Source organism: Polaromonas jejuensis NBRC 106434 (assembly GCF_001598235.1).
GTDB classification, from domain to species: domain Bacteria; phylum Pseudomonadota; class Gammaproteobacteria; order Burkholderiales; family Burkholderiaceae_C; genus Polaromonas; species Polaromonas jejuensis.
In genome coordinates this window covers 1-43510 of the sequence record NZ_BCYO01000030.1, presented here as the reverse complement: position 1 = coordinate 43510, position 43510 = coordinate 1, and the positions used below count along the sequence as shown (strand labels likewise).

The following is a 43510-nucleotide window of genomic DNA, read 5'->3' as shown; positions in this document are numbered from 1 at the left end:
CGTTCTGAATCCACCAACAGCCGCTATGCAGCGAGACTGTGTAATAACTCCACGAACATCGGGTTTTCAACGTGCCGGTCCCGCCAGCATTTTTTTGGCGCGGGATGTGCGCGACATCGTCGCATCGGACCTGGTTATTGGTCTGGCTGCCTTTTGAGATTGCAGGAGCGTATGTTTTTTGGCGTAAAAGGCGCCTATGCCCCCACCATCTTCATCGCTCGTATCGTCTCAGCGATGCCAAGGATGCTGATCACCCGCTTCAGGTTGTAAGCCAGTACGTGCAGGCTCATCTCGGTTGCCACGTTGACTTTGCGGCGCATGAGAAAGTGCGTCCAGCCCATCCAGTGTTTGAGCGTTCCAAAGACATGCTCGACGGTGCTCTTTCGCACCCTCATCGCCTCGGGCTGACGCTCCAGGCGCCCTTGCACAGCCTCCATCACCGATTCATGTTCCCAGCGCCTGATGCGTCGGTAGTCGCTGATTGTGCATTTATCTCTCATTGAACATGAGGTGCAGGCGCTACTCCAATAGATGCGAACCTGCAGGCCGTCTTCGTCCGTCGTGAATCTGTGTATGGCTCGCTGCCCTGCGGGGCATTGGTACTCGTCCGCACTGGCGATGTAGATAAAGTCTTCCTTGCCAAAGCGCCCCTGTGCACGGGCATTGGAGGTCATGGGCTTTGGCACGTATGCCGCAATGCCTGCGTCTTCACAAGTCTTGAGTTCGGGGCCGCTGTAATAGCCGCGATCTGCGAGGACTTGCAACTGTTTCACTCCCATGGCCTCACGGGCCGCTAGTGCCATTTTCCCTAGCTGCGCACGGTCACTGCCAGTGTTGGTGACCTCGTGGGCCACGATCAGGTGGTGCTCGGTATCGACAACCGTCTGCACGTTGTAGCCCACCATCGCTGTGCCTTTCATGCTGTGGGTGGTCATTGCCCGTGCATCCGGGTCGGTCAGCGATACCTGTTTATCAGGTTGCGTTTCCAACTGCGCCTTGATCTCCTTGAGCTCTTGCAGTCTTTGACGCATTTTCTGGATCTTGCTTTGCAAACGCTCCGTTTTGGCCGGCAACTCCACGCTTTGCGTGCGGTCGGCCGTCTCCAGCGCATCCAGATAGCGCTGGATGCTTTCCTCAATCTCGCGTTCACGTCGCGCTATCTTGCCGGGTGTGTAGTTGCGCTCGCGGTTGTTGACAGCCTTGAACTTGCTGCCGTCAATAGCCACCGTCCCCTGTGTGAATAACTTCAGCTCCCGGCACAGCATCACAAAGCGCCGGCATACGTTGCGAATGCCTTTGCCATTGTCTTTTCGGAAATCAGCGATGGTTTTAAAGTCAGGTGCCAAGCGTCCGGTGAGCCACATCACCTCGACGTTGCGTTGGCATTCTCGTTCCAGGCGACGGCTGGACTGAACGCGATTGAGATAGCCGTACAGGTAAATCTTTAGCAGGACCGATGGGTGATACGAAGGACGCCCGGTGAGCGCTGGTGAGGTCCCTTCAAATCCCAATGTTGCCATGTCCAACTCGCTGATGAACGCATCAATCACCCGTACGGTATTGTCTTCTGCAATGAAGTCGTCCAGGCATTCCGGCAGCAGGGTGACCTGGCTACGGTCACTGCCTTGGATGTATCGCGTCATCTGCAGGCCTCCATCAATGCGTTGATTTAGGCATCAACGCAGGAGGGCTCAACGTCGTGGACAAAATTACGAGGTTTTCACACAGTCTCCAGCGTAAACAGCCATTCGCCCCGACCCCAGCCAACGGAGGCTGTCGGCTATCAACTGACCTTCCATCGGGGCTTTTCGTCAGTGGTCATTGACCGAAAGTCTACCCATCTCTAAGGCTAGGTTTGCCTAGGCTGGGAAGTGACCTTAGAGCCTGTGGCGTACCCAGCCAGCCGAGAGTTGGAGCCTATAGTCGAGCAGATGCAAGACGTACTGGGATGTCTTGCCGTTATTCGATCCGCAAGAAATTCCTATAGCTCGAATGCACTGTCCACATGATCTTGTTTTGGTGATTTTCCTCGGTAGAGAACAAATCTGGATCGCTGTTGTAGGTCACGAAATCGGGTTTTCCAGGGCGATGGGCTACCAAGAAGTCGATCTCAAATAGAAATTCGACGAGCTGTTCGACGTCCTTGTACGGGAATCCATTTACTGGAGGCACCTCAACGACCTTATCCTCGAACTTCTCTTTAATGAGCTTCTGTACCTGATATTTGTTGTACTCACGTTTTCCGCCGCGGAAAGATTGGATCAACTTATCCAACGCCATGAATTGGTGCGAATGTTCCTTCTGAATATCTGAAATCTTCTCTTGGCCAAACTCCTGCATAGCAGCGTAAATATTTGCTTCGCTGATTCTTTGCGTGCCTGCTTTTACGCCAGCCATCTTTGCAAGCTGTCCCATCCAACGAGGTCGGCCGCCAGCGAGAAACTTCAACGGAATGAACGGCTCTACAACCTGTTTCGACCAGTTGAATTTTCCGTAAAAAATCTGGTCAAATATGTCGTAATAGTTACTTGCCTCATCCCACTTCAAGGCTAGCGGAAATTGCTCCCTTTTTAAGTAGGATAGGATTTTCTTTGTAAAGATCGACCGCAGCGCATCATCCCGCCAAGAAATGTCAATCAAATACTGGCGAATCTTGTCCTGATCCTCCATTTTCCTCAGGTTGCGCCAGACATCGGTTCTAACACTCGCCCGTAGCCTCAAGCCGGACACGTTAAACGCAAGCGACCTTAGTGCACTGAAGAACGCTCCGACCCTCTGCTGGTTGTCATCGTCGTCAACATACTTTGCGTCAATATCGTCAATGAGAATCCAGACGGTTCGCTCACCCTTGTCCTGAAAGTTCTTGAGGGCTTGCTCTGGATTGACGACGCCTCGCTTCTTTGTGGCCTCAAGTACGTTTGCCCCACCTGCGGCGGCCAGCGCTTTTTGAAGCATTCCGCCCGCACGTTCTGTTAGCGCCGAAAGCAGGTTCAGGTTCTTGAAGCCTTCAAGTTCTGCGGCCTCGACCATCGACATCTCGAGATCAGTGAATGCCACATTGATGCGTCGGCCAATCTCTATGCAAATTCGCTTACAGATTACCTGTTTCCAATGATTCTCTAAATAGGCCTGACTCTTGCCGGTGAAATCGCCCATCCCCATGAGTTCATTCCCCGTGGTGAGTATCACCAAGTCGTCAGGCGCCTGCTCCTTGCGCCGCAGTGATAAGACCTTAAGCATTGCAGACTTGCCCATGCCTTTTCTGGCGCGAACAATCCCTAGCTCATTCTTATCACTGAAAAACTTTCTAAATTCAGGGAGGTCGACGAAATATTCTCTCAAGGCTTGGTCGCGCTCGTTTTCCCCAGAGTCATTTCCAAACACTTCGTCGTAATCGACATTGTAAAAGTAAGTCATTCGAGTAGCGCTAGTTATGTTTCATTCTTAAACCAAGGGCATCATGGTGCCTCACCGTTACTTCTGATCGCGCCAGTCCTTGGTGTAGAGAAGATCGCCATGTCCCAACTTCAGTACGGTGAATTGCTTGAGCAGCAGTTCGGCTTCTGGCCCGAACTTCTTTGCCTCGTCGAAAGACAGGAAAATCTGCTTCGAATCGACGGCTGCCAGGATGCGGAGGATCCGGCGGATCGCTGGCACTTCAATGTTCTTGTAAATTATCGAATCGTGGAGGAACAACGGGAGCCTGGTCAGTGACAACATCGCTAGGTCGAAGCCGATCAATCCGGCGTATGACTTACCTGTTCCCGTGTCTGCAGGCGACGTAAATTGATATGAGCTGGCGCTCTTAATGCGCAACTCCGAACTGGCCCGGGAAGGGCCATAGATGACACTGTTGAACGCCCTCAGCTTCAGGTTAATCTGTCGCTCAATGTCGAAGAAGATCCTTGTGTAGATCAAGTCCAAGCGCTCATTGGAAAGCTTGATCGTTTCGTCCAACTCGATTTTTCGCTCGAAGTGCTGGTTCTCGTTGATGGCTTTGTCCGTCGCTTCCTTCAAATCGAAGACGCGCTTAAACACGTCGTCAGGCATGCCCTTGGCTTGTAGAGCCGCTTGAATCTCAAGATCGATTGCAGCGATCTCGTGTGCCGTTGCGACCTCCTCGGCATGAGCGACCGCCAACTCATCCTTGAGCTCCTTCTTGACGATACTTCCGATCTTTTGATGGAACGCTTCGACCTGTTCCAGACGTTGTATATCCACTGTGGGAAAGTAATCGGCGACAAGGGCAATGTTGGCGGTAAGTCGCGGCGTGATGCCTGAAATCTCCCGCTCTAGGCGTTTGACCTTGTTCTGGAGCTCCGCCCGTAGGCCTCCCAGCTCGTTTTTGCGCTGCTGTTTCTGTTGCAGACTTTCCTCGAACAGCGACTCATAGACGCTGAGTGCACCACCAAAGCCTTGCTTGAGTTGGTCGATCTGCACGCGATTCTCGGCGATCGTCCTAGTGTTCTCATCGTGTCTGGTTTTGGTGATCTTTGGGATGATGCTGGCGTTCATGGAGTTGTTGATTAGCGTCCTACGCTCCTTCTGCTCCTCCAGTGTCTTCCTTTCGGCGGCAATATCCGGACTGCGACCGAAGAGATCAATCAAGCGACCAATGGCGACAGACGACGACTCCTTTGGCACGGAGACAAAGGGCTGATCCGGTTCCAAGCCGCCTTTGCGCCAGATGCGGGCAAACGGATTCACGATCGATCGGAACGAATTCTCGAGGCCGTCCAATTTATACAGACGTTTCAGCAGCCTTTTGTAGTCCTCGAGTGGTAGCTCGCGGAGCCTTGCATAAGTGTCGTCACAAACAAACACCGTATCAGGCGTATCGGTCGCGCGCGAGAAGAACGACCGATCCTGCCCAAACTGGAAAGAGAAATCGTAGTGGTGGTGACCGAGTTCCCGGATCGCACCCGCATCGTCCTTCAGAAAGGTTGTGCCGCCGAGCACGAAGTCGATAACCATCAGCACCGTGGACTTGCCGATGGAGTTCCTAGCATCGTCATCGCCCAGGATGACATTGAGCCCGGAATGGAAGGAAATCTCCGAATGGCTGAAATGAACGCACCGAATTTCTTTAAGCATATCGAATCGATCCTGAGTCAACGTCGATGTCCAGTAGTCCAAGGACGAACAGTGCATCCAGCGCATGAAGAAACTCGCTGGCGTCCCGAAACACATCACGTGTCCGGTGATAGATGTCTTGCACGCTTTCCGCCTCCGTCGCCCCACTCAGAATGTTTTTCATCCTGAAAAGAGTGGACTCCTCGAGCCGCGTGAACTTACTCGGCACCAGCATCAAACACCTCGCAGTTCTGAACAAAGAAAGAAGTCAACACCTTCGCGGCTAACATCGATCTCCCCGTTCGAGCGCTAATCCACTGCGCTACAAAGTTGAAAACGGCATCCTTGTTGTCTGGATGCTGCTTTTGCATTTCCAGGTAATAGGTGTTGATCTGGTTCTGCAGGATACGAATCGCCAGCTGATCGTTCTGCTCCAGCACACGGATATGGTCCCGAATGCGCACGTAGAAGCTAACGGCATTGACCTTGATCTCGTGCTTTTGCAACGGACTCATGCCGGTCCGAAGCTTCTTCTCCACTGTGGAAATATCAAATCGGGCGGGAGGGATTTCAGGTAAGTCATCGTCCAGGGCGACGATGCTGTCGAGGATCGTGTAGACCTCCTCCTGAATCGTGTACTGAGCAGCCGTCACCCTGGCTCTTGCATCGGCCAAAAAAACGTCTTTGATTCGTCTGAGCCGATCCATCTCCTCCACCTTGAAGTCCTTGTCGAACTTGGTGTGGCATGTGGGACACAAGGCAATGACGTTTTCGAGGGCGTTGATCTCGGGTGGCGGCGTGCGCCCGACGAGGGCTTCGACTTGGGCCGGTGTGGGACTAAGCGGGTAGATGTGCGCAACTTCATAGCCCTTAGTCAGGCTTCTTGACCCCTTCTTTCGAAAGAGAACAGGCTGCGTACACAGTGGGCAACATCCGCTTGTTTCGCCGTACAAGATGCTGTGTTGGTTGTCACTGTAGTCCGTTCTTTTCTTCACTATCTAATGATCCTATTTCACCGGGCCGGGAACTGCGCACGCAGATAGATATGTGCAGATGTAACTGTTTAGTTTAAGCGCAATGACGCTTCACTTCGGTCCGCGTGCCGGACGCACTCTAGCTATGACGCATTAATACGACGAGTCGCATCCATAATTTCGAAAATCATCAACCTAGAGAAGTCCCTGCTAGGGGCGACTGCACCTTTAGCGGCTGAGCGGCCAATGGATGGCAATTTCTTCTGTGACTGGGAATGATTGCGTCGCCGATGGGGCTGCAGTACACACAAACGGCGGCACGCTGGATGTCTGCTTCCAGTCTGAAACTGACTTCCGTTATGCAGCGGTGGACTAAACCGCTTACATGGTCGTCCCAGGGAAAGCAAGTTTTTAACGGCATGAAGTTTCAAGGGGGTTGCAGTCTTACAGCCGGCCTGTTTGTGCAGGCTTGTTCACCTGCTGGCCCTGATGGCAATCGCGAGTCAGGTTCCCATCTCGCGCACGTACTCAAGGTACTAGCGGTTTATCGGAGTATCCCGGCCCTGGTTTGACCTTTGACCCATCACAACGCTTCTTGCAAGCTCTCCCTCAAAAAAAGTTACCTTTCTGGCTCAGGTCTTGGTTGTCGCTTTCATGATCTCAGGCCGCAGCCGTCTCGGTTGGATTCCATTTAACCTGGTCAAATGCGTGTCCTTTGGCCAGGACGGCCCAGACGGTGCGCGCCATTTTGTTGGCCAGCGCGGCAACCACCACATTGAGATGCCGACGCTGCAGCAAGCGCTCAATCCAGCTACTGTGAGCGCTACGGCAGACGACGGCTCTGGCCCCGCTAATCAGCAGTGTTCGCAAGTAGGTGTCTCCCCGCTTGGAAATTCCCAGTTGTTGTGTTCTGCCGCCCGTGCCAACCTGTCTTGGCGTCAGACCCAGCCAGGCCGCAAACTGCCGTCCGGACTTGAATGTCGACAGGTCTGTGGCAGTAGCGACCAAGGCCGTCGCCGTTAACGGGCCAACTCCGGGAATCGCCTGCACGGCCAGCATCTGCTGGTTTTGTTTGACCATGGCGGCCAACCGCTTGTCGAGCTGGTTGAGGTCATCTTGCAAGGCCTCGACTCGTTTGAGCTGCTCCTGCACGCTCAGCACCACCACCTCTGGCAAGCGATTGTCCTGCTGGGCCTTGGCCAGTTCAGCCTGTACAGATAGCAGCAACTTCTTGTGCCCCTCTGGCAGCACGATGCCGAACTCGTAGAGCAAACCGCGCAGGGCGTTGGTCTGCATGATGCGGATCTTCATCAACTGTGCGCGTATGCGGTGCAGGCTCAGACAGGATTGCTGCTGCTCGCTCTTGACAGGCACCTCCCGGATGTGAGGTTGCTGGGCAGCCACCCAGATGGCTTGAGCATCGAGTGCATCGGTTTTGTCGCGCAGCACGAAGGCCCGAACATGCTTGGCCGGCAGCAACTTGACCTGGTGGCCCATGGCCTGCAGGGTGCGTGCCCAGTGGTGGGCCCCGCCGCAAGCTTCGATCGCCACCAGGGATGCTTGGCGGTTAGTGAAGAACTCGGCTACCTTAGCGCGTTTGAGTTGGCGCCGCTGTATCTCCCCCGTCTCGGCATCAACAATGTGGAGTTGAAAGACGTTTTTGGCGATGTCCATTCCAATGATGGGCAGTTGTGAAGCCGATTTCATGATGGTTCCTCCAGGGTTGAAGTGGTTGCGAACAATTTTTACTTTGGCATATCTCTGGCGTTACTGCGAGGCCCGACCTCTGGATCTGTTACTCCCTCATGTCAACAGCAGCGGTGTAGGTGGGACGACCATGCCATCTCTCGCGGTAATCGCTTCGGCGACATCGTGGTTATTCGTTCCGCCGCTGGTTCTGCCAAGTTGACGGGTGAGGCAATCCGCCTCGCTCTTCGACTGGAGTGAACCATGAGCTCATTGACGCCCTCCGTCTCCCCGTTGCGGCAACGCATGATCGACGACATGCGCATGCGCAAGTTCAACGGCAAGACCCAAATCCATTACATCCGCGCCGTGCGCAGGCTCGCCGCCTTTCTCAAGCGATCGCCGGACACCGCCACCGCCGAGGACCTTCGGGCCTTCCAACTGCACATGGTCGACACTGGCACGTCCCCGCCGACCATCAACTCCACGCTCAGCGGCCTGAAGTTCTTCTTCGATGTGACGCTGGGCCACGCCGAGCTGATGGTCACCCGCTACAAGGCCATGACGCTCGACGCGGGCGAGTTCATGCGCCGCTTTCTGTTGCACGTGCTGCCCGGCGGCTTCCACCGCATCCGCCACTACGGGCTGCTGGCCAACTGCAACCGAACCGCCAGCCTAGCTCTCGCACGCCAGTTGCTGCAAGTGCCGCCGCAGGATCCGCAGCCCTGCGACGATTCTCTGGACACGGCGCGACCGACCTTCATCTGCCCGCACTGCGGCCACGCGATGACCATCGTGCAGACCTTCACGCGCGGCGAGACGATCCGCGCGCCACCTCATCGGCCCACGCCATGAGCACTCCTGGCTGCCAGCGCAACTCAAGTTCGTCGACGCTTCACGCGTCGGCACGGTCACCTCGTGTCTGGCGCGTTGTACCCTTACGTCCATGCCTGCGCACCATCTTGTCTGACGCGACCTTGCGCACCATTGCCTGCATTCGCCTCGTCGCCGAGAGTCTGCACGCCAATCGAGCGCACCATCACCGCGCCACCGCACGCCTGCAATCGCCATAGCGTCAACCGACACCGCCACGTGCGCCGCGGTTTCCTCCCTCGAGGTTTGTTCGACACCTGCCCTCCATTCAGGGGCATCACGTCATTGGTGTGTCGCGCGGGCAGGTGTCGAACAAACCTAAACGAAAGCAGATGGTGGAGGTTAAATTGACGTTAGTCCGCACTCGGCAGAAGCGATCCTTACATCCGACCGCCAGAAGCGGCCAGGCGGCACAGGTGCGCGCGACAGATCAAATACCTGAGCAGTCCTTAGTGATCAGCATCGCCGGGGTCTTGTAAGAGGGGGGAACACCCGGACCTGTTACCGCGTTGCCTGCTGCGAGGTCTGCTTCGACAGCCGTGTTCAGATCCAGTAGTTGCTGAAGAATGTCTTTTCGGGCAGAAATGCCGTAGGCAGCCAACACGGCAGCGTCGAGCGCTTCATGGGCATCCCTTAGCGGGTTCTTACCGGGTAGCTCGATTGACCGGTAGAGCGCCCTTAGCCCGCCGTCTATGTTCTTAATCGCCTGTGCTCGGAGCTGCCTGAGCGCAACACCTGCGGCAGCAACGGCTTCAATTTGTGTCTTGGTCGGCGTCTGCGGCCACGGGAACGTTTGAAACACCGACTCTGAGGTGTAGCGGGGGTCCGATTTCATGTTCGAGCACTTCGCGTGGAACCACAGATAGTGCGGCTGCGATTGCAGAATGCCGAAGCTGTAGTCGTCATCCATGACAAAGCACGTCAGCGCGTCGCTCGGTCGAACCTTGGAAGACACGAACATGAATAGCGGGCGCTTGGTCACCCGGGAACATGCAAGAAAGCGTTCTGACTTCTCAATCTTCGCAATAAGTTCTGCACGCGAGCGGAAGTGCTGCCACCAAGTGTTCAGCCACCCTTGATCCTGTCCAACGTCCCTACCACTAGCCTCCCGCTCCTTCCGAGCTAGCTCCTGAATGTAGGGAAGCACCAAGGTTCGAACTCGCTCGAAGGGCTTCTTGTAGGCTTGGGCTTCGACCACAGATCGAATCTGGAAATCGATGACGTATCGTGCGGCCTTGCCACTAACAAGCAACTCGTCCCCTCCCGCGAACAGGCGCACCACCTGACTGTTCTTTGGATCAGCAGCGATCATGGCTTTTCCATCAGCAATGTTCAGAACGAAGCCATCGTTGTAGCGCGGATATTGACCTGTGTAGCAATGATTCGAGTTGACGGACAGCGGAACGGCACCGGTCACATCCGTTTGGTCAGATAGCCCTGAGTTGATGTAGCCGACCTCACGCATGTCCAGCTCGTACTGCTTCGATGCCGGGCCTACACCACGACGCTGCTTTCGCGTTCCGGCTACCGGGGGAATCTTGAACCAGAGTCGCCGCATCTTGGGCAGCAGCTTGTCATCTTGCGTTTTGACCCAATTGGCGATCGACACATGCACGTTCGCCTCGCCAGACCATGGCTGGTTGTCCACCGCATCGACGATTGTGCCCGTGGCTGCGATGTGGTCTAACCCGCCAACCCGCGACGCGTTGTTACGCACGTTCTGCGTACCGACCAAGCCAGCACGGCCCGCCACAGGGTCAGCCGCTGTGCACGGCTTCAGTTCGTCATGCGCACGGCGGAACCAGTACACGCAAAAGTCGGCCATACCCGGCACTTCGGGGTAGGCGGCGCGAACCTTGTTCACGTAGTCGGCACCGAATTCAGGCTTGAGCAGCTTGGCGCCAAGGAACGGAGGATTGCCCACTATCACGTCGGCCTTGAGCCATGGCGCCCGCGTGCCGTCCTCCTTGACGAGCGAGTCGCCGGCGCGGAAGTTGGCATCTAGGTTGTCCAGCGGCAGCGCATTCTCGTTAATGTGCAGTTCATCGATACTGAGCTTGTGGGCCAACATCATCGTCACCTTGGCAATGTCCACGGCAAACGGATTAATGTCCATGCCGTAGAAGTTGCGCGTACTGACGAAGCCAAACGGGCGCTGCTGGGGGTCAACGCTCTTGTACTCGGCGGCCATGCGCTCGTAGATGCGAGCCTCAAGGCGCTTCAGCTCCCGGTAGGCAACATACAGGAAGTTACCGCTGCCGCACGCGGGATCAAGCACGGTGAAGTTCTCGATCCGTGCGAGCAGTTCATTTAAGCGACCAAGCGTGTCGGCACGTTCAATCAGTTCGGTCCACGGTGTCACGATGGTCGGCCCCACAACCTTCATGATGTCCACTGGGCTGGTGAAGTGCGCGCCTGTTGCGTGCCGCGCTTCCTTTCCGAGCGAGTGCTCGAAGATGGTGCCGAATATCTCCGGGCGCACCTTGGACCAGTTGAACTGCGAGGCTTCCTTCAGTAGCGTCCGCTGGTCGGCATCCAGTTCAACGCGTGCAGGTTCTGCAAACAGACCGCCGTTGAAATAGGCCACCCCCTTGAAGCGTCCGCCCTTTGCTCCGCCCTTGGTGTTCATCGCCTCGAACAACCCGCCGAGCAAGTCGTAGGTATCTTGCTTGCTCTTACACTCGTCGAGCACTTCGGTTACGAAGTACTTTTCTAGCAGACCAATGTCCTCAGCGAACAGCGCCATCAGCATCTGCAGAATGAAGCGCTGAGCCAACGGCTGCTCTACGCCGCGCTTGATCATCAGGTTGAAGCACTCCGCCAGCTTGTCGGCAGCCTGACGCGTAACTGTTTCCTGGTGGTTGCCGAACACCGGGGCCACGTCGCCTGGAAATAGAAAGTTCAGCGGCCCATACTTGCTCGGGAGTTCAGAAAGGCTGAGCTTGTCAACGGGGGTGTCTAACTGTGTCTCAAAATCGTAGACCCAGAACTCGTCGAAATTGCACAAAACCGCATATCGCGGGCGGTTCGGCACGAGACGGGTCCAGTATGTGAAGGCTTGGCTGTAATGCTTCGTTAGGTCAGTTCCACGCTTCTTCATCTCAATGACAACGACTGGTTTCCAAACGAGGTCTGCAAATGACGTGCCACCGTTGTCGTTCTTGATGCGCTTTTCACAGGTTGCGCCGGCCTCTTTCCAACCCGCGTGCCCAAATCCCTTGAAAAGTCTGTCGAGGAAGATTTGTGCCTCACCCTTCTCATCGCCGGTAATGTGCGTGTCGACCCAAGTCACGAACTCGGCCAGCCTCAAAGTCTTCTCATTAGTAGTCGCCATGCAGCCTCATTTGTTGAGCTTCTTGATATCAGAGGCACGCAGGATGTGCCCGCCCATATGGTACTTGGTGCATAGACGATGGATCAGAGAGGTCGTTGCTTGCATCGATTTTGAAGCATGTGCATGGCGTAAACGTTATAGGGGCGGTACTGGCAAACGAAAGTCCACTTTCGTCATTGCGAACTTCTGATCCAGGTCGAGGCCGGCTGGATTCCCGAGATCTCCTGAATGACCGCTCCCAGTGGCTTGACCTGCCCCTTGATGCACACGCTCGGATGACCGGAGTTGGCCGATAGTACCAATTCGGCTCAGGCTCGCAATTGACGTCATCCTGCAGGGTCGGTTCGATGTTTCAGTGGTCAGCACCAGAATCTTGCATATTGCTGGTCACCAATTCCCGGCACAGATGGTCAAGTAGACCGGAATACGCACTGAACAATGCGTCCTCGTTCAGCGTTTGGCAGAGTTGTTAGCGGCTGTGAAAAACCGCGTAAATATGGCTGTCAGACCGCGTTTTTGGCGAACCAGGGTTTTGTTTTCTAGGAATACTGTGTTGGCCGCGTGACCTGCAGCAAAGCCGGTCAGCCATCGGCATTCAGAACGGCACGTCGTTCTCGTCAATGTCAGTGTCTGTAAAGGGCGGCGACCAACTTAGCCGCCACGTCTCTGCCATCCGCATGCGCCACCCTGGCGGCTTTTTTCATGATTTTTCAGTTTTCGTGTTGCACCGCTAATAGTTGCTATTGACACAGGATTTTGACTATCTATTCTGGGAGCCTGTGGTCTTTGTGTTCAACAGCAATCGCAAGGCGGTGCGTATGAAATCCTCCGATATGACCGGGGAAGATGCTCCTGACGGCGAACAAGAAGTCTTGGTGCCGGAAGACTTCCCTCATGATCCGTTTCCCGCTACGTTGGCCGGCGCGCAGCCGAAAGTTGCTGCGTGTGAGGTCGATGGCCGCTATGTCGTTGGCCTTGCTGAAGACGAACGCCGCGGACGTTACCTCATGTGCGCAGATCTTGTAGAGCAACTGACCGGCTACACCGAGAGAAAGCGCATTGAACGTCACGATCTGACTTTGACCACGCTATTGGATGAAATCGATGCCGGCATCAGGCGTAAGGGATGGGAGCTTGGCCAAGTCGAGTTCGACTGGATCATGGCTAGATTGCGATCGCAGTTCCTGTGAAGCCTCAAGGAGGTTGAACGTGACACGCATGCATAACCCACCTCATCCTGGCGAGGTGCTCAAGGAATATCTGGGCGACAGGACTGTCACCGAAACGGCTGTGAGGCTTGGTGTGACCCGAGTAACACTGTCGAGAATTGTGTCCAGTACTTCTGGCGTTTCAGTCGACATGGCTTATCGACTGGGTGATGTCTTTGGAACAAGTCCTGAACTATGGGCGGGCATGCAATTGCAGTACGATTTGCACCAGGCAGGCACACGCAGAAGACGATGACCCGGAGAAAATCATCGAAGGAGTCTGGAAGTGAACAGCAGGAAACGAAAACACAGCGTAAACCAGCTTTTCCATGCAAGGTTTCATAGCTCCAGATTTTCCTGGCAATGGGCTGAGGACAGAGATTGGGCGAACATGACTCCAGTTGGTCGGAAATTTGGAAGCCCAGACTACGACCAATTGATGCAGCAGGACCTCAGTGATTTGAGGTCGAATTTATCTAGCCTCGTCAATAAATGCAGCGATTCAAGCCTGGGCAGTAACGCCCCCTCTGATCCCACTGAACGCAAGCACGCGGTCAACGTGCAAATCGCGCTCCATGAGCTTGGACATGATGTGAACGTTGCTGTGGCTGCGGCCGTATGGAGGCACCATTCCAACTCTTTGATGGCGAGTTGGATGTCTGGGGCAGAAACTGTTGCTTCGGCTAAAAGAACCTTATTTGCCTACTGCACACGGAAGCCAACAGATTTGAGATCATTTCTTGAGTCTACATTGAGGGCGAGTGGCGACGGAAGGTATCGAGGACTTACCGCTCACGAAGGCGGATGAACGCATCCAGAAGGTGGCTGGCGTGTGCTTCTAGTTTTTCGATCTGCGACGGCATATCTGGGGCAACCTCACGTAGATGTCTAGGTCATGTCGGAATCGTCTAGCCGCAAACTAGCCTCCAGCAGGGATTGCTTGGTCACCTTCGCCTTGGCCAATCTAACGACGTTCCCTGTGCTTTTGAATGACTTCGGCCTCACCTCTAGCGCTTCAGCAGCCGAGCGCTCTGCGGGTGTCAACGAATCGTCCAGATAGAGCGGTGCAGCCACGGTCGACCGTCGGGCGACCAAGTGCATCCCTTTGGCCTCTCTAACTTTGGAGCCAGGTGATCGGCGAAAAGTTGACCGTTACCTCGACGTCACCAAATCGGCTTTGCTATTTGGGGGGCGGGCCCTGCTCGTCGAGGGAATTGGGTTCGGGAACCAGTTGGGTTCGGGGGGCAATGTGCTCTAACGCCGCTAGCGGGCGACTCCCCGCTCGTCCGAGACTCTGGGCAGGGACTCATAAGGAAGCTCCTGAACCGGGCAGCCACGACATGGTTCGCCACGTTTACCTGCCGCCACTCCGGGATGCCAGGAGGGCATTGGCCTCAGGGAATCCAACAAGAATCCATGCGCTCCTCAAGCATTTCCTCGGCGCATTGGCGCCGGAGGAAGTTGCAAAGGAACTGAGCCGGACTTCGTCATCTGAGGTCTTGCCCAAGGTGAGTGAAGCCGTCGAAGGAATGGTTGCAATGCAGCGAGACTGTGTGAAAACCTCGTAATTTTGTCCACGACGTTGAGCCCTCCTGCGTTGATGCCTAAATCAACGCATTGATGGAGGCCAGCAGATGACGCGATACATCCAAGGCAGTGACCGTAGCCAGGTCACCCTGCTGCCGGAATGCCTGGACGACTTCATTGCAGAAGACAACACCGTACGGGTGATTGATGCGTTCATCAGCGAGTTGGACATGGCAACATTGGGATTTGAAGGGACCTCACCAGCGCTCACCGGGCGTCCTTCGTATCACCCATCGGTCCTGTTAAAGATTTACCTGTACGGCTATCTCAATCGCGTTCAGTCCAGCCGTCGCCTGGAACGAGAATGCCAATGCAACGTCGAGGTGATGTGGCTCACCGGACGCTTGGCACCTGACTTTAAAACCATCGCTGATTTCCGAAAAGACAATGGCAAAGGCATTCGCAACGTATGCCGGCGCTTTGTGATGCTGTGCCGGGAGCTGAAGTTATTCACACAGGGGACGGTGGCTATTGACGGCAGCAAGTTCAAGGCCGTCAACAACCGCGAGCGCAACTACACACCCGGCAAGATAGCGCGACGTGAACGCGAGATTGAGGAAAGCATCCAGCGCTATCTGGATGCGCTGGAGACGGCCGACCGCACGCAAAGCGTGGAGTTGCCGGCCAAAACGGAGCGTTTGCAAAGCAAGATCCAGAAAATGCGTCAAAGACTGCAAGAGCTCAAGGAGATCAAGGCGCAGTTGGAAACGCAACCTGATAAACAGGTATCGCTGACCGACCCGGATGCACGGGCAATGACCACCCACAGCATGAAAGGCACAGCGATGGTGGGCTACAACGTGCAGACGGTTGTCGATACCGAGCACCACCTGATCGTGGCCCACGAGGTCACCAACACTGGCAGTGACCGTGCGCAGCTAGGGAAAATGGCACTAGCGGCCCGTGAGGCCATGGGAGTGAAACAGTTGCAAGTCCTCGCAGATCGCGGCTATTACAGCGGCCCCGAACTCAAGACTTGTGAAGACGCAGGCATTGCGGCATACGTGCCAAAGCCCATGACCTCCAATGCCCGTGCACAGGGGCGCTTTGGCAAGGAAGACTTTATCTACATCGCCAGGGAGGACGAGTACCAATGCCCCGCAGGGCAGCGAGCCATACACAGATTCACGACGGACGAAGACGGCCTGCAGGTTCGCATCTATTGGAGTAGCGCCTGCACCTCATGTTCAATGAGAGATAAATGCACAATCAGCGACTACCGACGCATCAGGCGCTGGGAACATGAATCGGTGATGGAGGCTGTGCAAGGCCGCCTGGAGCGTCAGCCCGAGGCGATGAGGGTGCGAAAGAGCACCGTCGAGCATGTCTTTGGAACGCTCAAACACTGGATGGGCTGGACGCACTTTCTCATGCGCCGCAAAGTCAACGTGGCAACCGAGATGAGCCTGCACGTACTGGCTTACAACCTGAAGCGGGTGATCAGCATCCTTGGCATCGCTGAGACGATACGAGCGATGAAGATGGTGGGGGCATAGGCGCCTTTTACGCCAAAAAACATACGCTCCTGCAATCTCAAAAGGCAGCCAGACCAATAACCAGGTCCGATGCGACGATGTCGCGCACATCCCGCGCCAAAAAAATGCTGGCGGGACCGGCACGTTGAAAACCCGATGTTCGTGGAGTTATTACACAGTCTCGCTGCAGTCCCGTCGTTCGAATCCCAATCATCAGTGACCGCAAAGGGCCGGTAACGCCAGTTCGTGGCCCCAAAACAGAAGCCTCACAGGCTCATGTCGTACTCGATGGTCAAGATATGAGCCAATTCCTGAACCCATTCCCAACGCAGAATTGTCATGAGGTGCTTTGGTCGAAATAGAAGCGTGGGCATGCGACAAAAAAATTTGGCTTATTTCATTACTCCAGAAAAGCCTCCAGCAAATGGTTTTTTTTGTCGGCTCTGAAAACTTGCAGCTCTTTGACTTCATTGATGATTGCGGGAAGTCCCTGTTACCGGATTGGCAGGGTGATGTAACCTCCGCCCCTACCGCGACCCTTTATTCCACAGCGATGCCCAGCTCCTTGGTTAGTGAGCGGTAGGTCGGCCAGGTGCGGGCAATGAACTGCTTTAAGGCGTCGCCAGTCAGTGGGCGGTCTTCTGCGTAAAGCGTGTCGCGCACGGCCTTGACGCGGGGCGACTCCTGGACGGAGCTTTGCACGAGTTCCGCCAGTCGCTTCACCAGCGCCGGCGGGGTGCCTGCGGGGGCAAACAGCATGTTGCATTCCGCCAGGTCCTCGTACGCCGGGCCTTTGAAGCCGGCGTCCACCCAGGTCGGAATGCCGGGAAGCTTGCGGGAGCGTTCGCCGATCACCACGGCCACAGGCTTGACCACGCCCTTATCAATGGCACCGCCCAGCCCGGCCAATGATCCGGCGCCCATGTCGATGGTGCCCGCGTACAGATCGATCAGCATGGCGCCGGTGCCCTTGTAGTTCACAACGTTGAACTGCCCGCCCGTGTCCTTGGCCAGGCGCGCGAGCATCAGCTGCCAGCCCGATCCGATGGAGTAGTTGCCCACATTGACAGGTTTTTTCTTGGAATAGGCGATTACGTCGGCCATCGTCTGGGCCGGAAAATCCTTGTGCACGACGGCGGTGACGGGGCCGACACCCATGGCTGCGATTGGCAGCAAGTCCTTGTCCGGGTCCAGCGGCATTTTCTTGAGCAGCGCGGGCATCTGTGCGAGCTGGCTGTGCAGCGACATCAGCAGCGTATAGCCGTCTGGCGCGGCGCGGGCCACGGTTTCTGCCGCGATCATGCCGATGGCGCCGGGCTTGTTTTCCACCACTACGGCCACGCCGAGTTTTTGCGAGAAGTAGTCAGCCAGCGCGCGCGCCGTGGCGTCGTTGGAAGAGCCGGGGGCTTGCCCCGCAATGATGCGGATCGGCTTGGTGGGCCACGCGCCGGTGTTGTTGGCCCATGCGGGAACTGCTGTCGATAGCGCACTTCCGACGCCCATCAGGATGGCCTGTCGGCGGTTGGGGGTGTACGAGATGGGCATATTTGTCTCCTTGCTGTCAGTGATCGGGTGCGGCCAATGATCGGTGGCAGATCTTCACAGAGCCTGATTCCACCTCGTCGCGCATGGCTCCTTGGTTGGAAGTATGGGGACGCGACACATGCTGCTGCCGGTGGATTACCCTGACTTGTCTGGAATTGTTCGGACAAGTAGGGGTAATCCATGGCGGGCCAGGACTACTGATCGCGCAAACTTGTTCGTACAAGTTGAGCCCTGAATCCATGTCTGATCACTCCCTTTTGCCGTCCCGCCCATCCACCAAGCGCAGCCAAGTCGCCGCGCAGCTGATGCGTGAAATCGAGGCAGGGCGCTGGGCCGTCCATGAATCGCTGCCGCCCGAGATGGCGTTGATGGACCTGTATGGCGTGAGTCGGCACACGGTGCGCGCTGCGCTGGCAGACCTGCAGGCGGTCGGCATGGTCGTGAGCACGCAGGGCGTGGGCAGTCGGGTAGTGTGCGCCAAGGCAACGCCGGGCTATTCGCAGTCGCTGGAGAGCATCTCTGAGTTGGCCTATTACGCCCGCAATACCTCGGTGCAGCTCGTGAGCGTGGAAGACGTTTTGCTGGACGAAGCGCAGGCGCAAGTCGTGGGAGCGGAGGTGGGGGCTGCGTGGTGCCATGCCGTCACGCTCAGAGCCGCCGCGGGGCAGCAGGCGCCGATGGGACTGTCATCGGTATGGGTGCCGGCGGCGAGCAAGAAAGCCATTCAGGCCTCGCGTCGCAGTGGCCTGCCCGTGTTTCTAGAAGTTCAGAAGACCAACAAGCAGATGGTAGGCGAAGTACGCCAGGTGATTGGCGTCGGCGTGGCGGATGCGGCGCAGGCCAAACTGCTGCAATGCGATGTGCGCGAACCGCTGCTGCGCATCCAGCGCTGGTACTTCGCAACCAACAAAGCACTGCTCGAAATGTCGGACTCCCTGCACCCGCAAGGGCGATTCCAATACGCAATGACCCTGCGCCACGTCAAGGGTTCGGCGGGCGCTACGCACACTTATTAACAAGTCACAAGGACGCACATGAAACCTCTGTTGGGGCAGCGGGTGATCGACCTCACCCAAAACGTGGCCGGACCGTACTGCACGCAGGTGCTGGCAGACCTGGGGGCAGAGGTCATCAAGATCGAACGTCCGGGCAGCGGCGACGACACGCGCCACTGGACTCCTGCCATCGGCGACGCCATGTCGCCCACCTACGCTACGCTCAACCGGGGCAAGAAAAGCCTGGCGATCGACCTCGACAGTGCCGATGGCCAGGACGTGCTGCGTTCGCTGGTGCGCGATGGCGACATCGTGATCCACTCGCTCAAGCCCGGCAGCGCCGAGCAGCGCCGTCTGGGCTATGACGACCTGCGCCCCGGCCGTCCTGGACTGATTTACTGCGCCATCAGCGCCTATGGCAATACTGGCCCTTTGGCTTCGCTGCCGGGCTATGACCCGCTGATCCAGGCCTATGTGGGCATCATGTCCGTTAACGGCCACGACGGCCTTCCACCTGCGCGCGTGGGGGTTTCCATGGTGGACATGGGCACCGGACTATGGTCTGCGCTGGGCATCGTGGCTGCCGTGGCGCAGCGCCAGACGACGGGCGACGGTTGCCGCATCGACACCTCGCTGCTGGAAACCGGCGTGGGCTGGATGACCAACCCCATCGCCAACTACAGCGCCTCGGGCAAGCTGCCCCGCCGAATGGGCTCGGCCACGGCCATGCTGGCGCCGTATGAAGTGTTTGAGAGTGCGGACTCGCATGTCTTCATCGGTTGCGGCAATGACCGGCTGTTCCTCAAACTGCTCAAGGCGCTCGAACTGACCGCACTGGCGGAGGACGAACGCTTTTCCAAGAACTCGCAGCGCGTCCAGCACCGGGATCTGGTCCACAACACGCTCGAAGCCACGACGCGGACCCTTGCATCCGTTGAGATGGTGCGCCGCCTGCGCGCGGCCGGTGTGCCGGTCAGTGCCGTGCATGACCTGGCGCAGGTAGTGAACGACGAGCAGGTGCAGGTCGCGGGGCTATGCAACACGTTGTCGATCCAGAGCTCCGCGCCGCAGGACGTGTGTGCGGTCGGGCTGCCCATCCGTTTCAACGGCGTGCGTGAGTTCGCACCGGGGCTGAGCGCGGGTGTGGGACAGGACAGCCGGCAAATCCTGCAGTCCATGGGGCTGAGCGATACGCGGATCGATCAGTTGGTTGTCAGCGGTGTGATTCAGGCGCAGGTATAAATTTTTTTGAGACAGAGGGTTTTATGCTTTTTTCTTATTCAGACACACAGCAAGAAATCCGCACTGCGGTTAGTGAGCTTGCCAGCCGCTTTGGCGATGCCTACTGGCGCGAGTGCGATGCGCACAAGGTCTACCCCGACGCCTTTGTGAAGGCGATGACGGAGGCCGGCTGGTTGGCCGCCCTGATCCCTGAGCAGTACGGCGGCTCAGGCCTGGGCTTGCTCGACGCCTGCGTGATCCTGGAGGAAATGAATCGCCAGGGGGGCAATGGCGCTGCCTGCCACGCGCAGATGTACACCATGGCCAGCGTGCTGCAGCATGGCAGCGATTTCCAGAAGCAGGCGGTGCTGCCCCGCATTGCCAACGGTGATCTGCGCCTGCAGGCTTTTGGCGTGACCGAGCCGGATGCCGGCTCCAACACCTTGCGGATCAAGACCTTCGCCAAGAAGGTCAACGGCGGCTATGTGATCAACGGCCAAAAGATCTGGACCTCGCGCTTCCGCCAGTCGGACATGTACCTGCTGCTGGCACGCACCACGCCGTATGAAGAGGTCAAGCGCAAGACAGAAGGGCTGAGTCTGTTCCTGGTGGACATCGCCAAGGCCGGCAAGGCGCTGCAGCCGCGCACCATAGACACCATGCTCAACCATCACACCAACGAGGTGTTCATCGACAACCTCGAGGTGGCGGACGAATGGCGCGTCGGTGAGGAGGGAGAGGGCTTCAAGTACCTGCTGTCCTCGCTCAATGCCGAGCGCCTGCTGGTGTCCAGCGAATGCGTGGGCGACGGCAAGTGGTTTGTGGAGCGCGCGCGCAACTACGCTACAAGCCGCGTGGTGTTTGACAAGCCCATTGGCGCCAACCAGGGCGTGGCCTTTCCCATCGCCAAGGCACACATGAACCTGTGTGCCGCAGAGCTCATGCGCAACCAGGCCGCCACGCTGTTCGATCAGGGCCTGCCGTGTGGCGGTGAGGCCAACATGGCCAAGTATCTGTGCTCGGAAGCGTCCTGGGAGGCCGCTGAAGCTGCCATGACAACCTATGGTGGCTACGGCGTGGCCACCGAATATGACATCGAGCGCAAGTGGAAAGAGACGCGCCTGTTCCGTACCGCGCCGATCTCCAATAACCTCGTTCTGGCCTATGTGGCGCAGCACCTGCTGCAAATGCCGCGCTCTTATTGAGCCATCCAAAGGAGTCTGTAAATGAGCACATTGATCGTTGATAGAAACCGGGATCTGGGCGTGACGGTGATCACACTGAACCGACCCGAAGTCCTCAATGCCTTCAACACCGCCATGTGGCGTGAGCTGTGGGAACTCCTGCGTGAGCTGGCTTTCGACAATGAACTGCGTTGCCTCGTATTCACCGGCGCAGGTCCACGCGCTTTCTCCGCTGGCGGGGATCTCAAGGAACGCAACGGCATGAGCGATCAGGATTGGGCGGCCCAGCACCAGCTAATCGAGGATGTGCTGCTCGCCATCCGCGACTTTCCGCGCCCGGTGATTGCGGCCGTGCATGGCATCGCCCACGGTGGTGGCCTGGAGATGTCGCTGATGTGTGACTTCATCATCGGCGACAGCACTTGCGACTTTTCCTTGCCCGAGGTCAAGCGCGGATTCCTGCCCGGCGGCGGTGGCCTGCAGAACCTGACGCGCGCCATTGGCGTGCGCAAGGCCAAGCAGATGCTGTATTCCGGCATGCGGGTCAACGCCGCAACGGCCATGGATTGGGGCATTCTCAATGAGATGGTGCCGCAGGGTGAGCATCTAGGCCGGGCGCTTGCCATTGCCACGGACATCGTCATTGCCGCGCCGCTGGCTGTGCGCAGCGCCAAGGTCGCCCTGCAGCAGGGGGCCGATACCGACTTCCGCGCGGGCTATGCGCTCGATCTTGCCTTCCACAACCTTCTGGTGCGCACGGAAGACCGTCTTGAAGGTATCCGCGCATTCAACGAAAAAAGGACCCCACGATGGACGCTTCGGTAAAAGCCGTCAGCGCGGTGCGAGACGACTTTCTCGGCGTTTGGGCCAGCGCCTATCAAAACGATGCCCGCACCATTCCCGCAGTTGTGCTCGAAAATGCGCACCGGGTCTGGTTCGACACGCTGGCCTGCATTGCTGGCGGGGCCGGGGAGCGATGCACTGCCGCAGCGCTGAAGACATGTGCGGGCGCTAGCATGGGGCCGGTGGATGAGGCCCTGGTGTGGGGCACGGCATCGCACGCGCTGGATTACGACGACGTGTGCATGCTGGCCACTTGCCATCCCAGCGCACCGGTTGTTTCTGCCTTGCTTGCCATCCTGCCGACGCCGGAGAACACGCAATGCGCTCCTTTGCTGCAGGACCTGCTGGCGGCGCATGTCGTTGGTACCGAGACCGCGCTTCGCCTTGGCCAGTGGATGGGATTCGGGCACTACGAGCTTGGCTTTCATGCTACCAGCACGCTTGGCGTGATAGGCGCGGCCGCCGCCTGCGCGCACCTGCTGCAATTGCCCGAGAAGCAGGCGCGCACCGCACTGTCCATCGCGGCCAGCGCAGCCGCAGGCCTTCGGGCGAACTTCGGCACCGATACCAAGCCGTTGCATGTTGGTTTCGCCGCTTCATCGGCAGTGCGCGCGGTGCTTCTCGCCCAGGCAGGTGCAACGGCCAGTGAAGACAGCTTGAAGCCAGCAGGATTCGTGCGCTCGTTCTCAGGTGCTGCCGCATTGCCGCCGCTGCCCTGGAAGGCTGGCAACACATGGGCCCTGCTGTCACCCGGATTTGAGATCAAGCGTTTCCCCAGTTGCTACCTGACGCACCGCATGATCGCAGGCCTCAAAAAGATCCGGGCTAAGCATGTCCCCACTTTGGACGACTCGCCGGTGAACATCCATATCGAATTTCCCAAGGGTGGCACAGCTCCGCTGAAGCACCCCTGGCCGCACACCGGTCTGGAAGGAAAGTTCAGCGCGCCTTATTGCGCTGCGTCAGCGTGGGTGGACGGCGGTATCAACCTAGCCTCCTTTTCGGACGAAGCGGTGCAGCGCCCCCGCATCCATGCACAGATGAACAAAGTCTCGGTCGAAGAACGTGCAGAATCTCACGATGGCCTGGAAACAGCGCCTGTGTACGTCCGTGTTTCAGGCGCGGGCTGGGAAGAGATGGTGTGCGTGGATTGGGCCCCCGGATCATCCCAAGACCCATTGACCGATGCTGACCTTCTTCGTAAATGGACAGACTGCATGGCGCACGGTGCGGTATCTTTGGCAAGGTCCAGCGGCGAGGCCTTGCTGCATGCAGAAGGCTCTCAGCCGGCGGCAGCACTGCTGGCGTCTTTCAGAGAGGCCGTCATGGAACGGATTGCCGCTGCCGCCTGAGGGTCAGCCTGTGGGCAACTGCCGGTTCTGCGAAAACCAGCCTAAATCTCGTATTCGATGGTCAGCGGCGCGTGGTCCGAGAACCGCTGCTCCTTGTACACGCTGGCGGCCTTGGCACGTTCGGCCGCGAGGGAGAGGTCAATTGGATGCGTATTCCGGACAAACTGACCACCCGTGCCGGAATCAACTTGCCATTTTGAGTAGTGCGCTGACAGGCGTTGACCACAACTGTGAAAGTCGCTTTTAGACTGACTGCCGACATAGGGCTATCCGAAATGCTCGCTCCATACCGACATTGACATCAGCAGCTTGATTCCATGATGCAACCGCCCGGGAATCCCTGCCAGTCGCTGAACTCCGTGATTGTCAGTTGCTTGCGAGGTAGTTGCGGACCTGCTTGAGTTCGGGGCGGGAATTGGAGCTGCCGCTGAGCAGCACGACGCGGGCGTAGAAATACCTGGCCTTCTCGCGGTTGCCGGTCTGCGCGGCAGCGAGCCCCGCGCCGTACAGGCTACGTAGCCGGTTGGGGTCGCGCACCTGCGAACGTTCGTATTCCGCCAGCGCCTCGGCCGGCTGACCGCTTTGCACCAGCATGTCTCCGAGCAGTTCACGTGCGGGAATAAGGCGCCCGGGCGATACCGTGCTTTTTTCGCTCGAGTCCTCCATGTCGGCGGCGGCACGCATCTGCGCCAGCGCGGCGTCGCGATTACCCCGGGCATAGGCAATCCAGGCCAGCGCCGCCTGATGCTGCACGGTTACCTCGGTCGCCCAGTACGCGTTCCCGGCGCCCTTGAGCGCTTCGGCGATGTCACCCAGCTCCTTGGCGCCTTGTTCCGCCAGGGCCAGGTCACCGCTGCGCGCCGCACCCAGCGACTTTGCAAACCAGGTGATGGCCTCGGTGAACGCGAAACGGCTCTTGCGCGGCTCCAGCAGCGCGGCGTCCTTCCACATGCCGCGCTCGACGGCGTAGCGTGCCGGCATTGCCGCCAAGGCGTAGCTGGTGGCCGTCAGTGCGGGATTGAGGTCAGTCACGCTTCGGGCTTCATCGATGGCGAGGGCCGCGTCCCGGTCACGCGCCAGCTGCAGGTAGGCGTAGGTCATGTAATCCAGCGCATGCAACCAATCGTTGGATGACTTGTCGGCCTTGGCAGTGTCGGCGGAGCGGCGGTTGGAAGCGATCGAATCCTGCCAAGCCCCGACACGGGTGAAAATGTGCGAGGGCATGTGCAGCGCATGCGGCGCGGAGGGCGCGATTTCGGCATAGCGGCGCGCCGCGGTCAGCCCCTTTGCCGCGATTGGCGGAAAGTCGTAGCTGTGGATGAGATAGTGCGCCACGCCCGGATGGTTGGGGTGTTTGGCGAACTGCGGCTCCAGAATGGCAGCGGCCTTCAGCGTCCCCGAAAAAGTTTTGTCGGTTGGCGCCTGCGTCGCAGCGAGGTAGATGGCGGAGAAAATCTGCGCTTCGTCGTCCTGCGGGTAGCGCTTCGCCAGGTCCTCAAATGCGTTGGAGAGGGACTTCAAGCGGGCTCCAGGCGGCCGGTCGCCGAAGTTTTGCCAGTATTGCGCCACCGCCTCGATGTACATGCGTTCGCGCTCGGTCTTGGCTCCGGTGGCGCGGCCGCGATCAATCGCCTCCTGCGCCCTTCTCGCCTCTTCGGGCGTGGCGTTGCCACCGAAGGTGTTGCCTATCAAGATGGCGGCGATGCCCCAATTTGCAATCGCGCATTCGGGATCCTGCGCCAGCACATCGCGAAATGCCTTTTCGCCTTCGGAGAACCAGAACGAATGCAACAGCGCGACCGCGCGCGCGAATTTCGGCTGCACGGCAGGCTGGCACGATGTCGGGAACGACACCTCGCCCAGTTGCTCTGGCGGCTTGCCATGCGCATGCGATTCGCCCCAGGCAGTGGTTGCCGTTGCGAGGGAAAGCGAGAGAATTGTGGTGCTGCAGATGGATGGATGCCTCATGATTTTCTCCTCCGATAGGGCAGCAAAGAATCCATGCGCGTGCATCGGGCTGGGCCGCCGGGGATTGCGTCGTCGAGGCACGTGGCATTCCTTGGCGGAGCATGTGCCGCGAACGCCGGCGGGGCAAACATGCTTGACTCAAATCCAGAACTGCTGATGTCAAATGGTTTTGCTTGCGAATTCATTTGAACGACTGGTTCGATGGCCATGAAATTCGACCGTCAGTGTGCAAGTCTGATGAGCTTAGGCCCATGAGTCAACTACCACCGCCATCTTCAGGACTCGCACCGACCTCCCCCCTGGCTGGAAGCCCTTCTCCAGGACTATGCAGTACCCGTCGGCCAAGGTGCCGGCCGTGCTGGCGTTGGAGCCGCAGGTCATCAGCTGGGCCGAAGACTTTGCGAAGATGGAGAACGCGCTCTTCCTGGGCCGCGGCCTGCACTACCCGATGGCGCTCGAAGGCGCGCTCAAGCTGAAAGAGATCAACTACATCCACGCCGAGGCTTACCCGCTGTACGCGATACTCTCGCGCATGTCACGATTCCTTCCCCTTACCTTGTCTCTCGCGGCCTGCCTTGCGGTGCCGGCCTGGGCTGCAACGCAATGCCGAGAGCAATTCGCTGCGGGCGTTGCCCCCACTGTCACAAACCTCAAGCTGCAGCCGCGCACGCAGGAGATTTGCTTCGAATCCTATGCCGTACTGCACTCTGGCGTCAGCCGCACCCCCCTCTATTCGGCCGAGCACCTGACGCGGGCCAATGTGGAGGCGGCCAAGACACTCTCGCGCCGTGACTCATTCCACGCTGAAACCTCGCTGCCGGCACGGGACCGGGCTGAACTCAGCGACTATGCGCGCTCGGGCTACGACCGCGGCCACATGTCGCCGAACGGTGATATGCCCAACCGCTCGGCGCAGGCCGAAAGTTTCAGCCTGGCCAACATGGTTCCCCAGGTGCATGCCAATAATGCCGGTATTTGGGCCGGTATCGAGGGGGCGACCCGGCAGATGGCCATCAACGAGGGCGAGGTCTATGTGGTGTCGGGTCCGGCCTTCATTGGGAGTGACATCCAGCGTATCGGCAATGTCCTGGTGCCAACCCACCTCTGGAAGGTGCTCTACAGCCCGAAGCAACAGCGCGCAGGCGCGTATGTGATCACCAACGATGACACCCGCGCCTATTCATCGGTCAGGGTCTCCGATCTGGAGAAAATGATCGGTATCAAGCTGTTGCCAGGGTTGCCCCAGAAGGTCCGTGACAGCGGCATGGAGCTGCCAAAGCCGGCCTCCCAGCGTGGCGGCAAGAAGCGCAAGGGCCAAACAGAAGACGAATTCATGCTGCGGGACTTCGGGCGTAGCATCATCGACGCCATCAATCGCGCCATTCAACATTGAGGAACTCAGCCATGACCGAGGAATTCAAGCCTTACGCCAACGAAGCCGATGTGCTGCGCATCGGTGACTTGGAGATTGAAAACCGGATTGACCGCGTGTCGCTCACGGGCGACCTGGTGCTCACCAAGGACAGGGCCGGCCTGACGGTGGCCAAAGAGCTGCAATCGCTCATCGGGGGCATCGTCAAGGCGCTTGAGGCGGAAAAGCAGCTGCCGGAAACGGTGGCACTGAAGGCGGCCAACACGGTCAAAAATCCGTTTGCATAAAGTGCCGGCGGCCTGACACCCTAATCGCCGAAGCGGTCATGTGGTTAAACGGCGAGGTTGGCTCTCCTGCTACCGGGTTGGCCGCGACCAAAACCTAGTAGTATTCGCCGATGCCAAATATTGCCAACGTCCTGAGAGAAGAGATCATTCGACTTGCCCGCAAGGAATTGCGCGGTGAAAGCGCCGCGCTGAAGAAGGCCTCCGCGCAATACCGCTCGGATATCGCCGGATTGAAGCGACAAGTTCGAGACCTGGAACGGCAGGTGGTTCGTCTGAGCAAGGGCGTGGCCACACAACGACCTTCGCCGCCTGAAGAGCAGATGCCTTTGAAGGCGAGGTTTGGCGCCAAGGGTTTTGCAGCACAGCGGCGTCGCCTGGGTCTATCCGCATCCGAGCTAGGTTTTTTGCTTAACTGCTCTGGCCAGTCGGTTTACAAATGGGAGCAAGGCAAGGCTCGCCCCCGTGCAAGCCAAATGCCTGCCATCGCAGCGCTTCGAAAGCTCAGCAAGTCGCAAGCGGCCAAGGTGCTTGAGGCTCGCTGAGCCCCCAATCATTTCAACGCTAGCTGAACTTAGCTTGGCGTGGCTGGCGCGTCGGCTTTTTGCGCCTGTTTCCCCGACGCGCTGTCTCGGTGGGCGCGTCTCGGCCAACTCCGGTCATCAGAGCGTGTGCATCAAGGGGCAGGTCAAGGCTGGCTGCTGCCGGTCGAATTTGGCTGCCGAATGACGGCGGTTGCTCAGAGCGGTCACTGAGAGTTTCTGGAAGCGGCGGACCGGTCTACCTTGAAACTTGACGTTCGCCATGCATCGAGCAGATAACAGCGACTTGCCCTCTGCGTTGGCCACCCAACGGCTGCATCCGAACGTATTGAACTGGTACTGTCGACCCAGCGCGGTCTTAGAGTCCGTCGAAATCGGCGCCTGGTAGCCGACATTCAAAACCCGGAGGGACCTCGCGCCCTGCGACCGCTTACAAGCTCGGCAATTCTCAGAGTGGTGACCGTGTCGGGATCACGACCGGCGGTTGAAACCAGTTTGTCCGCAAAGTGACGTACCTTTGACGATTGGCTTAGCAGATACCACGACTACACATTCCTGTTGGCTCAGTCTTTTAGGCCGATCTGGACCTTCGCCATGACACTGGCCTTAGCAAAAAGGTCTGCGTTGGCGGTCCCGGGGGTTAAGCCGATGGACAGGCGCTCTGAGAACGTAGAACCTTGGACATTTTTGACCTTCACATCCAGAATCGCGCACTGTTGGGCCATGAGTTGAATGGCATCGCGTTCTTTCTGCTCATCCATGCGATCACCGTGTTCGAACTCCACCAAGGCCAAGAACACGGACCACAGGCGTTGCGCCGAGTCCTTGCTCATTTGTGGATTGTGAGCTGCGGCGAGCTGAACGATCTTGGTCAAGATGTTCATTGGTGGATGAGGCGCGTCAGATCGAAGCTTGGCTTTCACATACCAAACACCCAAAAATGAGGCTATGGCTGTGGTGGGGAGGCAAGCGTCCTCGATCATGACTTTCAGAATGCTTCCGACATGCGAGACGTTCAAAATGAAATCTGATCGAAAGTCCCACATGGCCGTCGCCATCGACATGAAGGAGGGCGAGTTCTGCAAAAGGTCAACGCCTATTGCGACGGATCCGATGGTTCTAAGGGCATCCGGAACGATGGCCAACTGGTATTTGAAATCGATCATCAAGCCAACATGCCAAGCGCAGAGCGTGGCTAACTTCTCCGCCACCTCTGCCGTCGTCAAAGCTCCGATCTCTTCCAATCCACTCAATAAATCACCAGTGCAGATGCCCTGCGCGTTGGCATTATCTCCGCCGCAATAGAGCCGAAAAATCACATCGTCGGAGTAAAGCGTGAATTCATCGGTCGTGCAGAGACGTTTGATCTCTTCGCTGGATGGAGAAAACCGCTGGTCGTCGTCTTCGCCCGGCTCGGAGCCTGGCTGCAATATTTGGTCGTAATGCTCTTTGAGTCGGTCTTGCAGTGCCCTGCATTTTGAAAGCCATAGGCTTCCAGAAAAAGGTTGGGCAAGTTTTGAAAGTTGGAGCAGGGTGCCTTTCGAGATGGCGATCTTTTGAAAGTAGGAAAAGAGGTTGTCGAAAAGGCCAAGATCGGAGACCACGAGCAATGAGGTCAGATCAAGCAGAGGAATGAGGGCTCTGGTTGTTGCTGCGGGCCTTGGCATCCACTGCGCAGCCATCATTTGAAGATGATGCTTTCTATCGTCTGCCCCGGATCGTTTGGTGATCTCCCAGAGATGGACAACGTCGTGGACATTCCTGAGGATATATCTTGGCCGCCAAGCGTAAGGGAATGGAACCGTTCCGGCTTGAAGTTGATTTTCGAGCTTAGTATGAAATGCCATGCTCTCGTCGTCCAGGCCGACCATATCGCGAATGGATTTCAGCAATTGCTCAGGGGTCGCGTCCTTTGAGACTTCCGCCTTCATGAGCATTTTGGAATGCGGGAAATTCCGGAAGAACGCATCCGAGCGGGTGTGGAACGCTTGGATTTGCTCTGGGGTGGGAGCCGTGTTTCCCGACAATGTTCCTGTCAACATCATCATCAAATAAACGCCTTCTTGCTCCTCGATGGAAGGATCGGCAAGTTCGCCCATCCGCGTCGCGAGTTCAAGTAAACGCGTGCTCGATGGGTTGGCGGTCTGCTCCAAGTTGAATAGCAGTCGGACGCACTCCCTTTTCTGAGCGTCGTGAGATGCCAGTTCAAAAATCCGCTCTGCCGTTTTGATCGCCTCTTCAACGAAGCCACCGCGCGCCATGAGGTTGACGTAGGTGTTGAGCGCGACGCTGTCGGATTTTCCGTCATTGATCATTCGCTCCAACAGTCGGCGCGCGTCGTCAGCCCGACCAAGGCGGTCCAACGCCAAGCCTTCAAAGGCAGTGAGTCGGGTGGTTCCCTCGAATTGGTTGCCGGATTCCCGACAAAGATCGAGCAATTCACTCCATTTTTTGGTTGTGACGAGCGCCATGCCGAGGTGAACCGCCGCTCCGCCAGGCAAGGTGGTGGACGCGCGGACGTCGTTGGCCACTTCAATGCATGTCGCGGCCTGCTCGGCGTCGGCTGGATCGAGCTCCATGAACAATAGGAGGGCGATGGGCTTGGATTTTCCGAGCGCTCGGTATTGAGCTTCGAGTTCGCGGAGTGCCTCAGATTTTGCAAGTTTGCTCGCGTCGATCGCGGACAGATATTCCGATACAGCCTTGTAAGGGGCAAGCTTGGGATCGGAATCAAATATCGCGAACCAAAGCCTCGCCAAGTCGGTTTTAACAATTTTTTTCGCCGACAGGATCGCCATGGGCAGGACGGTGCCAAATAGCTGGTGCTGCTTGTCCAAATGGGCGACATGCTTTTCGAACAAGTCAACGCAATCCCGGTGGCGATTGAGCTCATGCAAATAGGCGGTTCGACGAAGCCATTTGGTATCGCTGTCGGGAGTGCGCGTGTTGATTTCAAGGGCGATTTCGAATTCACCGCATTGCGCAGCTACCGTTTCAGCCGGCGTTTGCAACCCTTCGAAATGGGGGCGGGCCCTTGCTGCGTCGACGATCAAGGGCAGGGCCTCGCCTTGCTTTCCAAGCATGGAGGCGGTGGCGGCCCAAATGTCGGCTATGAATTCGGCGTTGCTTGTCCACCCGCCGTCTTGAAGCAACTCCACCGCCTCTTGAATGTCCTGCCACGCTTGGCGAAGCAGATCGATGTCCATGCCAGGAAGGCCCGCTGGCGGCATGATTTCGTCAAGCATCGGAGCTCCGCTTTTTCCCATGGCCAAGGCAAAGCGAGCTCGTGCCTTCAACAGGGAGAAGAGCTGGCGAGACGAGTCGCTGACATCCTCAATGGCCAGCCCCTCAATGCATGCCTGGAGCGCCTCGGCCGACTTCGAATTCATGGTCTCGACGATGCCCCTGGCCGACAGGCTCTCAACACCGGAAAACGTGTTCAGGAGAGCGATGGCTTCGTCGTATCTGTTTCCGGCCGCGAGAAGCCTCGCCTTGATTCCAAGAATGCTGGGGTGGTCGCCTGGCAATTTATCGGCGACATCGGTGAAGTCGTTACTGCCGCCGAGTTGGTATCGAAGCCGCAGCTCGCTTTCGGCCCATGCACTCCAGTATTTGGGCTGATCGTCAATTGCCGCGGCTTCCCAATGGGCGTCGCGAGCGCCTTGATGATCGCCATCAAAGGATTTGACGCGTCCGTTGAGGTGGTGAAACTCCGCCTTCTCGACTGACGTGGCTCCATCGAGAAACTTCTCAGTCTGCGTCAGTTCGGTCTTGCACCTTTCGGCTTTGCCCGCCCGGAGATACCGGATGGCTTCACGCAAATGCCAAGCGAGCGTGCCACGTTTTGGCTCGATCCAGTGTTCGGTCGGGGGCTCCGCAAGCGCGTCTAGAAAATCAAAGCTTCGGGCAACGAGACCACTCTGAACGCCGCGCAACATATCTACGCGATCGCCCATGTTCATCCCTGGCCTGTCGTTCTCGACCTTGACGTCAAGAGCATGGCCTATGTTGGCCAAGGCATTGGCTTGCCTGATTTCATCAAGCAAGTCAGTTGTTTTGGTGAGGAGGTTTGCGACGGGGACGCGAAGGGTGACGCTTCCTTGATCCAATGGAACCTTCTCAATTTCGACTCGCCGCAACTCGGGGCGCACCCAAACGTAATACATGGGGCAATTGACGGGGTCGTCCAAGTCGATGCTAAGGTCGCAATAAACGAGCAGTATCGGCTCGACGATGTTGTCGTAATAGCGAAGGGTGCTAGTCGAGAGGGCAATCGAAAAATACGAGCCGTCGCTATTGAGGTTCGGAGACCTCGTGCCCTTCAATTGAACTCGAAATATGTTTTGGACACTTTGATGGATGCTGATCTGAACTTGAAAATCCAGGCCGTAATCATCAGTCCCGCCCAAATCATTGAGAAGCCAACTGCGAGGCCTATTCGCCCATAGACAGGTGGTGGCGTCTTGGCCAATTTCCTGAGCGTCCCCTGTTTGTGGTAAGCCGCATGAATGCACCATCTAGTGAGTCTTTTCTAATGGACGGTTTGGGCCAAGTATCGGTACATAAGTATCCCATTGATTCTGCTGATTGCAGTTGGATGGTGCTTCATTAGCCCCCTTCTTGCCGCGCGCCGCACCAAGAGAGGAAATAGAAACTTGCTTGAGCTCAAGTGCTATGGCTCGGTTTCCATATCCTGCGAATAAGTCGACTCCCCTTATGGGATGTCGGTGTGAACAGCAGTTGCAGGCCAGTGTTTGGGCTTTAGGTCTCCAATTATTCGATTTATTGAGAGATTGCCTTCTCGACACCGGACATTCACCAATGACAGCTTCTGGCCGAGTCCGGACCTACGACTATCCAAATTTCTCGCTCGAAAGCTGACATTGCGGGTCGGCGCTTCTGTGTCCGCAATGTGGTGACGATTTCATTGACCGCACCACCCGCACCCGGCCAGAAGCGGTCGTAGGTGCGACACCAAGCGAGTGTCTGCTACAGACTGACTGCCGTCATACAGCTTTTCGATCTGCTTGCTCCAGACCGGTCACTCAGGGCTGCTGGTTATTGGTCGGCAATGTGGCGACGATTTCAGTGCTTTAACCGGTGGAATGCTGCCACATGCGCATCGCGCCTGGCAAACTCGGCGCATTGACAGCGCGGCTTTCTCGAGCCATCAAATTCTGGAGCTTGGGATGAATCTGAGCGGCTGCTATCAGTCGATCAATCCCAGATGCTGACCGACAGATCAGGGTCGCGAACGTCATCGGCGTGACGATCACTTCACCACCGTGAGCAGACCGACGGCTTGCCCGGCCGACGGCTCACTGCAGCGCGCGAACTGTGCTTCCGCAACTACGGAGCGGGGGATGCCAGCGGCTTACCCTTTTCCACCACATAGACCCCAACCAACCGAACGGGGGTGTCGCCCGCGTTATGGGCGTCGTGCACGACACCCGCTGGGATCACGAACGACTCACCGGCCTTGACGATGCGAGGCGACTGGCCGTCGATCAGCAACTCAGCCTGCCCTTCGAGCACATAGCTGATCTCGTCACCTGGGTGCGTATGGCGCCCAGCGCGTGCGCCTGGCGCAACCTCGACGCGCGCGACCACTGCTTCGCGGCCAGGCACCGAGACATCGGCCTTCGTGAGTAGGGTGCGGGTCAGGCCGCTGCTTTGCGCGAACAGTAGTCCGGCGGCGATGGCCAAGCCGGCACCGACGACAACTAGCAGGACTCTGGACGAGGACTTCTTCATCGATGCTCCTTGAATGGTCGGAAAGGCCGGGTTCGTCGCGTTATTTGGCGACGTAAGCGCGATGGTATTGCATGTCGGGCCGGAATAGCAATATGTCGTGCCGGACTCTTCGCTGTGCGCCGTACCTGCCTGCATTGATCAATACCGCACAATGGGTAGCAGCGCACTCTTGCGCAAACGCAGCACAGCGCCCTGCGACGAGCGCATCTTTACCTACTACCGGCAGTTTCATCGAAGCGAAAACACTCGCCTTGGCCCAGTTCTCTGGGTGCCCTCCGCGGTTGTCGAATTTCCGCTATCAGGTCAAAGCACCAGATTCGCAAACCGGCCGGCATATACCGGCCAGTTCGCAGCAGTCGGCCAGAAGCGGACGTTGGGACTCAACGAAGCGAACGCGTTGATAGGCACGATGCCCAGCAGGCGAGAAGGAGAAGTCTGTGAGCCTCCAGCCGGGCACTTCAACGCCGTAATCCACTCAGCCGAGGGTCGCTACGCCACTCTCGGCCGTGGGCGGCTCTGGCAGGAAGCGCGCGGTGTTTTCGAGGGGCAGTGCGCGCCCGACCGCTACGCTGTAGGGGTATTCAAGGAGTTCGCGGGGGTGTGCGGCTGCGTCGGCGGGAGTTTGGAAGGTCGGAAGTTCTGCGGTGTTCATTCGATATTCTGCGTTCCAGTGTTTGGGGCTCGGGTCGGGTTTGCTGGTCAATCAGGGATCGCCCGCATTTCCACGCCAGATGATTCGAAGCTCACAGCGTCGGAATGGAGAGAGCTCCATCTACTTGGACGACGCTACCCGTTGAAAAACCGAGTTGACCGCTGGCCAGCGCGGCTACGGCGCGAGCCACGTCCTCCGGATAACCCCATCGCCCCATCGGGACCAAGCCGTTCGCGATGCGTTGATCGTAGGTCGTCGCCACGCCTTCAGTCATAGGCGTTCGGATCACTCCTGGACGCACCTCAAAGACTCCAATTCCCAAGGGCGCTAACCGCAGCGCGAATAATTTGGTCAACATCGCCAACCCAGATTTGGAAACGCAATATTCACCGCGTTCGATAGAGGCCATCTCGACGCTGACTGAGGACACGGTGACGATGGCGCGTGCCAAGTTGTACGAAGGTGTTGCAACCATGTGACGCGCAACTGCCTGTGTGAAGAAAAAGGTGCCGCGGAGGTTCACGGCGAGTACCCGGTCGAATGAAACCGGGCTCACGTCCAGCAGATCACCACGGCTCGGCGCCGGAATGCCAGCGTTGTTAACCAAACACGAGATTGGCCCGTGCCAATCGACGATACGACTTACGACATCGGCGTGTTCGTCCACGTGGCCAAGGTCGGATACGAAGAACCTTCCATCCGCGCCGTGCGCCTTGATGGCTTCCAGGGTGATCTCAGCGCCCGCGTTCTCGATGTCCGTCAATGCGATGTCGAAACCTTGCGACGCGAGTTCGATGGCGATCGCGGCACCTATGCCACGTCGGGCACCGGTAACTACTGCCAGCGGTCTTCCTGGGTTCTTGAGCGCGCTTTCATCTTGCAATTTGTGTCTCCTGGCAGCGCATGCTGCGAAATTAAGTGGCGGATAGAAGCGACTGACGGGAGTCAGGCCTGCGTGCGCTAAATCGATGCTCCCGCGCCTGGTGCCATGCGCTCGCAAGGCTGTTCAGATGGATGCCGGAGCGTTCGAATCAACGGCCAGCGTAGACGGGAGCCCGTCTTTCGCGAAAACTCTGGATTCCTTCGGTTGCGTCCTGAGTCGTCGCGGCCAACGCACCTGCCATTGCTTCCAGCGTAGCGGCGGCGTCCTCGCCCGATGCTGCGTTGATCAGCTGCTTGGTCAGTTGCAGTGACACTGGTGCCTTAGTCGCCATTTCTCGCGCCAGGGTCATCGCTCGGCTCTTCAGGTCGGTGGCGGGAACGACCTGGTGGACGAGGCCACTTGCCAAGGCCTCTTCGGCCGACAGACGCACTCCGCTCAAGGCCAGGTATTTCGTGCGGCTCGCGCCGATCAACTGCACCAAGCGCTGTGTTCCGGACCATCCAGGACAGGTCGCGATGGACGCTTCCGGGAGAGCGAACTGCGCTTGCTCGACCGCGATGCGGATGTCTCCTGTGATCGCAAGTTCGAGGCCTCCGCCGAACGCATGCCCATTGATCGCCGTGATGACCGGTTGGCGCAGGCGCGCCCATTGGTCGAACACCTGATGGCCCCGACGGACCCAACGGCGCCACATGTCCAGTGGCTGCAGCGCCGCCCATTCGTTGATGTCCGCACCGACGCAAAAGGCCTTTTCGCCACTGCCCTGAAGTATGACAACCCGCACATCGGTGTCGCCATCCAGCTCACGTGCAGCCACCTCCAATTGATCCAGCATGGCCGGCGTCAGTGAGTTCAACTTGGCTGGCCGGGTAAGCGTGACGGTCGCGATAGTGCCATCGCGCTCGGTTTGAATCAACGAATCAACCACGGGTCACCTCCACAAACTTTGCGGCATTTGAACTTGCATCAGTCACTGTGTCTCCAACCAAAGTGTCCTGTCCACCTTTCGTTGAAAGCGTGGAACCTCGACGCACTACCTCCGGCCGAAGGTGCAAACCAAACGGCGCGGCCATGAACAATGCCGGATCCATCACGCGCAGATCCTTTGCAACCCGCAGGGGCACTTCAGCTTGGTCGAGGACATCACGCTGCAAGTCGATGCCCGGCGCAATCTCACGTACTACCAGTGCGTCATCTTCAAGGTCGATTACGCAGCGCTCTGTGACATAGGTGACGCGCTGCCCGCGTTGGCGGCCGATCAGGCCGCTGAAGGTGATGTGCTCGGCGGATTTGACGAATTTACGAGTCTTGCCTTCCTTCAAGATCGTCAACTTGCCGTCGCCAACTTCGAGCTTGGCGCCGGCGGTAAAGAACCCGGAGAAGACGATGCGCTTGGCGTGTGCAGTGATGTCGACGAAGCCGCCACAGCCTGCCGTCAGGTAGGGCTTAGCTCCCAACTTCGAGACATTGACGCTGCCGTTGCCGTCGACCTGCAGGAACGACAGCAAAGTCACATCGAAGCCACCGCCCTGAAAGTAGGTGAATTGGTTCGGCGATGGCATGATCGCGTCAGCATTGGATGCGCATCCGAAGGCGAAACCAAGCAAGGGCATCCCGCCGACGGCCCCTTGCTCGATGGCCCAGGTAACTTCGCCGTGAAGACCTTCTTCCAACAGAATCCGTGGGACGTTGGCAGAAATGCCGAAGCCGAGGTTGACCGCTTGGCCGTGCGCGAGCTCCATTGCCGCGCGACGCGAAATGACTTTTTCCGGACCCCAAGCTTGCGGCTCGAAGGTCGACACCGGTTGAGCGACCTCGCCGCTGATTGCGGGGTCGTAGGGGGTCTGCGTGGTCTGCCATTGCTCAGCGTCGACTACGATGTAGTCCACCAAATTGCAAGGTACGTGCACGTCGTGGGGACGCAGGCTGCCCTGCTTGACGACGCGCTTCACTTGCGCAATCACGATGCCGCCGTTATTGCGGGCCGCCAGGGCCTGATCGAGGCCACCGAGCAGAGCGCCTTCGTGTTCGTAGGTGAGGTTGCCGTGTTCGTCGGCCGTCGTGGCGCGAATGATGGTCACCTGGGGGACGATGGCCGGGAAATAGAGCCATTCCTGCCCGTCGAAGATTTCCTTGCGAACAACAGGATGTGCCGCTGCAGCGTCGTTCATGGCGCAGCCCTGCAACTCCGGATCAACGAAAGTGCCCAGGCCCACCTTGGTCAACACACCCGGCCGCTTCGCCGCTGCGTCGCGATGCATGTCGTACAGGATGCCGCTGGGGATGTTGTAGGCCTCAATCTGGTTGTCTACCACCATGTGCCAGATGGCGGGCATTGGCAGTGACGAGGGCCCGCTTGGATACGAACCAGCCAGCACCCGGGCCAGCAGACCTGGCTTGGCAATGTGATCGATGCCTTTAATGCCATACATGTCGCCCGCAGCGATGGGGTTCAACGTGGTCAGGTTCCGCGGCTGGCCTTCTTTTTCGAATCGTGCCCCCAACGCCGCCAGAACCTTGTCAGGACATCCCAAGCCGCTGGAGGAGCTGATGCTGACGACGTCGTCGCTTCGAATCAATGCAGCCGCCTGTTCGGCGGTGATTACTTTCTTCATGAGGTTTCCTAAACGTGAAAGAAGGCCATGCTTACAGCGGTGCCGATGCGGCGCGCCCCGAAGATGGCAAGTGGTTGAGTTGTTTGAATGCGTGAACTTGAAGCGAGCTGCGACGAGAACGTGCAGTTGGTTCTGGCATGGCCGAACCATGGGCAGGCATGGACGAAGCGGCGGGGGCGAACCCCAACGCCTTCGATAAAAGCACGGCTGGATTGCAAGATTCTCTCCATTGGGTTTCTGTTTCGACTACATTTATTGGAACGGTTTAATGATTATTGGAACGTTCCAAGAAAAATGCAAGAAGTGGCAGGTTAAGCTAGGGGAAACTACCTAAGGAATATGTCTACCTCCAATTCGACGCGTGCCGTCACCATCCTGGATGTCGCAGCGGCCGCACAGGTCTCGAAATCGACCGTTTCGCTCGTGCTCAAGGGCAGCGCCCTGATCCCCGTAGAGACGGCGGATCGCGTGCGCGCGGCTGCCGTCAAGATTGGCTACGTCTACAACCGCCGTGCCGGCGAGTTACGGGGCCGCACCTCCAAGACCATTGGTGTCATCGTCAACGATCTGACGAATCCCTTCTTCGCCGAAATTCTTGTGGCCGTGGAGCGGACGTTGGTCGAGGCGGGGTACATCGTTTTGATGGCACACACCAACGAAGACCTTGATCGCCAGACGCAGGTGATCGGGGCCATGCGAGAGCAGGGGGCCGCAGGATTGGTACTTTGTCCGGCATACGGCACTCCGCGCACGTTGCCAAAGGATGTGCAAGCTTGGAACATACCCCTGGTGGTCATGGTTCGAACATTGGGGCCAGGTCGATACGACTTCGCAGGCGCGGACAACGAGCGTGGCATCTACCTCGCTACAAAGCACCTGCTCGACGCCGGCCACAGGTCCATCGGTTTCCTGGGCGGACGTGCTGGCGTCGTGTTGGAGCAGCGCCTGAAAGGCTTCAGAGCAGCACTCGCGGAACGAAAGATCGTCTTTGACGAGGATCTCCTCATCTTGACGAAGCCGACACGTCAGGGCGGCTACGAAACGATGTTGACCCTGCTCGACAAGAAGCCGCGTCCAACGGCCGCCATTTGCTACAACGACGTGGTTGCTTTCGGCGCATTGGCAGCCCTGGGCGAACGAGGCATGCGGGCGGGAAATGATTTCGGACTCATGGGATTCGACAACGTGCTTGATGCCGCGCATTCGAATCCGCCATTGAGTACGGTGGATGTTCGACCGGGTGAGCTGGGGCAGCACGCGGCTGAAATCCTGCTGGAACGAATCCGGGTGCCAGAGCGGGCGCGGCAGACCTTCCTCGTCGATCCACAGCTGGTACTGCGGCAGTCCGGTTAGCGGTCGAGCTTTCGCCGCTCAAACACGCCGCCGACGCTCGCGGCATTGTTTGAAAATTTGGGCGAACGCGTCACCTCGCCTGAATGTGCAGGCGTGAGGCGCTCAACCCTCGATGCCGCCTGCGACTTGCAGGTAGGACTGCATGCGTTTGCACGCCTGTTCGGGGTTGGTCAGCACGCCGCTTTGATCAGCGAGTTCAAACACCTTTGCGAAATGCGCCACGCCGCGTGCCGACTGCGCACCGCCCGCCATCGAGAAGTGTTGCTGATGGCCGTTGAGCCAAGCCAGAAACACCACGCCGGCCTTGTAGTGACGTGTGGGCGCGCGAAATATCTCGCGAGAAAGCGCGACCGTCGGGTCCAGCAGGGATCGGAAACGGTCGGTATTGCCTGCTGCGAGCTCACCCAGCGCGACCGCAGCCACGGGAGCGATCGGATCAAAGATGCCCAGCAATCCATGGGAATGGCCACTGGCATCGCCCGCCATCAGCTCGGCATAGTTGAAGTCGTCGCCCGTGTACATCTTGATGCCATCGGGCAGGCGTCGGCGCAGTTCAAGCTCCCATTTCGCATCGAGCAGCGAGACTTTGATGCCTTCGACGTGGTTTGCGTTCTCCGAGATGAGCGTCGCAACCGTGTCCAGCGCACTGGCCAAGTCTCCGCCGCCCCAATACCCACGCAGCGCCGGATCGAACATCTCGCCAAGCCAATGCAGGATGACCGGCTGCGATGTGTCGCGCAACAGCCGTCCGTAGAGGGTGTGGTAGTCGTCCGGACCTTTGGCACAGCGGGCCATGGCACGGCTCGCCATCAGGATGGCCCGGCCACCCTCGGCCTCTACCACTGCAAGTTGTTCCCGATAAGCTGCCTCAACTTCGGCAAGCGTCGTACTTTCACTTGCGACCAGCTGATCGGTACCAACGCCGCAGGCCAAGTCGGCTCCGGAGATCGTGCGCGCGTGACGCAAGCTTCGCTGAATCAGTTCGCGTGCGACCGGCCAGTCGACACCCATGCCACGCTGTGCGGTATCCATGGCTTCGGCGACCTTGAATCCCAGGCGGTACAGGTGCTCGCGAAATGCCAAGGTTGTCTCCCAGTCGACCTGCGGTGCCGCATCCCAGGGATCCTGCGTGGCCACAGGATCGACCACCACGTGCGCGGCGGCATAGACGGTGCGGTTGAACGCGGGCGTTGGTGATTGCGGCACGATGGGCTCGCCGATCACCGTATAGTTCATCAGAGTGCCGTCTGACTGCGGAAGGCGGATCTTCATAGTCTCTCCATGTTTGGAACGTCCGCCTCGCACTTGGCGTACGTCGGAAGGTTGCACTTGGCAACAGGATCAGCAAACGTGCGGCCGCGGTCGCGGCTGCGGGAACGTCAAGCGTGTTGCAAGGTGGGGTGGTGCTCGCCGGAATTCAGGATCTGGCCCAGGAAGGCTTTCAGCTTTGAATGCTGGGGACTGCCAAAGAAGGTCTTTGGCGGTGCCACCTCAAGCACGCGCCCATCGGCCATGAAAATGACGCGATCGGCGACTTGGCGGGCGAAACCCATTTCGTGCGTCACGCACAGCATGGTCATGCCGTCCTCGGCCAGACTGATCATCGTGTCGAGCACTTCCTTCACCATTTCGGGATCCAGCGCGGAGGTGGGCTCGTCGAACAGCATGATCTTGGGGTTCATGCACAGCGCTCGCGCAATCGCGACACGCTGCTGCTGACCGCCGGAGAGCTGGCTCGGATACTTTTGGGCCTGTTCGGGAATCCGCACTCGCTTGAGGAATTTCATGGCGGTCTCTTCTGCCTGCTCACGCGCAATTCCGAGTGAGTGCATCGGCGACAGGGTGCAGTTTTGCAGGACCGTGAGGTGAGGGAAGAGATTGAACTGCTGGAACACCATGCCCACTTCGCGACGCACGGCGTCGACGCTCTTGCGCTGGTGCCCACTGAGCTCGATGCCGTCCACCTCGATGCGGCCCTTCTCGATTTTTTCAAGATGGTTAATGCAACGGATGAGAGTGGACTTGCCTGAGCCGGAAGGTCCGCAAATCACGATACGCTCGCCCGGTCGAACTTCCAGATCGACATCCGTCAAGACCTGAAACTGTCCAAACCACTTGTTGGCTTTTTCAATGCGAATGATGGGTGTGGTGGTCATAACGCTGTCCTCAAAACGTAAGGAGCTGCTTCATTTCGCAGCGGGCAATGCTGCAGTGGGCAGCGTTGGCAGATCAGTCTGCAGCCACTTCTTGTAGAGCTTGTTCAACTCACCGTTGTCGACATATTTGCCCACGAAAGCATCCACGCCCTTGAGCAGGTCGGGCTGGCCCAGGCGCATTGTGGGAGCCATGTATTGCTGGCGCAGCACCAGCTTGTTTTCAAAAGCATCCCCACCGGGCCGCTTGGCGATCTGGGCAGCGACCGTCGTCGCGCAGCCCAAGGCGTCCACCTGCCCCGACAAAAGTGCTTGCATCGCCGATGCGTCGTCGTCGAAGCGACGAATTTCAGTTCCTTCCGGTGCGATAGCGGTCAACGCCGTGTCTTGCGTGCTTGCACGCGCGACAGCCACGCGCACGCGTTTTAGGTCGGCAGGTGTTTTGATGGAAAGCTTCTTCTCACCAAACAGCACGATGGTTGCCGCGCTGTGCGGACGAGAGAATTGGACCTGTTTGGCGCGGTCGGGCGTGGGAGAGAAGGAGGCAATGAGCAGATCGACCTTGTTGGTCAGCAAATACGGAATCCGGTTCGGGCCGGTCACCGGTACGAGATTCAGTTTGACGCCCCAGTCCTTCGCCAGAAGCTTGGCGACATCGGCGTCGTAACCGTCGGGCTGGTTGCTGCTGTCGACGGTTCCGTAAGGTGGGAAGTCGACCAGGATGCCAATCGTCACGGTGCCTTTCTTCTTTATTTCGTCGACGGTCTGCGCATTGGCTTTCAGGGCGACCGAGCCTAGGAGCCCGCCGCATACAGCGGCAGCGGCGAAATTCATGAGTTGGCGGCGTGCAAATCGTTGGAACATGTTGTCTCCTTAGGGTAAAAATGAATGACGAGAGGGCAAAACTATCGGACAGCGGAAAGCTTGAGTTGCCGCTCCATCCTTGCCGCAAGCAAAGACAGCGGCCAGCACAAGGTGAAGTACACGGCGCCAACCACGCTGAACACGATCAGGGGTTGAAACGTGGCGTTGTTGATGATCTGGCCGACCCGCGTGACCTCGGTGAAACCGATAATGGCGGCAAGCGATGTTCCCTTGAGCACCTGGACCAGGTACCCCACCGTCGGCGGCACCGCGATCTTCCAGGCTTGCGGCAGGATCACGAGCCGCATGCGACGCCCATAGCTCATGGCAAGCGCCTCGGCAGCCTCCCATTGACCTTTTGGAATCGCCTGGATGCAGCCACGCCAAATCTCCCCGAGGAACGCGCTGGTGTTCAGAATCAGTGTTACGCCGGCCGCAAACCAAGGGCTCACCTCAACGCCCAATATTGGCGCACCGAAGAACACGAGAAATAGCTGCATCAAGAGCGGTGTGCCCTGGAAGACCTGCGTGAAAGCCATCGAAATCTTTTCGAGTATGGGACGTCCCGAGGTTCTTGCCAGGGCGACCATCAAGCCACCAATGGCACCGCCTACAAAGGCGATCAACGAAAGTAACGCCGTCCACTGTGCAGCTTGCACGATGAACCAAAAATCGCCCATTCCAAACGTACGCATCGTGAGCTCCTTGATCAGCGTCGATCCGGATACGACAGCGAGCGCCGCTCAATCGTCCGGAAGAGAAATGAAAATGCCAGTGCCAGCGACAAGTAAATTGCGGTGACTACGATGTAAATCTCGAAGCTCCGGAACGTCTGCGACTGAAGGTTTGCGGCGACGGAGGTTAGGTCGTCCGCGGAAATCACCGAGACCACGCTGGAAGTCAGCATGAGGAGAATGAACTGACTGGACAGCGCAGGAAAAATTGCGCGCAACGCTGGCTTCAGGATGACAAGACGAAAGATCTGGTGCGCTTTCAGGTTCAACGCGAGCCCGGCTTCGATTTGCCCCTTGGGAATCGATTCGATGCCGGCGCGAATGATCTCTGTGGCGTAAGCACCGAGATTGACGACCATCGCCGTCAGGGCCGCGGTGTGAGGCGACCAGCGAAGACCGATCGACGGCAACGCGAAAAAGAAAAAGAAGAGCTGGACGAGAAAAGGCGTGTTGCGGATGATTTCGATGTACACATTCACCAGAAATCGAAGCCACCTGGGGCCAGCAGTCTTGGCCCACGCGCATGCAATGGCGACGATCAGGCCCAGCACCGTCGCGGCGATTGAGAGCTGAATCGTTATCCACGTGCCTTTTAGAAGCAGTGGCCACGCCGCAAATACGGCATCGAATTGAAACTTGTAATGCATATATTCCCAGCGTTGTCCAACCAGGGTTATTGACGTTTTCCAGTCCGGCGATCCTTGGGACAGACCGGATCATTGGAACGGTTGAATGGATTATTGGATCGTTCCAATAAATCGTCAACAGCACCTAGGGTAAATCCTGATCCCCGCTGGATGGGTTGGGCTCCAGCGCAGCGCGTTCCCGCCTTCCGGCGCGCAGGCCGAGGCTCAGCTGTTGGCGCCGACGCGCTTTGGACCCAGGTGCCGACTTTGCACTGACCCAGGACATCACTTCGCAATCCCAATGCAGGCAACGATTTGCCTAACCAATGCATGGGTCAACGAAAGTCCGGCACCTGGGGG

General features: G+C 58.0%; 32 protein-coding genes and 2 pseudogenes. 14 read left to right on the top strand and 20 right to left on the bottom strand.

All coding sequences use genetic code 11. The features are described 5' to 3' along the window. Positions 1 to 194 precede the first annotated feature (194 nt). The 6 genes from PJE01S_RS21200 to PJE01S_RS21175 all read right to left on the bottom strand — a co-directional run bounded on the left by PJE01S_RS21200 (position 195) and on the right by PJE01S_RS21175 (position 7754). Positions 195 to 1643 (bottom strand): IS1182 family transposase, encoded by a 1449-nt coding sequence (locus PJE01S_RS21200; protein WP_068835685.1) that lies wholly within the window; start codon positions 1641 to 1643, stop codon positions 195 to 197. Between the two features lie 316 nt (positions 1644 to 1959). Then, positions 1960 to 3417, bottom strand: coding sequence for a P-loop ATPase, Sll1717 family (locus PJE01S_RS21195; protein ID WP_068835683.1), 1458 nt, complete (start codon positions 3415 to 3417; stop codon positions 1960 to 1962). Positions 3418 to 3474: 57 nt separating this feature from the next. Next, positions 3475 to 5160 carry a DUF2326 domain-containing protein gene (locus PJE01S_RS21190; RefSeq protein ID WP_218017546.1) on the bottom strand — a complete coding sequence of 562 codons (1686 nt, stop codon included), beginning with the start codon at positions 5158 to 5160 and terminating at the stop codon, positions 3475 to 3477. After that, on the bottom strand, positions 5087 to 5257 hold the full coding sequence (locus tag PJE01S_RS26340) for an ABC-three component system middle component 7 (protein ID WP_369406100.1): 171 nt from the start codon (positions 5255 to 5257) through the stop codon (positions 5087 to 5089). The genes PJE01S_RS21190 and PJE01S_RS26340 overlap by 74 nt, the downstream gene beginning before the upstream one ends. A 34-nt stretch (positions 5258 to 5291) precedes the next feature. Next, the gene (locus PJE01S_RS21180) at positions 5292 to 6026 is read right to left on the bottom strand and encodes an ABC-three component system protein (RefSeq protein WP_218017545.1); all 735 of its coding nucleotides are present in this window, start codon (positions 6024 to 6026) and stop codon (positions 5292 to 5294) included. 681 nt (positions 6027 to 6707) lie between these two features. Next, positions 6708 to 7754: an IS110 family RNA-guided transposase gene (locus PJE01S_RS21175; RefSeq protein WP_068835676.1), complete on the bottom strand. Its 1047-nt coding sequence runs from the start codon at positions 7752 to 7754 to the stop codon at positions 6708 to 6710. 243 nt (positions 7755 to 7997) lie between these two features. On the opposite strand from PJE01S_RS21175, the pseudogene PJE01S_RS24790 reads away from it, so the two are divergent. Beyond that, positions 7998 to 8276, top strand: a pseudogene (locus PJE01S_RS24790) (site-specific integrase); the annotation flags it as partial. Between the two features lie 3 nt (positions 8277 to 8279). Continuing rightward, a pseudogene (locus PJE01S_RS24785) lies at positions 8280 to 8588 on the top strand (transposase); the annotation flags it as partial. A gap of 448 nt (positions 8589 to 9036) precedes the next feature. On the opposite strand, the gene PJE01S_RS21165 reads toward PJE01S_RS24785, so the two are convergent. Then, positions 9037 to 11940, bottom strand: a complete 2904-nt coding sequence (locus PJE01S_RS21165; protein ID WP_068835673.1) for a DNA methyltransferase — start codon at positions 11938 to 11940, stop codon at positions 9037 to 9039. Between the two features lie 743 nt (positions 11941 to 12683). Here PJE01S_RS21165 and PJE01S_RS21160 point away from each other — a divergent pair. The 3 genes from PJE01S_RS21160 (at position 12684) to PJE01S_RS21150 (ending at position 16231) form a co-directional block, all read left to right on the top strand. Continuing rightward, positions 12684 to 13130 carry a hypothetical protein gene (locus PJE01S_RS21160; RefSeq protein ID WP_157090428.1) on the top strand — a complete coding sequence of 149 codons (447 nt, stop codon included), beginning with the start codon at positions 12684 to 12686 and terminating at the stop codon, positions 13128 to 13130. 19 nt (positions 13131 to 13149) lie between these two features. After that, positions 13150 to 13404: a HigA family addiction module antitoxin gene (locus tag PJE01S_RS24780; protein WP_084389685.1), complete on the top strand. Its 255-nt coding sequence runs from the start codon at positions 13150 to 13152 to the stop codon at positions 13402 to 13404. Between the two features lie 1378 nt (positions 13405 to 14782). Next, positions 14783 to 16231, top strand: coding sequence for an IS1182 family transposase (locus tag PJE01S_RS21150; RefSeq protein ID WP_068835667.1), 1449 nt, complete (start codon positions 14783 to 14785; stop codon positions 16229 to 16231). Between the two features lie 519 nt (positions 16232 to 16750). Here PJE01S_RS21150 and PJE01S_RS21145 read toward each other — a convergent pair. Further along, complete coding sequence (locus PJE01S_RS21145) at positions 16751 to 17755, bottom strand: tripartite tricarboxylate transporter substrate-binding protein (RefSeq protein WP_068835665.1); 1005 nt, start codon at positions 17753 to 17755, stop codon at positions 16751 to 16753. 239 nt (positions 17756 to 17994) lie between these two features. Here PJE01S_RS21145 and PJE01S_RS21140 point away from each other — a divergent pair, with 239 nt between their 5' ends. The 5 genes from PJE01S_RS21140 to PJE01S_RS21120 are packed head-to-tail and all read left to right on the top strand — an operon-like array spanning position 17995 to position 23350. Then, positions 17995 to 18771 (top strand): GntR family transcriptional regulator, encoded by a 777-nt coding sequence (locus PJE01S_RS21140; RefSeq protein WP_068835664.1) that lies wholly within the window; start codon positions 17995 to 17997, stop codon positions 18769 to 18771. A gap of 18 nt (positions 18772 to 18789) precedes the next feature. Next, on the top strand, positions 18790 to 19992 hold the full coding sequence (locus tag PJE01S_RS21135) for a CaiB/BaiF CoA transferase family protein (RefSeq protein WP_068835662.1): 1203 nt from the start codon (positions 18790 to 18792) through the stop codon (positions 19990 to 19992). Between the two features lie 23 nt (positions 19993 to 20015). Beyond that, positions 20016 to 21176, top strand: coding sequence for an acyl-CoA dehydrogenase family protein (locus tag PJE01S_RS21130; protein ID WP_068835660.1), 1161 nt, complete (start codon positions 20016 to 20018; stop codon positions 21174 to 21176). A 21-nt stretch (positions 21177 to 21197) separates the two neighbouring features. Continuing rightward, positions 21198 to 21980 carry an enoyl-CoA hydratase/isomerase family protein gene (locus PJE01S_RS21125; RefSeq protein WP_068835659.1) on the top strand — a complete coding sequence of 261 codons (783 nt, stop codon included), beginning with the start codon at positions 21198 to 21200 and terminating at the stop codon, positions 21978 to 21980. Beyond that, on the top strand, positions 21965 to 23350 hold the full coding sequence (locus tag PJE01S_RS21120) for an MmgE/PrpD family protein (protein ID WP_068835658.1): 1386 nt from the start codon (positions 21965 to 21967) through the stop codon (positions 23348 to 23350). Before PJE01S_RS21125 ends, PJE01S_RS21120 begins: the two co-directional genes overlap by 16 nt. Before the next feature lie 366 nt (positions 23351 to 23716). On the opposite strand, the gene PJE01S_RS21115 is transcribed toward PJE01S_RS21120, so the two are convergent. Further along, positions 23717 to 25318: a tetratricopeptide repeat protein gene (locus tag PJE01S_RS21115; RefSeq protein WP_068835656.1), complete on the bottom strand. Its 1602-nt coding sequence runs from the start codon at positions 25316 to 25318 to the stop codon at positions 23717 to 23719. Between the two features lie 325 nt (positions 25319 to 25643). Here PJE01S_RS21115 and PJE01S_RS21110 point away from each other — a divergent pair, with 325 nt between their 5' ends. The 3 genes from PJE01S_RS21110 (at position 25644) to PJE01S_RS21100 (ending at position 27519) form a co-directional block, all read left to right on the top strand. Continuing rightward, complete coding sequence (locus tag PJE01S_RS21110; protein ID WP_068835654.1) at positions 25644 to 26711, top strand: DNA/RNA non-specific endonuclease; 1068 nt, start codon at positions 25644 to 25646, stop codon at positions 26709 to 26711. Between the two features lie 11 nt (positions 26712 to 26722). Next, positions 26723 to 26977: a hypothetical protein gene (locus PJE01S_RS21105; RefSeq protein WP_068835653.1), complete on the top strand. Its 255-nt coding sequence runs from the start codon at positions 26723 to 26725 to the stop codon at positions 26975 to 26977. Positions 26978 to 27087: 110 nt separating this feature from the next. Beyond that, a complete protein-coding gene (locus PJE01S_RS21100) occupies positions 27088 to 27519 on the top strand; it encodes a helix-turn-helix domain-containing protein (protein WP_068835652.1) in 432 nt (143 codons plus the stop codon). Between the two features lie 560 nt (positions 27520 to 28079). Here PJE01S_RS21100 and PJE01S_RS21095 read toward each other — a convergent pair. From PJE01S_RS21095 to PJE01S_RS25360, 6 genes are all read right to left on the bottom strand, one after another. Then, a complete protein-coding gene (locus tag PJE01S_RS21095) occupies positions 28080 to 32033 on the bottom strand; it encodes a DUF4365 domain-containing protein (RefSeq protein ID WP_084389683.1) in 3954 nt (1317 codons plus the stop codon). Between the two features lie 832 nt (positions 32034 to 32865). Next, a complete protein-coding gene (locus tag PJE01S_RS21090) occupies positions 32866 to 33270 on the bottom strand; it encodes a cupin domain-containing protein (protein WP_068835648.1) in 405 nt (134 codons plus the stop codon). Between the two features lie 743 nt (positions 33271 to 34013). Continuing rightward, positions 34014 to 34805, bottom strand: coding sequence for a 3-ketoacyl-ACP reductase (locus PJE01S_RS21085; protein WP_068835647.1), 792 nt, complete (start codon positions 34803 to 34805; stop codon positions 34014 to 34016). 148 nt (positions 34806 to 34953) lie between these two features. Continuing rightward, positions 34954 to 35733 carry an enoyl-CoA hydratase/isomerase family protein gene (locus PJE01S_RS21080; RefSeq protein WP_068835645.1) on the bottom strand — a complete coding sequence of 260 codons (780 nt, stop codon included), beginning with the start codon at positions 35731 to 35733 and terminating at the stop codon, positions 34954 to 34956. Continuing rightward, complete coding sequence (locus tag PJE01S_RS21075) at positions 35726 to 37420, bottom strand: acyl CoA:acetate/3-ketoacid CoA transferase (RefSeq protein ID WP_084389682.1); 1695 nt, start codon at positions 37418 to 37420, stop codon at positions 35726 to 35728. Before PJE01S_RS21075 ends, PJE01S_RS21080 begins: the two co-directional genes overlap by 8 nt. 8 nt (positions 37421 to 37428) lie before the next feature. Continuing rightward, positions 37429 to 37638 (bottom strand): hypothetical protein, encoded by a 210-nt coding sequence (locus tag PJE01S_RS25360; protein ID WP_157090427.1) that lies wholly within the window; start codon positions 37636 to 37638, stop codon positions 37429 to 37431. Between the two features lie 121 nt (positions 37639 to 37759). Between PJE01S_RS25360 and PJE01S_RS21070 the strand changes: the two genes are divergently transcribed. Then, a complete protein-coding gene (locus PJE01S_RS21070) occupies positions 37760 to 38773 on the top strand; it encodes a LacI family DNA-binding transcriptional regulator (RefSeq protein WP_068835643.1) in 1014 nt (337 codons plus the stop codon). Between the two features lie 102 nt (positions 38774 to 38875). Here the strand turns inward: PJE01S_RS21070 and PJE01S_RS21065 are convergent, their stop codons facing one another. The 5 genes from PJE01S_RS21065 to PJE01S_RS21045 form a co-directional block, all read right to left on the bottom strand. Beyond that, the gene (locus PJE01S_RS21065; protein WP_068835642.1) at positions 38876 to 40045 is read right to left on the bottom strand and encodes a dihydrodipicolinate synthase family protein; all 1170 of its coding nucleotides are present in this window, start codon (positions 40043 to 40045) and stop codon (positions 38876 to 38878) included. A 107-nt stretch (positions 40046 to 40152) separates the two neighbouring features. Continuing rightward, positions 40153 to 40929 (bottom strand): amino acid ABC transporter ATP-binding protein, encoded by a 777-nt coding sequence (locus PJE01S_RS21060; RefSeq protein ID WP_068835641.1) that lies wholly within the window; start codon positions 40927 to 40929, stop codon positions 40153 to 40155. Positions 40930 to 40959: 30 nt separating this feature from the next. Further along, entirely contained in the window at positions 40960 to 41790 is an 831-nt protein-coding gene (locus tag PJE01S_RS21055) for a transporter substrate-binding domain-containing protein (RefSeq protein ID WP_084389681.1), read from the bottom strand. Between the two features lie 41 nt (positions 41791 to 41831). Then, positions 41832 to 42485 (bottom strand): amino acid ABC transporter permease, encoded by a 654-nt coding sequence (locus tag PJE01S_RS21050; RefSeq protein ID WP_068835639.1) that lies wholly within the window; start codon positions 42483 to 42485, stop codon positions 41832 to 41834. Between the two features lie 14 nt (positions 42486 to 42499). After that, positions 42500 to 43171 carry an amino acid ABC transporter permease gene (locus PJE01S_RS21045; RefSeq protein ID WP_068835638.1) on the bottom strand — a complete coding sequence of 224 codons (672 nt, stop codon included), beginning with the start codon at positions 43169 to 43171 and terminating at the stop codon, positions 42500 to 42502. Positions 43172 to 43510 lie beyond the last annotated feature (339 nt).

Bases quoted from the DNA above. Each gene is read 5' to 3' on its own strand.
- PJE01S_RS21060 (WP_068835641.1), bottom strand. From the start codon at position 40,929: ATGACCACCACACCCATCATTCGCATTGAAAAAGCCAACAAGTGGTTT.
- PJE01S_RS21055 (WP_084389681.1), bottom strand. From the start codon at position 41,790: ATGTTCCAACGATTTGCACGCCGCCAACTCATGAATTTCGCCGCTGCC.
- PJE01S_RS21065 (WP_068835642.1), bottom strand. From the start codon at position 40,045: ATGAAGATCCGCCTTCCGCAGTCAGACGGCACTCTGATGAACTATACG.
- PJE01S_RS21140 (WP_068835664.1), top strand. From the start codon at position 17,995: ATGTCTGATCACTCCCTTTTGCCGTCCCGCCCATCCACCAAGCGCAGC.
- PJE01S_RS21100 (WP_068835652.1), top strand. From the start codon at position 27,088: ATGCCAAATATTGCCAACGTCCTGAGAGAAGAGATCATTCGACTTGCC.
- PJE01S_RS21175 (WP_068835676.1), bottom strand. From the start codon at position 7,754: ATGAAATCGGCTTCACAACTGCCCATCATTGGAATGGACATCGCCAAA.
- PJE01S_RS21050 (WP_068835639.1), bottom strand. From the start codon at position 42,485: ATGCGTACGTTTGGAATGGGCGATTTTTGGTTCATCGTGCAAGCTGCA.
- PJE01S_RS21110 (WP_068835654.1), top strand. From the start codon at position 25,644: ATGCAGTACCCGTCGGCCAAGGTGCCGGCCGTGCTGGCGTTGGAGCCG.
- PJE01S_RS21105 (WP_068835653.1), top strand. From the start codon at position 26,723: ATGACCGAGGAATTCAAGCCTTACGCCAACGAAGCCGATGTGCTGCGC.
- PJE01S_RS21115 (WP_068835656.1), bottom strand. From the start codon at position 25,318: ATGAGGCATCCATCCATCTGCAGCACCACAATTCTCTCGCTTTCCCTC.
- PJE01S_RS21070 (WP_068835643.1), top strand. From the start codon at position 37,760: ATGTCTACCTCCAATTCGACGCGTGCCGTCACCATCCTGGATGTCGCA.
- PJE01S_RS26340 (WP_369406100.1), bottom strand. From the start codon at position 5,257: ATGAAAAACATTCTGAGTGGGGCGACGGAGGCGGAAAGCGTGCAAGAC.
- PJE01S_RS21165 (WP_068835673.1), bottom strand. From the start codon at position 11,940: ATGGCGACTACTAATGAGAAGACTTTGAGGCTGGCCGAGTTCGTGACT.
- PJE01S_RS21145 (WP_068835665.1), bottom strand. From the start codon at position 17,755: ATGCCCATCTCGTACACCCCCAACCGCCGACAGGCCATCCTGATGGGC.
- PJE01S_RS21150 (WP_068835667.1), top strand. From the start codon at position 14,783: ATGACGCGATACATCCAAGGCAGTGACCGTAGCCAGGTCACCCTGCTG.
- PJE01S_RS21090 (WP_068835648.1), bottom strand. From the start codon at position 33,270: ATGAAGAAGTCCTCGTCCAGAGTCCTGCTAGTTGTCGTCGGTGCCGGC.
- PJE01S_RS21125 (WP_068835659.1), top strand. From the start codon at position 21,198: ATGAGCACATTGATCGTTGATAGAAACCGGGATCTGGGCGTGACGGTG.
- PJE01S_RS21130 (WP_068835660.1), top strand. From the start codon at position 20,016: ATGCTTTTTTCTTATTCAGACACACAGCAAGAAATCCGCACTGCGGTT.
- PJE01S_RS21095 (WP_084389683.1), bottom strand. From the start codon at position 32,033: ATGGTGCATTCATGCGGCTTACCACAAACAGGGGACGCTCAGGAAATT.
- PJE01S_RS21135 (WP_068835662.1), top strand. From the start codon at position 18,790: ATGAAACCTCTGTTGGGGCAGCGGGTGATCGACCTCACCCAAAACGTG.
- PJE01S_RS21075 (WP_084389682.1), bottom strand. From the start codon at position 37,420: ATGAAGAAAGTAATCACCGCCGAACAGGCGGCTGCATTGATTCGAAGC.
- PJE01S_RS21120 (WP_068835658.1), top strand. From the start codon at position 21,965: ATGGACGCTTCGGTAAAAGCCGTCAGCGCGGTGCGAGACGACTTTCTC.
- PJE01S_RS21195 (WP_068835683.1), bottom strand. From the start codon at position 3,417: ATGACTTACTTTTACAATGTCGATTACGACGAAGTGTTTGGAAATGAC.
- PJE01S_RS21190 (WP_218017546.1), bottom strand. From the start codon at position 5,160: ATGCGCTGGATGCACTGTTCGTCCTTGGACTACTGGACATCGACGTTG.
- PJE01S_RS21045 (WP_068835638.1), bottom strand. From the start codon at position 43,171: ATGCATTACAAGTTTCAATTCGATGCCGTATTTGCGGCGTGGCCACTG.
- PJE01S_RS21200 (WP_068835685.1), bottom strand. From the start codon at position 1,643: ATGACGCGATACATCCAAGGCAGTGACCGTAGCCAGGTCACCCTGCTG.